At 70.5% G+C, this 51,181-nt stretch carries 49 protein-coding genes, 2 tRNA genes and 1 pseudogene (1 of these 52 cut by a window edge); 18 read left to right on the forward strand and 34 right to left on the reverse strand.

From position 1 onward, the window contains the following. From ACP95_RS03200 to ACP95_RS03225, 6 genes are all read right to left on the reverse strand, one after another. Positions 1-91: the 5' end (the start) of a GNAT family N-acetyltransferase gene (locus ACP95_RS03200; RefSeq protein ID WP_049979823.1), read on the reverse strand. 656 nt of this gene lie to the left of the window's left edge; only the first 91 of its 747 coding nucleotides appear in the window; it begins with the start codon at positions 89-91; the stop codon falls past the left edge of the window. 43 nt (positions 92-134) lie between these two features. Continuing rightward, positions 135-551 (reverse strand): hypothetical protein, encoded by a 417-nt coding sequence (locus tag ACP95_RS03205; protein ID WP_237560390.1) that lies wholly within the window; start codon positions 549-551, stop codon positions 135-137. A 3-nt stretch (positions 552-554) separates the two neighbouring features. Then, positions 555-2,255 (reverse strand): FAD-dependent monooxygenase, encoded by a 1,701-nt coding sequence (locus tag ACP95_RS03210; protein WP_049979825.1) that lies wholly within the window; start codon positions 2,253-2,255, stop codon positions 555-557. Then, a complete protein-coding gene (locus tag ACP95_RS03215; protein ID WP_237560391.1) occupies positions 2,252-3,850 on the reverse strand; it encodes an electron transfer flavoprotein subunit alpha/FixB family protein in 1,599 nt (532 codons plus the stop codon). Before ACP95_RS03215 ends, ACP95_RS03210 begins: the two co-directional genes overlap by 4 nt. A 254-nt stretch (positions 3,851-4,104) precedes the next feature. Then, on the reverse strand, positions 4,105-4,974 hold the full coding sequence (locus ACP95_RS03220; RefSeq protein WP_049979826.1) for an electron transfer flavoprotein subunit beta/FixA family protein: 870 nt from the start codon (positions 4,972-4,974) through the stop codon (positions 4,105-4,107). Between the two features lie 145 nt (positions 4,975-5,119). Further along, positions 5,120-5,449, reverse strand: coding sequence for a 4Fe-4S dicluster domain-containing protein (locus ACP95_RS03225; protein WP_049979827.1), 330 nt, complete (start codon positions 5,447-5,449; stop codon positions 5,120-5,122). Positions 5,450-5,542: 93 nt separating this feature from the next. Between ACP95_RS03225 and ACP95_RS03230 the strand changes: the two genes are divergently transcribed. Continuing rightward, positions 5,543-6,028 (forward strand): DUF456 domain-containing protein, encoded by a 486-nt coding sequence (locus ACP95_RS03230; protein WP_049979828.1) that lies wholly within the window; start codon positions 5,543-5,545, stop codon positions 6,026-6,028. On the opposite strand, the gene ACP95_RS03235 is transcribed toward ACP95_RS03230, so the two are convergent. Further along, complete coding sequence (locus ACP95_RS03235; protein WP_049979829.1) at positions 5,998-7,419, reverse strand: amidase; 1,422 nt, start codon at positions 7,417-7,419, stop codon at positions 5,998-6,000. The two genes, ACP95_RS03230 and ACP95_RS03235, sit on opposite strands and share 31 nt — an antisense overlap. A 110-nt stretch (positions 7,420-7,529) precedes the next feature. Here ACP95_RS03235 and metG point away from each other — a divergent pair, with 110 nt between their 5' ends. Beyond that, positions 7,530-9,602: a methionine--tRNA ligase gene (metG, locus tag ACP95_RS03240; RefSeq protein ID WP_049979830.1), complete on the forward strand. Its 2,073-nt coding sequence runs from the start codon at positions 7,530-7,532 to the stop codon at positions 9,600-9,602. A 113-nt stretch (positions 9,603-9,715) separates the two neighbouring features. Here the strand turns inward: metG and ACP95_RS03245 are convergent, their stop codons facing one another. Beyond that, positions 9,716-9,943, reverse strand: a complete 228-nt coding sequence (locus tag ACP95_RS03245; RefSeq protein ID WP_049979831.1) for a hypothetical protein — start codon at positions 9,941-9,943, stop codon at positions 9,716-9,718. Continuing rightward, positions 9,940-10,788, reverse strand: coding sequence for a M48 family metallopeptidase (locus ACP95_RS03250; RefSeq protein ID WP_049979867.1), 849 nt, complete (start codon positions 10,786-10,788; stop codon positions 9,940-9,942). The genes ACP95_RS03245 and ACP95_RS03250 overlap by 4 nt, the downstream gene beginning before the upstream one ends. 143 nt (positions 10,789-10,931) lie before the next feature. Here ACP95_RS03250 and ACP95_RS03255 point away from each other — a divergent pair, with 143 nt between their 5' ends. The 3 genes from ACP95_RS03255 (at position 10,932) to ACP95_RS03260 (ending at position 13,684) form a co-directional block, all read left to right on the forward strand. Then, positions 10,932-11,174: a ferredoxin gene (locus ACP95_RS03255; RefSeq protein ID WP_049979832.1), complete on the forward strand. Its 243-nt coding sequence runs from the start codon at positions 10,932-10,934 to the stop codon at positions 11,172-11,174. Between the two features lie 78 nt (positions 11,175-11,252). Continuing rightward, the gene (locus tag ACP95_RS16595; RefSeq protein ID WP_394324966.1) at positions 11,253-11,954 is read left to right on the forward strand and encodes a DEAD/DEAH box helicase; all 702 of its coding nucleotides are present in this window, start codon (positions 11,253-11,255) and stop codon (positions 11,952-11,954) included. After that, a complete protein-coding gene (locus tag ACP95_RS03260) occupies positions 11,897-13,684 on the forward strand; it encodes a DEAD/DEAH box helicase (RefSeq protein WP_394324967.1) in 1,788 nt (595 codons plus the stop codon). Before ACP95_RS16595 ends, ACP95_RS03260 begins: the two co-directional genes overlap by 58 nt. A gap of 56 nt (positions 13,685-13,740) precedes the next feature. On the opposite strand, the gene ACP95_RS03265 is transcribed toward ACP95_RS03260, so the two are convergent. The 4 genes from ACP95_RS03265 to ACP95_RS03280 all read right to left on the reverse strand — a co-directional run bounded on the left by ACP95_RS03265 (position 13,741) and on the right by ACP95_RS03280 (position 15,880). After that, positions 13,741-14,304, reverse strand: a complete 564-nt coding sequence (locus tag ACP95_RS03265) for an Sjogren's syndrome/scleroderma autoantigen 1 family protein (protein WP_049979833.1) — start codon at positions 14,302-14,304, stop codon at positions 13,741-13,743. 99 nt (positions 14,305-14,403) lie between these two features. Next, positions 14,404-14,781, reverse strand: a complete 378-nt coding sequence (locus ACP95_RS03270) for an iron-sulfur cluster biogenesis protein NfuA (protein ID WP_049979834.1) — start codon at positions 14,779-14,781, stop codon at positions 14,404-14,406. Positions 14,782-14,850: 69 nt separating this feature from the next. Beyond that, positions 14,851-15,186 (reverse strand): DUF5783 family protein, encoded by a 336-nt coding sequence (locus ACP95_RS03275; RefSeq protein WP_049979835.1) that lies wholly within the window; start codon positions 15,184-15,186, stop codon positions 14,851-14,853. 46 nt (positions 15,187-15,232) lie between these two features. Then, positions 15,233-15,880, reverse strand: coding sequence for a DUF7504 family protein (locus ACP95_RS03280; protein ID WP_049979836.1), 648 nt, complete (start codon positions 15,878-15,880; stop codon positions 15,233-15,235). Between the two features lie 134 nt (positions 15,881-16,014). On the opposite strand from ACP95_RS03280, the gene ACP95_RS03285 reads away from it, so the two are divergent. The 3 genes from ACP95_RS03285 to ACP95_RS03295 all read left to right on the forward strand — a co-directional run bounded on the left by ACP95_RS03285 (position 16,015) and on the right by ACP95_RS03295 (position 20,294). Then, positions 16,015-16,836: a fumarylacetoacetate hydrolase family protein gene (locus tag ACP95_RS03285; RefSeq protein ID WP_049979868.1), complete on the forward strand. Its 822-nt coding sequence runs from the start codon at positions 16,015-16,017 to the stop codon at positions 16,834-16,836. Positions 16,837-17,531: 695 nt separating this feature from the next. Next, the gene (locus tag ACP95_RS03290) at positions 17,532-19,403 is read left to right on the forward strand and encodes an ATP-dependent DNA helicase (RefSeq protein WP_049979837.1); all 1,872 of its coding nucleotides are present in this window, start codon (positions 17,532-17,534) and stop codon (positions 19,401-19,403) included. A gap of 60 nt (positions 19,404-19,463) precedes the next feature. Next, positions 19,464-20,294 (forward strand): hypothetical protein, encoded by an 831-nt coding sequence (locus ACP95_RS03295; protein WP_049979838.1) that lies wholly within the window; start codon positions 19,464-19,466, stop codon positions 20,292-20,294. 138 nt (positions 20,295-20,432) lie between these two features. On the opposite strand, the gene ACP95_RS03300 is transcribed toward ACP95_RS03295, so the two are convergent. The 3 genes from ACP95_RS03300 to ACP95_RS03310 all read right to left on the reverse strand — a co-directional run bounded on the left by ACP95_RS03300 (position 20,433) and on the right by ACP95_RS03310 (position 23,707). Further along, positions 20,433-21,545, reverse strand: a complete 1,113-nt coding sequence (locus tag ACP95_RS03300) for a 60S ribosomal export protein NMD3 (protein WP_049979839.1) — start codon at positions 21,543-21,545, stop codon at positions 20,433-20,435. A 457-nt stretch (positions 21,546-22,002) separates the two neighbouring features. After that, complete coding sequence (locus ACP95_RS03305; protein ID WP_049979840.1) at positions 22,003-22,713, reverse strand: fumarylacetoacetate hydrolase family protein; 711 nt, start codon at positions 22,711-22,713, stop codon at positions 22,003-22,005. Between the two features lie 88 nt (positions 22,714-22,801). Then, positions 22,802-23,707: an NAD-dependent epimerase/dehydratase family protein gene (locus tag ACP95_RS03310; protein WP_049979841.1), complete on the reverse strand. Its 906-nt coding sequence runs from the start codon at positions 23,705-23,707 to the stop codon at positions 22,802-22,804. Between the two features lie 88 nt (positions 23,708-23,795). On the opposite strand from ACP95_RS03310, the gene htpX reads away from it, so the two are divergent. Next, the gene (gene htpX / locus ACP95_RS03315; protein ID WP_049979842.1) at positions 23,796-24,671 is read left to right on the forward strand and encodes a zinc metalloprotease HtpX; all 876 of its coding nucleotides are present in this window, start codon (positions 23,796-23,798) and stop codon (positions 24,669-24,671) included. 40 nt (positions 24,672-24,711) lie between these two features. After that, the gene (locus tag ACP95_RS03320; protein WP_049979843.1) at positions 24,712-25,662 is read left to right on the forward strand and encodes a sugar kinase; all 951 of its coding nucleotides are present in this window, start codon (positions 24,712-24,714) and stop codon (positions 25,660-25,662) included. Between the two features lie 25 nt (positions 25,663-25,687). Here ACP95_RS03320 and ACP95_RS03325 read toward each other — a convergent pair whose 3' ends face one another. The 3 genes from ACP95_RS03325 to nucS all read right to left on the reverse strand — a co-directional run bounded on the left by ACP95_RS03325 (position 25,688) and on the right by nucS (position 28,222). Next, positions 25,688-26,728 (reverse strand): PfkB family carbohydrate kinase, encoded by a 1,041-nt coding sequence (locus ACP95_RS03325; protein ID WP_049979844.1) that lies wholly within the window; start codon positions 26,726-26,728, stop codon positions 25,688-25,690. Positions 26,729-26,814: 86 nt separating this feature from the next. Beyond that, positions 26,815-27,345 carry a 50S ribosomal protein L16 gene (locus tag ACP95_RS03330; protein WP_049979845.1) on the reverse strand — a complete coding sequence of 177 codons (531 nt, stop codon included), beginning with the start codon at positions 27,343-27,345 and terminating at the stop codon, positions 26,815-26,817. A gap of 61 nt (positions 27,346-27,406) precedes the next feature. Further along, positions 27,407-28,222, reverse strand: a complete 816-nt coding sequence (gene nucS / locus ACP95_RS03335; protein ID WP_049979846.1) for an endonuclease NucS — start codon at positions 28,220-28,222, stop codon at positions 27,407-27,409. A 126-nt stretch (positions 28,223-28,348) separates the two neighbouring features. On the opposite strand from nucS, the gene ACP95_RS15990 reads away from it, so the two are divergent. Further along, the gene (locus ACP95_RS15990; RefSeq protein WP_049979847.1) at positions 28,349-28,912 is read left to right on the forward strand and encodes a hypothetical protein; all 564 of its coding nucleotides are present in this window, start codon (positions 28,349-28,351) and stop codon (positions 28,910-28,912) included. Between the two features lie 2 nt (positions 28,913-28,914). Here the strand turns inward: ACP95_RS15990 and ACP95_RS03345 are convergent, their stop codons facing one another. Beyond that, positions 28,915-29,700, reverse strand: a complete 786-nt coding sequence (locus tag ACP95_RS03345; RefSeq protein ID WP_049979848.1) for an enoyl-CoA hydratase/isomerase family protein — start codon at positions 29,698-29,700, stop codon at positions 28,915-28,917. Between the two features lie 284 nt (positions 29,701-29,984). On the opposite strand from ACP95_RS03345, the gene ACP95_RS03350 reads away from it, so the two are divergent. Together ACP95_RS03350 and ACP95_RS03355 are read left to right on the forward strand one after the other, a co-directional pair. After that, positions 29,985-31,070 carry a sulfite exporter TauE/SafE family protein gene (locus tag ACP95_RS03350; protein WP_049979849.1) on the forward strand — a complete coding sequence of 362 codons (1,086 nt, stop codon included), beginning with the start codon at positions 29,985-29,987 and terminating at the stop codon, positions 31,068-31,070. A gap of 68 nt (positions 31,071-31,138) precedes the next feature. Further along, positions 31,139-31,576, forward strand: coding sequence for a universal stress protein (locus ACP95_RS03355; RefSeq protein ID WP_049979850.1), 438 nt, complete (start codon positions 31,139-31,141; stop codon positions 31,574-31,576). A gap of 48 nt (positions 31,577-31,624) precedes the next feature. Here the strand turns inward: ACP95_RS03355 and ACP95_RS15550 are convergent, their stop codons facing one another. The 6 genes from ACP95_RS15550 to ACP95_RS03380 form a co-directional block, all read right to left on the reverse strand. Beyond that, a complete protein-coding gene (locus ACP95_RS15550) occupies positions 31,625-31,774 on the reverse strand; it encodes a hypothetical protein (RefSeq protein ID WP_154018425.1) in 150 nt (49 codons plus the stop codon). A gap of 73 nt (positions 31,775-31,847) precedes the next feature. After that, entirely contained in the window at positions 31,848-32,270 is a 423-nt protein-coding gene (locus ACP95_RS03360; RefSeq protein WP_049979851.1) for a DoxX family protein, read from the reverse strand. 41 nt (positions 32,271-32,311) lie between these two features. After that, positions 32,312-33,172: an alpha/beta fold hydrolase gene (locus ACP95_RS03365; protein ID WP_049979852.1), complete on the reverse strand. Its 861-nt coding sequence runs from the start codon at positions 33,170-33,172 to the stop codon at positions 32,312-32,314. 404 nt (positions 33,173-33,576) lie between these two features. Continuing rightward, positions 33,577-33,650 (reverse strand) — tRNA-Phe (locus ACP95_RS03370). A 61-nt stretch (positions 33,651-33,711) separates the two neighbouring features. Next, positions 33,712-34,260 carry a hypothetical protein gene (locus ACP95_RS03375; protein WP_049979853.1) on the reverse strand — a complete coding sequence of 183 codons (549 nt, stop codon included), beginning with the start codon at positions 34,258-34,260 and terminating at the stop codon, positions 33,712-33,714. A 271-nt stretch (positions 34,261-34,531) separates the two neighbouring features. Next, a tRNA-Val gene (locus ACP95_RS03380) sits at positions 34,532-34,604 on the reverse strand. 84 nt (positions 34,605-34,688) lie between these two features. Here ACP95_RS03380 and ACP95_RS03385 point away from each other — a divergent pair. The 3 genes from ACP95_RS03385 (at position 34,689) to ACP95_RS03395 (ending at position 37,547) form a co-directional block, all read left to right on the forward strand. Continuing rightward, positions 34,689-35,174: a DUF192 domain-containing protein gene (locus tag ACP95_RS03385; RefSeq protein ID WP_049979854.1), complete on the forward strand. Its 486-nt coding sequence runs from the start codon at positions 34,689-34,691 to the stop codon at positions 35,172-35,174. 18 nt (positions 35,175-35,192) lie between these two features. Next, positions 35,193-35,465, forward strand: a complete 273-nt coding sequence (locus ACP95_RS03390; protein WP_049979855.1) for a DUF7538 family protein — start codon at positions 35,193-35,195, stop codon at positions 35,463-35,465. Between the two features lie 150 nt (positions 35,466-35,615). After that, positions 35,616-37,547 (forward strand): ABC transporter ATP-binding protein, encoded by a 1,932-nt coding sequence (locus ACP95_RS03395; RefSeq protein WP_049979856.1) that lies wholly within the window; start codon positions 35,616-35,618, stop codon positions 37,545-37,547. A 52-nt stretch (positions 37,548-37,599) separates the two neighbouring features. Here ACP95_RS03395 and mtnP read toward each other — a convergent pair whose 3' ends face one another. Beyond that, positions 37,600-38,466: an S-methyl-5'-thioadenosine phosphorylase gene (gene mtnP / locus ACP95_RS03400; protein WP_049979857.1), complete on the reverse strand. Its 867-nt coding sequence runs from the start codon at positions 38,464-38,466 to the stop codon at positions 37,600-37,602. Positions 38,467-38,587: 121 nt separating this feature from the next. Here mtnP and ACP95_RS03405 point away from each other — a divergent pair, with 121 nt between their 5' ends. After that, a complete protein-coding gene (locus ACP95_RS03405) occupies positions 38,588-40,030 on the forward strand; it encodes an MATE family efflux transporter (RefSeq protein WP_049979858.1) in 1,443 nt (480 codons plus the stop codon). A 93-nt stretch (positions 40,031-40,123) separates the two neighbouring features. On the opposite strand, the gene ACP95_RS03410 is transcribed toward ACP95_RS03405, so the two are convergent. The 7 genes and pseudogenes from ACP95_RS03410 to alaS form a co-directional block, all read right to left on the reverse strand. Next, positions 40,124-41,338: an MFS transporter gene (locus ACP95_RS03410; protein ID WP_049979859.1), complete on the reverse strand. Its 1,215-nt coding sequence runs from the start codon at positions 41,336-41,338 to the stop codon at positions 40,124-40,126. 126 nt (positions 41,339-41,464) lie between these two features. Beyond that, positions 41,465-42,421, reverse strand: coding sequence for an AEC family transporter (locus ACP95_RS03415; protein WP_049979860.1), 957 nt, complete (start codon positions 42,419-42,421; stop codon positions 41,465-41,467). Between the two features lie 91 nt (positions 42,422-42,512). Then, the gene (corA, locus tag ACP95_RS03420; protein WP_049979861.1) at positions 42,513-43,499 is read right to left on the reverse strand and encodes a magnesium/cobalt transporter CorA; all 987 of its coding nucleotides are present in this window, start codon (positions 43,497-43,499) and stop codon (positions 42,513-42,515) included. Continuing rightward, positions 43,496-43,666, reverse strand: coding sequence for a hypothetical protein (locus tag ACP95_RS15995; protein ID WP_202593759.1), 171 nt, complete (start codon positions 43,664-43,666; stop codon positions 43,496-43,498). The genes corA and ACP95_RS15995 overlap by 4 nt, the downstream gene beginning before the upstream one ends. Before the next feature lie 48 nt (positions 43,667-43,714). Continuing rightward, positions 43,715-44,479, reverse strand: a complete 765-nt coding sequence (locus ACP95_RS03425; protein WP_049979862.1) for an alpha/beta fold hydrolase — start codon at positions 44,477-44,479, stop codon at positions 43,715-43,717. Positions 44,480-44,706: 227 nt separating this feature from the next. Further along, positions 44,707-45,789 carry a hypothetical protein gene (locus ACP95_RS03430; protein ID WP_049979863.1) on the reverse strand — a complete coding sequence of 361 codons (1,083 nt, stop codon included), beginning with the start codon at positions 45,787-45,789 and terminating at the stop codon, positions 44,707-44,709. 62 nt (positions 45,790-45,851) lie between these two features. Next, a pseudogene (gene alaS, locus ACP95_RS03435) lies at positions 45,852-48,616 on the reverse strand (alanine--tRNA ligase). A 172-nt stretch (positions 48,617-48,788) separates the two neighbouring features. On the opposite strand from alaS, the gene ACP95_RS03440 reads away from it, so the two are divergent. Further along, the coding region (locus ACP95_RS03440) for a GAF domain-containing protein (protein WP_049979864.1) at positions 48,789-51,181 on the forward strand (2,393 nt) is incomplete at its 3' end.

The following is a 51,181-nucleotide window of genomic DNA, read 5'->3' on the forward strand; positions in this document are numbered from 1 at the left end:
CCGCCTCGGTCACCCGGCCGTGGCGCTCCACGTAGTTGTACAGATCCTCCCGGTCCGGCTCGTCGAACGTGAGCTGCTCGGTGAGTTCCATGGTCCTTGTTACCGCGTGACACTACATAAGCGTTGTTCGGCCGCTACTCCCCCGAAACGCCCGTCAACAGCTCCGCGACGACGACGACGTCGTGGGTCTCGAGCAGCGCCTCGGCGGCGCTCCGGACGGTCGCGGAGGAGTCGTGCTCGACGCCGTGGCAGCGGGCGTAACACTCCAGCCAGTCCTGCGTCGCCCGCCGGAGCAGCCGGTGTTCGCGCGCCGAGAACCGCGGCGGGTCGTCGCCCGTCCGCGCCTCGACGTAGCAGGCGACGACGGGGCCGAGCCCGTCCCGGGCGACCTCGAGCGCCCGCTGTTCGTCGGGGTCGTCGGCGACCTCGCCGTCGTCCCACGCCGCCCGGGCCGCCCGCGCCTCCCGCGCCAGCCGCTCGATGCGCTCGGCGTACGGCGACGGCGGCGGACCGTCGGCGGCGTCGGCGTCCGCTCCCTCCAACCCCGCCACCGTTCAGCCCTCCTCGAACTCGACGCCCTTGCCGCCGCGTGGGTGTTCCCAGTCGGTCTCCGCGACGACCGCGCAGGTGCCACACTCGATACAGGGCTGGGTGTCGAGGCTGACCACCTCCTCCCGCTCGCCGTTCGACGCGACGGTCTCCCGGCGGTAGCAGCCGCCACCGAACCCCTCCGCGCTGACCGGACAGGCGGTGACCGCGGTGCCGCTCGCGGCGGCCGAGTCGTCCAGCAGCTCGATGTGGGGGTTGCCCACGTCGGTGTCGTACGTCAGGTCGCCGATGCGGTCGGCCAGCTCCGGCGGCTCCACGTCGTTGGTCTCGTCGACGGGGGCGCCGAGCTCCTCGGCGATGACCGTCGGGAGCGTGACGTAGGGGGTCCGGGTGTCGGGCACCATCATCGACAGCGCGGGCGAGGAGTAGAGCCGCTCGAGCCGGTCGCCCAGCAGGCGGACGCCGAACCGCCCGACCGCCGAGTCGACGACGGCGTCGGCCAGGTTCGCGACCGGCTCGGGCTCGCCCAGCGCGCTGGCGACCTCGTAGCGCCGCGGCCGGAGCTTCTCCATCACGCCCTCGTCGCGGAGTTTCCGCTCGTAGAACTCGCCCGCCCGGCTCGTGTCGCCGCGGGCCTTCGCCTGCGCGTACGCCTCGGCCGCGAGCCCGCCGGCGGTGACGGCGTGGTTCATCCCCTTGATGATGGGCCCCTGGGCCTGCATCTGCCCCGCGGCGTCGCCGACGACGACGAGCCGGCCCTGGTGGGGCGACCGCAGCGCCGCCTTCTTCGAGTCCGGGACGAGCTTCGCCGAGTACTCCCGCTCCGCGTACTCCGCGTCGTCGAGCCACTGGCCCAGGAACGGGTGGGTCAGCAGCGCGTCGAGCAGTTCGTGCGGCTCGGCCAGCTCGGTCGCGACGGAGTCGAGGTGGAACACCGACCCGATCGAGAGCGAGTCCTCGTTGGTGTAGACGAACCCGCCGCCGCGGACGCCGTCGAACAGGTCGCCCGAGAACAGGTGGGCCGCGCCCTCGCCGTCCCCGACGCCGAACCGCTCCTGGATGGCACCGTCGGGCAGGTCGACGACGGCTTTGACGCCCTGGAACCACTCCTCGGGCTCCTCCCAGTCCATCAGGCCGGCGTCGCGGGCGAGTTCGGAGTTGACGCCGTCGGCGGCGACTACCAGCTCCGCCCGGATTGGGTCGAGCTCCTCGCAGGTGACGCCGACGATCTCGCCCTCCTCCCGGAGCAGGCCGGTCACCTTGACCTCCGTGAGCAGGCCGCCGCCGGTCTCGCGGGTGCGCTCGTGGACCCGCTCGGCCAGCCAGGAGTCCATCTTCCGGCGCAACACCGCGTCGGACCACTCCGTGTCGTGCTCGTGGAGGTCGGTGATGTCGAAGCTCTTGACCTGCGAGCCGGCGACGTTGTGGAGCTGGTACTCGGTCACCGGGCGCTCCGTGGCCGCCTCGCGGAACCCCGGGAACAGCCCGTCGATGGTGTACGGCGCGGACTCCTCGGCGTAGATGAGGCCGCCGGAGACGTTCTTCGACCCGGCGTCGACGCCGCGCTCGAGCACCAGCGTCTCGACGCCCTCGTCGGCCAGCGCCGCCGCCGCGGCCGCGCCGCCCGGCCCGCAGCCGACGACGACCGCCTCGTACTGTTCGTACTCGTCGCTCGCCCCGGTCGCGTCGTCGATGGTCTCGCTCATCGTGAATCACCTCCGTCCGCAAGCGCCGCCATATCCACCTCACCGCTCTCCAGCGCGTCGACCAGCCGCGGCAGCACCTCGAACAGGTCGCCCTCGACGAAGTAGTCCGAGAACTCCCGGATGTCGGCCTCGGGGTCGGTGTTGATCGCGACGATCGTGTCGGAGTCGTCCATCCCGACCTTGTGCTGGATCGCGCCGGAGATCCCCGCCGCGACGTAGAGGTCGGGCTCGACCTCCTGGCCGGTCTCGCCGATCTGTCGCTCCTCGGCGGTGTACTGCTCGACGTGGCCGTCGAACTGGTAGGAGCCGGTGACGATCCCCCGGGAGACGCCGACGTCGGCGTCTTCGAAGCAGTCCGCGAGGTCGAGCGCCAGCTCCATCCCCCGCGTCGGGTCGTCGCCGATCCCCCGGCCCATCGCCACGACGACGTCGTGGCCGGTGAGGTCGACGCCGCCCTCCAGCTGATCGTACTCCGTCACCTCGACGCGGAACCAGTCGTCGTCGAGCGCCACGTCGCGCTCGACGATCTCCCCCTCGCGCTCGGGGTCCGGCTCGGGCACGTCGAAGCTCCCCGGGATCACCGAGGCGCCCTGCGGGTGGAACTCCCGGCCGGGGTTGTCAAGACAGAGGATGGTCGAGTACTCGAAGCCGGAGAAGTCGGGCCGCTTCATGTGCAGCACGCGCTCGAAGGTGCGGTTGCTGCCGCCGGTTTTGACGGGGTTGGAGATCACCGCGTCCTCGATGTACAGCCCCGAGCAGTCCGAGGCGAGCCCGGAGTCGAGTTCGGCCTGCACCTGGGCGGAGAGGTCCCGGCCGTTGTTCGTCGCCGGGAACAGCACGTACCGCGGCTCGTCGTAGTCGCGCCAGTCCGCCGGCTCTGGGTTGCCCGCGCCGGGGTCGCCGCCCCAGCGCGCCACGTCGCAGAACACCTCGGCGTAGGGCTTGTGGTTGAAGCGCTCGAGCCGGGCGTCCTCGTGGTACACCACCACGTCGGCGCCGTAGGCGACGCAGTCCGCGGCGAGATCGGCCACGTCGTCGCCGATCAGCACCGCGACGACCTGCTCGTCCGCGTCGTACTCGTCGTTGTACCCGTCCATCAGCGCCCGGGCCTTGCCGAGCATCTCCCGGGAGACGTCGACGAGGTCGCCCGCCTGGGTCTCGCAGTACACCCACATGTCGCCGTAGCTGCCGTCCTCGAGCGCGCGGACGTGGCGCTTGTCCGCCGTCGGGTGGTCGAGCTCGGGGTGTTTCTCCTCGGGCGGGAGATCGGGCTCGAGTTCCTGTTCCGCTTCGCCCTCCACGGAGTCGATGCGGTTCTGGACGAGCGTCTTCACGCTGTCGCGGTCCTCGCCGGCCTCCTCGCGCTCGATCAGGCCCCGCAGCACGTCGCCGTCGTCGATGTCCTGGACGGCGTTGCCCACGTCGGCGGCGGACATCTCGGCGAGGTCGAGCTCGTCGGCGTCGGGCTCTTCGCCCTCGTCGGCGAACTTCTCGACGCGGGACTCGATCACCGTCTTCACCGGCGTGCGGTCCTCGCCGGCCGCCTCCGCGTCGAGCAGCGCCCGCAGCGTGTCCACGTCCTCGATCTCGTTCACCAGCGGGCCGATCTCGGAGACGTCGTGCTCGCCCGGATCGAACGGGAGGTCGTCGGCCGCCGCCCCGGAGCCGCTCTCGTCGGCCTCCTCCCGGACCGCGTCGAGGCGCGCCTCGACGGCGTCGACGGCCGTCGTGCGGTTCCGCCCGTCGCGCTCGGCCGCGAGTATCGACTCCAGCTCGTCGGGGTCGTCGATCTCCCCGACCGCCTCGCGCAGCTCGGCGACGGTGTGCTCGTCGGGGTCGAGCGCCACGGTCACTCACCCCCCGCGAGCGGCGCCATCTCCTCCACTAGCTCCCGCATCGCCTCGCCGTCCTCCGGGTCGACCATCGTCGCGTCGCGCTCGGCCGGCGCCCGCGGGATGGGGTCGACCGAGGAGACGATCGTCGGCGAGCCGTCGAGCCCCACGTAGTCGGGGTCGAGGTTGAGCTCCTCGTGGTCCCAGACGGTGACGTGCTCCTCGTGGTTCTCGGCGCGCTCCCGGGTCTCCTCCCGGAGGTCCTTGTGGGTGAGCCGGTGGGCGGCCTTCCGGTACGTCGGCTCGAACTCGGGGTCGGCGACGACGAAGCAGGGCAGCGGCGCCTCGACGGTCTCGATCTCCTCGATGTCGCCCTCGACGAGCCGCTTCGCGCGGACCCGCCCCGCCTCCTCGTCGATGTCCAGCGAGACGACGTGGGTGAGGATCGGCCAGTCCAGCCCCCAGCAGGTTTGGGGCCCGGTGTGGCCGGTCTCCCCGTCTGCCGTCTTGAATCCCGCGAACACCATGTCGACACCGTCCTCCGCGACGTGTTCGTCGAGGCGTTCGATGGCGGTCGTCAGCGCGATCGACGTCGCCCACGTGTCCGCGGCGGCGAACGCCCGGTCGGAGACCAGGTAGGCGTCGTCGGCGTACACCGACTCCATCCCCTCCCGCAGCACCTCCTTGAACCCCGGCGGGCCCATGCTCATCAGGCTGACGTGGCCGCCGTTCCGGACTTTGGTCTGCAGCGCCGCCCGGAGGGCGTGTTTGTCGTTCGGGTTCATCACCGTCGGCGTCGCCCCCCGCTCGAGGTGGCCGTCCTCGTCGAACGCGACCTGCCCCTCGCGGAAGTCGGGGACGCCCTTCGTCAGAACTACTGTGTGCATTGTGAGCTACTCCCGTGATAGTTGGCGACAAACCTCTTAGTTGTTTGTCCGAAAGCCACCCCTCGAGGGGGCGAACCGACGGTTCACCGCGAGAGAAGCGCACGACCCGCGAGCAGAACGGTGCGAGCGGCCGGGCGGCGCGGGCTCAGATGCGGCCCGCGCGGCCGGGGTCGACGTCGATGGCGTCGACCGGGCAGACGTCGACACAGAGCATGCAGTCGATGCACTGGTCCTCGTGGGTCGGCTCGACTTTGAGCTCGCTCGTCGGGTGGTCCGGCGTGTCGACCCAGGTGAACACGTCGACCGGGCAGTCCTCCAGACACGCGCCGTCGGCGATGCAGATGTCGTAGTCCACCGCGACGTGGGTGCCGTGGATCCCCTCCTCCTCCGGCGGGTCGACCGGCCCCCACACCGCGACGCCGTTCTCCTCGTCGACCTTCTCGCGGTTCTGCTCGAAGTTCGGGTCGATGGGCATGTGTTGAAAAAGGCCGCGCGACGCACATAAGTGTTCGCCGGCCGCCGGGACGGGCGAGCTACCTTCTTCCCGCTCGGGCGCGTGCGTGCCGGTGTGTTCGACGCCGTGACGCTGCTCGCGCTGGCGCTGCTGGTCGCCGCCGTCGTCGCCAGCGTCGTCCCCGGGCTGCCGTCGGGGCTGCTCGCGCTGGCCGGAATCTACGCCGAGTTCCTCCACGGCGACGGAATGGCGCTCTGGCTCCTGGCGAGTTTCACCGTCGTCGGCCTGCTCGCGCTCGTCGTCGACCTGTTCGGCGGCGCCATCGCCGGCCGGGCGCGCGGAACGAGCAACCGGACGACGCTGCTCGCCGCCGTCGCCGGGCTGGCGCTGCTGTTCGTGTTCGGGCCCCTCGGCGTGCTGCTGGGGATGTTCGGCACCGTGTTCCTCCTGGAACTGCGCCGCGACGACCGCGCGTTCGAGCAGTCCCTGGAGAACGCGCTCTGGGCGACCGCCGGGATGCTCGCCTCCGGCGTCGCCGTGTTCCTGCTCGTCGCGTCGATGCTCGCGGGCTACGTCGTGTTCGTGCTCTGGCTGGGCTGAGCCAGCGCCCGCTCGACCGACGCCGCGACACGGAGCAGTAACCCGTCGGCCCCCGGCGGGCCGACCAACTGCAGGCCGACCGGGCACCCGTCTATCTCGCCGCAGGGGACCGACACCGCGGGCGCGCCGGTGGCGTTGAACGGCGCGGTGTTCTGTACGGTGTCGCGCACCGACGGCCCGCCCTCGCCCGGGACGGCGCCGAAGGCGGGCGCGGTGATCGGCGTCGTCGGCGTCGCGAGCACGTCGACCTCGGCGAACAGCGCCTGCTGGCGTCGGACCGCCAGCCGGCGGGCGTCCCACGTCCGGCCGTACGCGTCGGGCGCCCGCGAGCGCAGGCGGCGACCCGTCTCGACCAGCTGCCGCACGCGATCCGGGAGCGCGTCGCGTCGCTCGTTCGCCCGGCGGAGCGCCGCCCGGAGGTCGGCTCTGGCGCCCGTTCCGAGCAGACTCCCCTGCTCCAGCAGCGCCGCGAACTCCATCACCGTCCCGGCGTCGTTGGCGTCGACGACCGCGCCGGCCTCCGGGAACGCGACCGAGTCGGCCTCGGCGTCGAGTTCGATCGCGGCCTTCGTCACCGCGGCCTCGACCGCGGCCTCGACGCCCGGCGTCGCCGCCTCCATGAACGCCGCGGGTACGCCGAGACAGAGGTCCTCAGGCTCCCGGTCGAGGTCGTCGGCGAACTCGAGCCGGGAGGGCGCGGCCAGCGAGGCCGGCCGCGTCGCCGCCTGGCCGGCGATCGCTTCCAGCACCCGCGCGGCCGTCTCGACGGTCGGGGCCAGCACGCCGACGTGGTCGTTCGACGGCGAGAGCGGGACGACGCCCTCCGCGGGCACCAGCCCGTAGGTGGGCTTGTAGCCGACGATCCCGCAGAACGCGGCCGGGATGCGGACGCTGCCGGCGGTGTCGGTGCCCAGCGCGGCGTCGACGCTCCCGGCCGCGACGGCGGCGGCGCTGCCCGAGGAGGAGCCGCCGGGGACGTGCCCCTCGACGCCGGGGTTCTCGGTCCGGCCGCGCGCGCTCAGTTCGCCCGTCGTCCCGAACGCGAACGGGTCCATGTCGGTGGTGCCGACGATCGTGCCGCCCGCGGCCCGGAGGCGCTCGACGGCGACGGCGTCGATCTCGGGCGTCCACGCGAAGCAGTCGGTGCCGCAGGTCGTCGTGACGCCGCCGACGGCGAGGTTCTCCTTCACGGCGAGGTCGAGTTCGGCGAGCGGGCCGTCGAGCGGGGCGTCGGCGATGAACGTCTCGGCGAAGGCGTCGTGGGGGTCCGCACGCTCGTGGGCGGTCGGCGGGGCGAACGCGCCGGCGACGCTGTCGCCCGGCAGCGACCGCACCCGGGCGAGATACTCGTCGACCCGGTCGTCGGGTTCCGGCGGGTCGGCGCGGTTCATGGCCGGCCGTTTCGACCGTACACATAAGGGCCGTTCGGCCGCCGCAAAGCTCGCCGGGCGACCACCGAAACCGGCGGGCTTTAGGCCCGCATCGATCAATCCACGACCAGATGAGCCACGAGGAGTTCCCCACCGACCGCCCCGCGGTGGTGACCTGTGGGCTGCCGTACGCGAACGGCGACCTCCACATCGGTCACCTCCGGGGGTACACCGCCGCGGACGCGGTGAACCGCTCGCTGAAGAAGCTCGGCCAGCAGTCGGCGTACGTCTGCGGGTCGGACATGCACGGCACCCCGATCGCCGTCGGCGCCGCCCAGCGGGGCATCTCGCCCGAGGAGTTCGCGATGCCGTTCCACGAGAAGTACGAGGAGACGTTCCCGGAGTTCAACGTCGAGTTCGACAACTACGGCCGGACGAACGACGCGACGAACACCGAGATCACCCGGGAGTTCGTCGAGAAGCTCGAGGACGCGGGCTACGTGTACGAGGACGAGATCCTCGTCGCGTGGGACCCCGAGGAGGGCCAGCCCCTCCCCGACCGCTACGTCGAGGGCACCTGCCCGTACTGCGGCGAGCAGGCCCGCGGCGACGAGTGCGACGAGGGCTGCGGTCGTCACCTCGAACCCGGCGAGATCGAGGACCCCGTCTCGACGCTGACTGGCAACCCCGCGGAGTACCGCGAGCGCGAACACAAGTACTTCGCCGTCTCCGAGCTGGCGGACTACCTCTCGGAGTTCCTCGACCGCGTCGAAGGGACCTCGAACGCCCGGAACCAGCCCCGGGAGTGGATCGAGGAGGGGCTACAGGACTGGTGTATCACGCGGGACATGGACTGGGGGATCGACTACCCCGGCGAGGAGGAACTCGTGCTGTACGTCTGGGTCGACGCGCCGATCGAGTACGTCTCCTCGACGAAGCAGTACTCCGAGCGCGTCGGCGCCGACGAGTACGACTGGGAGGCGGTGTGGGGCCGCGACGGCGGCGACGGCGGCGAGATCGTCCACGTGATCGGCCGGGACATCATCCAGCACCACACGATCTTCTGGCCGGCGATGCTCCACGCCACGGGCCACGCCGAACCGCGCGCGGTCTGTGCGACGGGCTTTGTCACCATCGACGGCAAGGGGCTCTCGACCAGCCGGAACCGCGCGATCTGGGCCGAGGAGTACCTCGACGAGGGGTTCCACCCGGACCTGCTGCGCTACTACCTCACCACGATGGGCGGGTTCCAGCAGGACCTCGACTTCACCTGGGAGCGCTTCCAGGAGCGGGTCAACGGCGAACTCGTCGGCACGGTCGGCAACTTCGTCTACCGGTCGATGCTGTTCGCCGCGCGGAACTTCGACGGCACGCCCGACGCCGAGGTGAGCGACGAGGTGCGCGAGCGTATCGACGACGCCGTCGAGCAGTTCGAGCGCGCCGTCACGGAGTACGACGTGCGCAACGCCGGCGACGCCGCGGTCGAACTCGCACAGTTCGGCAACGAGTACATCCAGCAGCACGAGCCGTGGCAGCTCGAGGACGGCAGCGCCGAGCAGGCGGCGGTGATCCGCGACTGCCTGCAGGTCGCGACCGCCGTCGCGGTGCTGCTCGAGCCGATCTGCCCGGAGAAGGCCGAGACGGTCTGGGCCCAGCTCGGCATCGACGCCGACGTACACGCCGCCGAGACCGAGGCGGTCCACACCGAGCCGGGCGCGTTCGACGAGCCCGACGAACTGTTCGAGAAGATCGAGGACGACCGCGTCGACGAGCTCGACGCGGCGCTGGAAGAGAAGATCGCGGAAGCGACCACGGACGACGACGAAACCGACGACGAGACTGAGGACACCGACATGGACGAGAGCGACCTCGAACCCCTGATCGACGAGCGTATCGACTTCGACACCTTCGAGAGCCTGGACATCCGCGTCGGCCGCATCGAGTCGGCCGAGGGCGTCGAGGGTGCTGACAAGCTGGTGCGGCTGGAGGTCGACATCGGCGTCGAGACCCGACAGATCGTCGCCGGCCTCAAGCAGCTCCACGACGTCGACGACCTGGTCGGCGAGAAGGTGATCGTCCTCGCCAACCTGGAGAAGGCGGAGCTGTTCGGCGTCGAGTCCAACGGGATGGTGCTCGCGGCCGGCGACCAGGCCGACCTGCTGACGACGAAGGAGGGCGCCGAGCCGGGGACGAAGGTACTGTGACGGCGGTTAGCAACCGTCCAGTGACGAAGGTGCTGTGACGGCGACGGTCGGCCGTCCAGGGAGGAAATCGCTGTAGAAACGCGCTGTAGCCGCTCTTTTTCAGCCGACCCGGTTCACACGAACGTCCGGTAGCCGATCCACGCCGCGATCGCCAGACACGCGACGCCGAGCGCGCGGGCGATCCAGCGCCAGCGCTCCGGAACCGGCTTGTCCGTCCCGTAGTCGCCGCGCCGTTGGGTCGGCCCGCCGACGACGGAGAGCCGGATCGCCGGCCCCGGGGCGACGACGAGGACGAGCCCCAGCACCGCGCCGAGGGCGACGGCGAGCAGCTCCCGGATCACGAGCGAAGCCGCTCGATGCGCTCCTCCATCGGCGGGTGCGTCGAGACGATCTTCTGGAGGAACCCGGTGTCGGGGCTGGAGATACAGAGCGCGCTCACCTGCTGGTCGACGCCCGACTCCTGGCGGCGGTCACGCCGGCCGCGCCCGGCCGACTGCGAGGCGCCGGCGGCGCGCTGGTTGCCCTGGCTGATCTTCTCCAGCGCGCGGGCGAGGGGGTCGCCCGAGCCGATGGCCCGCTTCGCGTCGGCGTCGGCGACGTACTCGCGGTACCGCGAGATCGCGAGCACGAAGATCATCACGAAGAACTGGACGACGTTGCCGACGACGATCGCGAGGAAGAAGTCCGCGATGTCGTTGTCGCCGGTGAGCAGCACCGCGAACTGCGCCACGATCCCGACGATCGAGGCGATCCCCTGGCCGAGCTGCATCGTCACCACGTCGCGGTTGGCGATGTGGGCGAGCTCGTGGGCGAGCACCCCCTCGAGTTCGTCGCGGTCGAGCAGCTGGATCACCTCCTCGGAGACCACGACGATCCCGGCGCCCTTCCGGCCGACGGCGAAGGCGTTGGGAACGCCCATCCGGGCGATCTTCAGCTCCGGCTTGTCGATCCCCATCCCCTCGGCGTGCTCCTCCACCATGCGGTGGATCTCGGGGTACTGCCCCTCGGGGAGCTCCTCGGCGCCGACGCTGCGCAGCGCCGCCCACTTCCCGACCTTGTACTGGACGCCGACGAGCAGGATGCTGCCGACGATGGCGATCGGCAGGATTCCCGTGCCGAACGTGACCATCGCCGCCGCGACGGCGACGAGGTAGAAGGCGGCGAGGATCCCGCCGACGAGCGCCATCCGCAGTTTGAGTCCTGGGTGTCGCACAGAGAGGAGTACGGTGTTCGAAACGGATAAATGGCTCACTGGGCGTCGACGACGTGACAGGCGGCGCCGACCCGCGGAACGTACCACTTACCACCGCACCCGTGTAACCGACCCACATGCGCATCGAGTACGATCGCGACACCTGTATCGGGATGTTCCAGTGCGTCGCCGAGTGGGACGCCTTCGAGCGCGACGTGGACGCCGGGAAAGCCGTCCTCGTCGACGCCGAGGAGGCCGACGAGGACCGGTTCGTCCGCGAGGTGCCCGAGGACGCCGAACTCGACGCGAAGTTCGCCGCGCGGGCCTGCCCCGTCGACGCGATCGCCGTCTACGACGACGACGGCGAACAGATCGTCTGAGCCGCCGCGGAGCGCCCCCGTTTCAGTTCCACCCCGCTCGCCGAACCCTTATCGGCGAGCGCGCCCCAGTAGGGGTAAATGGCGGCCACTGACGACGTGGGGCGGATCGACCACCCGCTGCTGACGCCGGAGCTCCTGGAGCGCCGACTGTACCAGCTCCAGCTCGCGGGCACCGCACAGGAGGCCGACACCCTCGTCTGCCTCCCGACCGGGCTCGGGAAGACCACCGTCTCCCTGCTCGTCACCGCCGAGCGGCTCGACGAGGTCGGCGGGAAAGCCCTCATGCTCGCGCCGACGAAGCCGCTGGTCCAGCAGCACGCCGAGTTCTACCGCGAAGCGCTCCAGATCCCCGACGAGGAGATCGTCGTGTTCACCGGCGAGGTCAGCCCGGACGACCGCGCGGAGCTCTGGGAGTCGGCGACGATCGTGATCGCCACCCCGCAGGTCGTCGAGAACGACCTCGTCGGCAACCGCATCTCGCTGTCGGACGTGACCCACCTCACGTTCGACGAGTGTCACCGCGCGACCGGCGACTACGCCTACGTGTACATCGCGGAGCGCTACCACGCCGACGCCGCCGACCCGCTCGTGACCGGGATGTCGGCGTCGCCGGGCGGCGACGAGGAGGAGATCCTCACCGTCTGTGAGAACCTCGGCATCACGGAGGTGGAGGTGATGACCGAGGACGACGCCGACGTCGACGATTCACCCACGACACCGACGTGCAGTGGGAGCGCGTCGACCTGCCCGAGGAGATCCTGGAGATCCGCGAACTGCTGAACGAGGTGATCACCGAGCGGCTGGAGGACCTGAAGGAGCTCGGCGTCACCAACGCCACCAGCCCGGACCTCTCCCAGAAGAAGCTCAACGGGATGCGCGCCGAACTGCAGAAGCTGATCAACAACGACCAGAGCGAGGGGTACCAGGGGATGAGCACCCACGCGGAGATCATGAAGCTCCGCCGCGCGGTCGAACTCGTCGAGACCCAGTCCGTCGAGTCCGTCCGCCGGTACTTCGAGCGCCAGCGCGAGGACGCCCGCTCCTCGGGCGCGTCGAAGGCCAGCCAGCGCATGGTCAGCGACCCGCGGGTCCGCCGCGCGATGCGGAAAGCCGACACGTACGACGACCTGCACCCGAAGTTCTCGAAGGCCCGCATCCTGCTCGCCCAGACCCTCGGCATCGGCGACGGCGAGCGCGTCATCGTGTTCACCGAGTCCCGCGACACCGCCGAGGCGCTGACGGAGTTCCTCGGAAAGAGCTTCGACACGCGGAAGTTCGTCGGCCAGGGCGACAAGGAGGGCTCCGACGGCATGACCCAGAACGAGCAGCAGGAGCGCCTCGACCAGTTCCGCAACGGCGAGTTCGAGGTGCTGGTCTCCACCTCCGTCGCCGAGGAGGGGCTCGACGTGCCCGAGGTCGATCTCGTCCTCTTCTACGAGCCAGTCCCGACCGCGATCCGCTCGATCCAGCGGAAGGGGCGGACGGGCCGACAGGCCGAGGGGAAGGTGGTCGTCCTGATGGCGAACGACACCCGGGACGAGGCCTTTTTCTGGATCGCCCGCCGGCGCGAGCAGGAGATGGAGGACGAGCTCCGGGAGCTCAAAGGCGTCGCCGACGAGGTGGAGGAGGAGCTCGACGACGCCCAGCAGTCGCTCGCCGAGTTCGACGGCGCCTCGACCGGCGACGACGGCGAGGCCCGCGAGGAGCGACTGAACCCGGGACTCGACGACTTCGCCGAGTCCGGCGACGGCGAGAGCGACGACGCCGACGCCGATACCGGGGAGGCCGCAGACGACGACGATGCCGAGGAGGGCGTCGTCGCCACCGCCGACTCCGACCCCGAGGAGGACGTTATCGAGATCGTCGTCGACCAGCGCGAGCTCGACTCGCCGATCGCGAAGGAGCTCTCCCGCCGGGAGGGCGTCCGGACGCGGCTCGAAACCCTCGAAGTCGGCGACTACGTGCTCTCGGACCGCGTCGCCGTCGAGCGCAAGTCCGTCGCGGACTTCCTCGACACGCTGACCGGCGGCGACCGCTCGATGTTCGAGCAGGTGGGCGACCTCTCGCGGGCGTACGCCCGACCCGTCGTGATCCTGGAGGGCGAGGACCTCTACGGCGAGCGCAACGTCCACCCCAACGCGATCCGGGGTGCGCTCTCCTCGCTCGCGATCGACTTCGACGCCAGCGTGCTCCGCACCGAGGACGAGGACGACACCGCCGACCTGCTGGAGGTCGTCGCCGGCCGCGAACAGGAGGAGAGCGACCGCACGGTGTCGGTCCACGGCGAGAAATCCGGGAAGACGCTGGCCGAACAGCAGGAGTACGTCGTCGGCAGCGTCGCCGACATCGGGCCCGTGACGGCGCGGGCGCTGCTCGAGGAGTTCAGCACCGTCGAGGCGGTGATGACCGCCCGGAAGGAAGACCTGCTGGAAGTCGACGGGATCGGAGAAGTCACCGCGGATCGGCTGCGTGAGGTCGTGGGGAGCGAGTACACCGGCGACGGCTCGTGAACCGCTGGGGCCTCCGTGTCCCAGCGTCGGCCCCTACGCCGTGTTCAACCGAACACCTACTCCCCCAACGCGTCCAGCGCCTCGGCCGCCTCCTTCGACGCCTCGAGCCACTGCTTCGCGGTCCGGGGGTCGGTCGCCTCGTTCGCCTTCCGCGCCGTCGTCGTCACTGCGCGCCGGAGCTCTGCCCGCGGATCGTCGGCCGGCGGCGCCGCAGTCGGCTCCTGACGCCCCGCGTCGACGCCCGCCGGCGTCGGCGTGCCGTCGCCGCGTTGTCCGGGCGGGGACTCGGTCGCGGGTGGCTGGGCAGCCTGCTGCTCGGCCGGCTGCTGCTGGGGCTGCCCCGACGACGGCTCCTGGGGCTGCTGCTGGACCGCTTCGTCGCCCCCCGTCGCCGCCCCCTCGGGCGCTTCGGCGCCGTCGCCGCCACAGGTCGGGCAGAACGTCTCGCCGCCGTCGCGGAACAGGGGGTCGCCGCAGCGCTCGCAATGGTCGTTGGTCATCGTCGCGCCCTGCAGCAGCAGCTCGCTCATGCGCTGGGTCTCCTGGCGCTTCCGTTCGTCCTTCTCGAGCTTCTCGCGGAGCTTCTCCCGCTCGGCCTCCTTGTCGAACTCCTCGCTCATGGGCGTCGGTTGGGGCTCCGAGGCAAAAAGGCGTGGTAGTCCGGGACTCCCGGCGCGGCCGCTACGCGGTCGAAAACACGGGAACTGAACGGGAGCGAGTTAGAACGGCGCCTGCGGGCCTTCGTCGTCCTCGCCGTCGTCGTCGCCCTCGCCCGGGAAGGAGGGGCTCATGCTGCTGCCGCCGGTGCCGCCGAGGTCGCCGTCGGCGCCGCCGCCCATGCCGGTGTCGGCCTGCACCGTTTCGATCTCCGGGATCTCCTTCACCATCCGGGACTTGATCGCCTGGATCGTCATCGGGGAGATACCGCAGCCCGAACAGGCGCCGCCGAGCTGGATGTGCACCTCGCCCGCCTCGCGGTCGAGGTGGGTGATCGAGGACGAACCGCCGTGCATCTGGATCTGCGGGAAGTTGCGTCGCAGGAAGTTGCTGACGCGCTCGCGAAGGTCGTCGTCGCCGGACTGGCTCTCCGTGCTCATACTCTCGCTTGGCGAGCGGGCGGCTTATGCCTTTGGTTCGGGTCACCCCGAACACGTTCGAAAGCCGGCTCAGCCGTCGGTTTCGGGCGGTTCGACGCCCAACAGCCCGTGGAGCTCGGCGGCGATCTCGTCGGTGTACTCCGCGAGCGTCGCCGTCAGCGTCTCGTCGTCGACGCTCACCGCAGTCACGCGATCCGCGGGGTTCTCGGGGAGTTCGACCTCGAAGGCGCCGTCGACGAAGTGGGGCTCGGACTCGTTGAGCACCTGCTGGTCGATCGCGTGGATCAGGTCCGAGTCGTGGTCCTCGCTCATCGTCTCGAACGCGTTCTTGTAGGCGCGCTGGAGCTCGGTGAAGTGGTCGGTGTACTTCTCCTCCTCGAACGTGTCGGGGTCGAACTCGGCCATCGGCGGCGGTTGGCGTGGCGCGGGCAAAAGTGGGACGACTCGGCGATCAGAACGCGACCCAGTCGGTGGGCTGTCGCCCCGACTCCTGGTAGCGGAACGCCCGCCCCTCGTCGTCCCGGCGGGTGGTGATCACGGCGTCGAACGGCTGGGTGAGCGTGGTGACCGCCTGCTCGCTCGCGGCGTCGTCGTCGACGACGGCGACGGCGGGCCAGTCCAGCCCCCGCGCCTCCGCGAGCAGCACCCGGAGGAACTGGTAGACGCGTTCGGTGTCCCAGTACATCAGCAGCTCCGACACCGAGTGGACGCCGACGGCCACGTGGTCGATCCCGCGGTCCCCGACCGCGTCGACCAGGTCGGTGAACTTCACGCCCACCTCGGTGAGGTTCTTCGGCGAGGAGGCGTAGCGCACGAGCCCGTCCTCGTCGTCGTCCCGCCCCTGCGCGCGGCTCGCGCAGTCGACGATGCCGAAGCGGTCGGGGTCGCCGTAGGCGGCGAAGTCGGCGCGCGCGCCGGTGGCCTGGCGGCTGGTGGAGACGAGCAGCGCGGCGTCCGCGAGCGAGCCGAGGAGGCGGAGGAGCAGGTCGTACTTGCCGGACATCGCCGGTCCCCGGATCAGCACGCTCCTGCCTGTCGCGAGCTCGTCGACGGGGATGGCGGAGTCCAGAACGTCGGCTTCGGGCTCCTCCATGCTCATACGTCCTTCTCTCGGGGAGCCCACAAAACGCTGTTCCCCGCCGGCGTCCGGGACGTTGATGTGCGGCGGCGACGGTGAGGGGGTATGGCCACCGATCCACGAACCGACGACGCGCCGACCCCGGGGTGGCGCTGATGCGCTACCTCGCCCGAACCGCCGACGGCGACGCGCTGCTGGGCGACGACGACGGGTTCGTCCCGCTCGCGGCGGCCGCGCCCGAGCACGCGAGCGTCCGTGACGCGCTTCCCGCCGCCGCGGCGGGGACACTCCCCGACCCGGACGCGGCGACCGCCGAGCGGATCCCGCGCGGGAAGCGCTCGCTCGGTGCCCCGATCGCCGAGCCCGGCAAACTGTTCGGTATCGGCCTCAACTACGTCGAACACGCCGGCGACCTCTCGGAGGACGCCCCCGACGAGCCGGCGAGTTTCTTCAAGCCGACGACGGCCGCGACCGGCCCCGGCGGCCCGATCCGCCTCCCGCCCGCCGAGATCAGCGACCGCGTGACCGCCGAGGCCGAACTCGCGGTCGTGATCGGTCGGACCTGCCGGAACGTCGACGCCGCGGACGCCGACAGCGTGATCGCCGGGTTCGTGCCGGTGATCGACATGACCGCGGAGGACGTCCTCCAGCGTAACCCGCGGTTCCTCACGCGGGCGAAAAGCTTCGACACGTTCCTCGTGCTGGGTCCGCACCTCGCGATGCCCGAGGCCGGGACGGACCTCTCGGACACCACCGTCCGGACCGTGATCGACGGCGAGACGGTCGCGGAGAACGTCGTCGGCAACATGACGTTCCCGCCCCGGGAGCTGGTGGCGTACCACTCCGACGTGATGACGCTCGAACCCGGCGACGTGATCTCGACGGGCACGCCCGGCGCGGGCGTGATCGAGCCCGGCTCCCACGTCCGCGCTGAGGTCGAGGGGTTCGGCAGCGTCGAGGCGGACGTGGTTCGATAATTTGTGGGTAATGTTGGGCGATATTCGGGAGTCTTGACGATCCACGGCAACAGCACCGTGACAGCAACCGCCGACACCACCGCGGGGTGACCTATACCTCTGAGGACGGCACAGCACCGCATGGCCTCGGGCCTCCCCAACCTCGTCGGGCTTCGCCCTCCTCCCTCGCGCTTGCTCGTCCCGGAGGAACTCGCGTTTCGCGCCACCGCTACTGCGGTTGCGGTGGACGCCTAGCGGGCACCAGCGTCGGCACCCGCGGGGGAGGGGGGGGGGGGGGTAACCGGGCTGCGCCGGACCTCGTGTCCGGCGCTCTGCGGTCCCAGTGGTCTAGTTTCGAGTTGCTGTTGCGGTCGCCGTCCCAGTGGTCTAGCGTCGAGATGCTGTTGCGGCTGCGGTTCTCGCAGCGAGTTTCGAAATCCGAACCCGTGTCTCCACATCACCGAGGGGACGTTTCACCACTCGCCGGCTGACCGTCGTCGCCTCGGAACCGTTCGCCTCGGAGACGTTCTACCCCTCGGCGACTGACCGTCGTCGCCTCGGAGACGTTCGCCTCGGAACCGTTCGCCTCGGAGACGTTTTACCCCTCGGCGGCTGACCGTCGCTGTCCCTCGGCGGCTGACCGTCGCCGCCTCGGAACCGTTCGCCTCGGAGACGTTCGCTACATTCATCCGGCCGACCGCGTACCACCATACAGAGTGGAACCCGCCCGAATCCCCGACTCGTTCCCCGCGCCCTCCTTCCGTGGCAACCAGGAGCGGGCGCTCGCGGACATCCGCGAGGCGTTCGCGGCCGGGAACGACGTGGTGCTCGTGCGCGCGCCGACGGGCAGCGGCAAGTCCCTCCTCGCGCGCTCGATCATGGGCGCCGCCCGAACCGTCGAGGAGGCCGACCCCGCCCAGCCCACCGGTGCCTACTACACCACCCCGCAGGTCAGCCAACTCGACGACGTGGAGGCCGACGACCTGCTCGACGACTTCCGGGTGATCCGGGGGAAGAACAACTACGACTGCATCCTCCCCGGCGAGCACGACACGCCGGTGGATCAGGCCCCCTGCGTGCGCAAGAAGGGGTTCGACTGCACCGTCCGCCACCGCTGTCCGTACTTCTCGGACCGCGCGATCGCGTCGAACCAACCGATCGCGGCGATGACGCTCGCGTACTTCATGCAGACCGCCGGCAGCGACGTGTTCCGGATGCGCGACGTGGTCGTCGTCGACGAGGCTCACGGGCTCGCGGAGTGGGCGGAGATGTACGCCGCCGTCGAGCTCTCCCCCCGGCGCGTACCGGTCTGGGACGACGTGGAGGTGCCCGACGTGGCCGAGGCCACCGGCGACCCCGTCGAGGGCGCCGTCCGCTTCGCCGAACAGCTGCTCGAGCGCTGCGAGGCCGAGAAGGACGGGCTGCTCGCCAAGCCCGAACTCACGCCCGACGAGGCCGCCCGGCGGGACCGCCTGCAGGAGCTCATCAGCGAACTCGCCTACTTCGCCGAGGACTACCGCGACCCGAACTCGCCGACGACGTGGGTCGTCGACCAGCCCGAGGGCGCCGGCGGCGCCGTCTCGATCAAGCCGCTCGACCCCGCGAAGTACCTCAAACACACCGTCTGGGACCGCGGCTCGAAGTTCGCGCTGCTGTCGGCGACGATCCTCAACAAGGAGGCGTTCTGCCGCGGCGTCGGCCTCGACCCCGAGAACGTCGCCCTCGTCGAGGTCGGCCACACGTTCCCCGTCGAGAACCGCCCGCTGTACGACACGACGCAGGGGAAGATGACCTACGAGCACCGCGACGACACGCTCCCGAGGATCGCGGATCTCGTCGTGCGACTGATGGCGAAACACGCCGACGAGAAGGGGCTCGTCCACTGCCACTCCTACGGGATCCAGGAGCGACTCGCGGATCGGCTCGCCGAGCTCGGCGTCGCCGGCCGCGTCAGGGTCCACGACCGGGAGAACCGCGACGCTCAGCTCGAGGCGTGGAAAGCCAGCGACGAGCCCGAGCTGTTCCTCTCGGTGAAGATGGAGGAGGCGCTCAACCTCGAGGGCGACCTCTGTCGCTGGCAGGTGCTCTGTAAGGCGCCGTACCTCAACACGAAGGACTCCCGCGTCGAGCAGCGACTGGAGGAGGGCCAGTGGGCGTGGTACTACCGCGCCGCTCTCAGAACCGTGATCCAGGCCTGCGGCCGGGTCGTCCGCTCGCCGGAGGATTACGGCGCCACCTACCTCGCGGACGACTCGCTGCTGGAGCTGTTCGACCGCGCGAGCACCGACATCCCGGGCTGGTTCCAGGATCAGGTCGACCGCCTTTCCGAGCCGACGCTCCCGGAGCCCGACCCCGCGGCGGCGCTCGCGGGCGTCGACGCCAGCCCGAACGCGCGCTCGTCGGGGCGCTCCGGGCGGAGCGCGGGGCGGCAGTCAGGCGGCTCGACGACCGCGTCGGCCAGTTCGTCCGCGGGATCGTCGTCGACGAGCTCGTCCAGTTCTGGCGGCGACGCGCCGGCGAACAAGACCGAGGCCGAAGCCGAGAAGCGTGAGAACCATCCGCTTTCGGACGTATGGGGTGACGGATGAGCAGTCACACCAGTCGGGACGTATGGGGTGACGGATGAGCAGTCACACCAGTCGGGACGTATGGGGCGACTCGTGAGCCGACTCACCGACGCCCTCCGGGCCCGGTTCGGCGACGACATCCTCCGCCGGATGGCGATCGCCGCGGTTCTCACCGCGCTGGTGATGGGCACCGTCGGCGTCGCCGACCCGTTCTACTCGCCACCGGAGCCGGAACCGGTCGACACCGACGGCCCGCCGGAGCAGGTCGCCCTGGACGCGCTGAACGCGACGGGGACGAACGACTACCGGATGGACTGGATCACGCCCTGCGACCAGGCGAACGTCACGCGCCGCGACGGCGGCTGCGTGTTCCTGCGCTACACCGTCGAGCGCAGCGACCGCGAGTTCGACACCGACAACGGCGAGGGGTACTTCGGCAGCGGGCCGGACGTGTACGCCGACGCGGTCAGCGCGACGTACTACGACTTCCCCGAGGACCCCGACCGGAGCCGGTCGCGGGCGCTGAACCTCTGGGCCGATGCCGACCGCCTCGACCGCAGTGACCTGGCGGCGACGCTCGCGAGCCCGGCCGTCGAGACGACCGTCTCGGAGTCGAACGAGACGATCCGGCTCCGGACCGACAACGACACCGTCGCCAGCCGGCTGCTCGGCAGCTCCGAGAACGCCGCGCCGCCCCCCGAGAGCTTCGACGCCAACGTCACGGTGGCCGTCGACGCGGAGTCGGGCTGGCTCCGGTCGATCACGATCCGCTCGGACAACGGGGACGAGACCGACTGGCAGCGCTACCGCTACGACCGGTGGAACGACGTGACCGTCGAACGGCCCGAGGGAACGAGCCGGCCGATCCTCGGCTGGGTGTTCGACGCGATAAACCGCGAGTACCGGCCGTAGAACCGCCTCAGAGCGCCAGCGCGTAGGCGATCGAGGAGCCGAGCATCAGGACGGTTAGGACGATCGCGAGCACCTGTTTCCACTCCATACCCCATCCAGCGGCGCCAGCGGCTTAAGTTCCGTCGCCGGGCCGGCCGATCACGCGCCCGCGTCGGGCACCATATGCAGCCCCGAGCGGGACTTGAGCACCGCCACTTCGTCGGCGTCGGCGTCGAAAAACTCGGGTCGGGGGATGCTCACCGTCTCGAACGTCTCGGGGTCGAGCACCTGCACCGCGTGCTCGTCCTCGACGGCGACGACAGTGGTGTCGACGGCGTCGTCGCGGTCGCCCAGCCGGAGCGCGTCGGGCGCGTCTTCCTCGTCGAAGCGGGCCTCGTAGCGCTCGCCCGAGGCGAGTCGGGTGCCCTTGAGGTTGCCGCGGACGGAGGTGACGAGCACCGGCCCGTCGCCGTCCTCGGGGTCGATGATCTCGTCGGGCCGGTAGCGCGGCAGGCGGACCGAGAACGTGACGCGGTACACCTCGTTGCCGTCTGAGTCCTCGGTGACGAGCGTGGCGTACTCCTCGAAGTCGCCGCCGAACTCCTCGACCAGCCGCTTCGAGAGCGCGCGGCCGAGCTTGTTCGTCGAGAGCTTGATGTCGGCGCCGTCGTCGACCTCCTTCGCCTCGGTGACGAACGCGTCGCGGTCGCCGTCGGCCTCGCGCTGTTCGACCATCTCGTGGGCGATCTCCATGGCGCGCTCGCGCTCCGCTTTCGTCGGCTCGCGCTCGTCGGCGCGGACCTGCACCTCGCCGGCGTAGGCGCCGCCGGAGATGCGGCCACAGCGCTTGCAGGTGCCCCGGGAGACTTTCACGGGCACCACGACCTGCTCCTCGACGGGCGTGCCGCGGACGATCCCGGAGAACGTGCAGTGCATGCGGATCGTGTTCTGGTCGACCTGTTCGGGGTCGACGCCCCACTGGACCTGTTCGGCCTTGAGGTGGACGCCGAGGGCCTCCGCGACCTCGTCGACGGCCACGTCGGTGTAGTCCTTCGCACCCACGTCGACCCAGCGGTTGCCGCGGTGGACCGCGCCACAGCGCGAGCAGACGAGGACTTCGATGCGGTCGGGCGCGTCGACGAGGTCGAACTGCTCGAAGTAGCAGGCGTCACAGAGTGCGGCGTCGCGGTCCCGCGGCTCCCCGGGGAGCGGCTCGGGGCGCTCGGGCACGTCGTCGCCGCAGCGAGGGCAGAACTCGCCGGACTTGCTCATTACCGGAAACTGGACGGCTCGGACTGATAAGGCCCGCGCTATACGGTGTGGGAGGGGGATGGTGGACTTTCGACGCTGCTCGGCTGGGTGGTTCGAACGTCGCCGCTACCGCGAACCGCGACAGCATCTCGATGCATGACCACTTGTGACCGCACCGCCCCACACCGCAACCACGCCCACCCCAGCCGACTCGCTCCCGTACGGTCGCTCGTCCCTCGCGCGCTCGTTCGCCCACGCAGGGGCTCACGTCGCGCGCCACCGCGGCCGCGCTGCGGTCGCGGTGGACGCCTCGCGGGCGTCGTCGTCGACGCCCGCGGGGGGAGGGGTGGGGACTGGAGGCAGCGCCGGGCCTCGTGCCCGGCGCGTGGCGGTCGCAAGTGTGCTACGAACGAGATGCCGTTGCCGATACGGTCGCTGTCGCTACTGCTGACACTGAGAAGCTTGCCTCCCTATCGGACTATTCGACCGTGTTCCGCAGCGTCCCGATCCCCTCGTACCAGATCTCCACCTCGTCGCCCGGTTCGATCGTCCCGGGGTTGCCCGGGCTCCCGAACGCGATCGCGTCGCCGGGCCGGAACGTGAACCGCTCCGAGAGGAACGAGATCAGCTCGTAGGGGCCCCACAGCATCAGCTCCGTGTTCGCCTCCTGCCGGCGCTCGCCGTCGATCTCGGTGTACATGTCGAGGTTTCGCGGGTCGACGTCGGTCTCGAGCCACGGCCCCAGCGGCCCGGAGCCGTCGAACGCCTTCCGCGAGGTGAGCCCCGGCTGGTCCAGCGCATCCACGTCGTTCATGATGGTGAACCCCCGGACCACGTCCTCGGCCTCCGTAGGCGTCAGGTCGTGACAGCGCTCGTCGATGACGGCCACGAGTTCGCCCGCGTACGTCACCTCCTCGGAGAACGCCGGGTACGGGATCGGCGCCTCGTGGGGGATCACCGACGCCGGCGGCTTGATGAAGAACGTCGGCTGCTCGGGGCGCTCGTACCCCTTCTGGTCCAGCGTCTCCGCGTAGTTCCGCCCGATGCAGTAGACGGCGGAGGGGTCACACGGCGGCGCGAGCCGGCCGTCCTCGCCGACTACGTACTCGTCGCCGTCGCGCTGGACCACGCCGTCCTCGTACTCGCCGGCGACGACGCCGTCGCCGGTCTCGATCCGTGCGAGTCGCATGGCTGAGCCTACACGGGCGGGGCCAAAGGGGTTCGCTTCGCGGTCGATGGCGGCCGGTTCCGTCCCGGCTCGTTCGGTACCGGCTCGGTCAGTCCTGCACGAGCTCCGGCCGCGGAACCGCCTCGTCGGCGGCGTCGCGCCAGGAGTGCGCGGGCGTCCAGTCCAGCAGCTCCGCGGCCTTCGCGACGCTGTAGGCGCCGCCGTCGCCGTCGACGCCCGGGCCGGCCTCGGGAACGTCGCCGTAGTAGCGCTCCAGCAGCTCCTCCAGCGGCTCGCCGAGCGCGTTGTCCGCGGCGACGCAGTTGAACGCCTCGTGGCCGCCGTCGGGTGCGAACTCGGTTGTGAGCGCCGCGTGGACCATCTCGGCCACGTCCCGGGCGTCGACGTACGACCAGTAGTTCCCCGCGCCGGCGCCGAGGTCCTCGGTGTAGTCGGACTCGCGACAGGGGTACACGCCGGGCTCCTGGATCCACGAGGGGCGGATCGACGCCACCTGCACGCCGTGCCGGCGGGCGACGCCCGCCGCGACTTCCTCGGCGGCGACTTTCGAGAGCCCGTAGCCGTCCTCCGGCCGGCGCGGGTGGGACTCGGTCACCGGGAGCTCGTCGGGCAGCAGCTCCTCGTCGGCGAAGAAGAAGCCGTACGCGCCGTCGCTGGAGGCCTGCACGATCCGGGCGCCCACCTCGCCGGCCGCGGTGAGCACGTTGTACGCCGCGACGGCGTTGTTCTCGAACACCGCGCCCTCGGGGTGGCGGCCGAGCGCCGGGATCGCGCCCCAGTGGACGACGGCGTCGGGGCCGACGCTCGCGACCAGTTCGCGGACGGCGCCGCGGTCGGTGAGGTCGGCGGCCCGGAAGTCGACGTTCTCGACGCCCGCGGCGCCGAAGCCGGGGTGGTCGCGGTCGACGACGACGACCTCGTACTCCTCGCGCAGGCGATCGACGACCCAGCGCCCGGAGGCGCCGCGGCCGCCCGTGACGATGACGGTGTCCATACCGACCCACCAGTCGCCGGCGTGAAAGCCCCCACGGTGGCGGCGACCGTGGGGAGAGGTTTAACCGACTGAACGCCTATTCACCGTCATGGAGTGGAAACCGGACTGGGGGCTGCGGGCGCGCATGGCGATCACCATGCTGCTGCTCGGCCTCCTCTACGTCGTCTTCATCGCCGCGCTCTCGCTGACGGATCTCGGGATGGGCGGGATCGTCGTCGTGATGGGGCTGTTCATGCTCGGCCAGTTCTTCTTCAGCGACAAGCTCGCGCTGCGGAGCATGGGCGCCCGCGAGGTCGACCGCCAGGAGTACCCCGAGCTCCACGCGACGGTCGAACGGCTCTGCCAGCAGGCCGATCTCCCCAAGCCCACCGTCGCCGTCTCCGACATGGACGTGCCCAACGCCTTCGCCGCCGGGCGGTCCCAGAAGAGCGCGACCGTCTGTGTGACCCGCGGGCTGCTGCGCAGCCTCGACGACGAGGAGCTCGAGGGCGTGCTGGCACACGAGCTCGCCCACGTCAAGAACCGGGACGTGATGGTGATGACGATCGCCTCCTTCCTCTCGACGCTGGCGTTCATGGTCGTGCGCTTCGGCTTCCTGTTCGGCGGCGGCCGCCAGCGACAGGGCGGCGGCCAGGTGCTGGTCGCCATCGGCGTCTCCTTCGCGGTCTGGATCCTCTCGTTCGTCCTGATCCGGACGCTCTCGCGCTACCGGGAGTACGCCGCCGATCGCGGCGCCGCCGCGATCACGGGCAACCCGTCGGCGCTGGCGTCGGCGCTGATGACGATCGACGGCAGCATGGACCGCGTGCCCCAGGAGGACCTCCGGGAGACCGCGGAGATGAACGCCTTCTTCGTGATCCCGATCCGCTCGGGGTTCATCGGCAAGCTGTTCAGCACCCACCCGAGCACCGAGAACCGCGTCGACCGCCTGCGCGAGCTCGAACGCGAGATCGAGACGCAGTAGCCGCCGAGGATTTTTCACGCGACCGGCCGAGCGACGGGACATGTTCGACCTCGTAGGGTTCGGCGAGGCGACGCTCCGACTGCGCGCCGGGCGCGGCCGTCAGCTCGCTGACAGCGACTCCTTCGCCGCCGCCGTCGGCGGGCCGGAGCGAAACGCCGTCGTCACCGCGGCGGGGCTGGGCGCCGACGCCGTCTGGCTCTCGCGGCTCCCGGACTCGCCGCTGGGGGAGCGTGTCGTCGCCGACCTGCGGCGCCACGGCGTCCGGACGGGGATCTCGTGGGCCGACGCCGACGCACGGCTCGCGACCGCGTTCGTCGAGACCGGTCCCGAACCGCGGGGGAGCACGGTCGTCCGCGACGCCGACGGCGCCGCGTTCGAGGGGGTCCACGCCGAGAGCGTGCCGCTGAACCCGGTGCAGAACGCCGAGCGCTTCCACGTCGCCGGCGCCACCGTCGCCCGCTCGGAGCAGGCAGCGGCGGCGACGCGGTCGCTGCTGGCCGCGGCCGGCGAGAGCGACACGACCACCGCGTTCGACCTGCGCTACCGCGAACGCGACTGGTCGACGGCGACCGCCCGGGACGCCTGCGAGTCGCTGCTCCCCGCCGTCGACGTGCTGTTCGTCTCCTCGTCGGCCGCGCGGACGGTGCTCGGCGAGGACGGCGACCCGATCGAGACCGCCCACGCGCTCCGGACGGACCACGGGCTGGAGACGGTGGTGCTGCTCCGGAGCGACGGCGGCGCGCTGGCGGTCCACGACGACGAGGTCCACGAGACCGACGCGGTCCGGGGCGAGTCCGTCGACGCCACGGGCGCCCGCGACGCGTTCGTCGGCGCGTTCCACGCCAAGCGACTCGCCGGGGAGAACGACGGGGCCGGCGTCGGCGACGCGCTCGCGTGGGGCGCCGCGGCCGCCGCGCTGGCGCGGACGCTCGATGGGGACTCGGTGAACGTCCCGCGGCGCGCGGTCGAGCGGATCGTCGCCGAGCAGTAGCGGCGTCGACCGTCGCCCGTCTTGTCTACCGCAGCTCTCGCTCGTCGAGCCACGCGCGCAGCCCCGCCGCCGACGCGGTCTCCTCCGTCGCGACGTAGTGGCTGGCACAGGCGTTCCCGCAGGCCAACGCGACCGGCCACTCCCAGCCGGCGCCCAGGCCGACCGCCAGCCCGCCGTCGAAGCGGTCGCCGCCGCCGACCTGCCGGCAGGCGTCGACGGTGGGGTTCTCGACGCGGACGACGCCGTCGCCGGTCGCCGCCAGCGCCTCCGCCTTCCCGTGTTTCACGACCGCGGCGGCGTCGAACGCCTCGCGGACGGCGCGGACGCGGTCGGGGTCGTCGACCGGCGGCGCGGGCGGGTCGGGGAGCGCGACCGCGAGCGTGCGGAGCTCGGTGGGGTTGACCGAGAGCACGACGTCGACGCTGTCGCCGATCGCGCGGACCGCCTCGCGGAGCTCGCGGTGGTCGTCGAGATCGCCCCCCAGCACGTCGCCGGGGTCGAACACGAACGGCCGGCGCGGGATCGACGCGTCGCCGAGCTCGTGGAACGCCTCTGCCATCCCGGGTGTCGACACCCAGTTCGCACAGACGAGGGCGTGGGCGTCGAAAACCGTCGACAGCGGCGCGGCCTCCCGGAGGTCGGCCAGCGACCACGCCGTGAGGTCCGGCGACGCCTCGACCAGCAGCAGGTCGCTGTCCGCGAAGTCGAGCACGTTCACCACCGCCGCCTGCCCCATGGAGACGGTGTCGAACGGCAGGTCGGCGAGGACGTTCCGCCCGGGTTCGGGGTCGTCGAGGTGGCCGTAGCAGGCGGCGTCGGCGCCGAGGGCGTGGGCCTGCTGGGCGGCGTTGACCGCCTGCCCGCCCGGTTCGACGAACCGCGGCTCGAGGTCGAACCCCTTCCGCCCGTCGGCGGCGGCCTCGCGGGCGAACGTCGTCCGGCGATCGACGGGGTCGAGCGCGCCCGTCGAGAGCCGACAGTAGCGGTCGACGCTCCCGTCGGGCAGGGTCGTCACCGTGGGCGCGGGGTCGTCGGCCAGCCGGCGGGCGAGACGCTGGTAGGACACGCGGCGGCGTTCGACCGGGGGGAAGAAGGGTGCTACGCTCGGCGGCGTCGCTGGCGGGGCGAGAGAACGAGAGAAGCCGCGAGGGGTTACCGGACGAGCAGGTCCTCGCCGCGCTCGACGACGATGCGGCAGGGCGGCGACATCTTGTTGTACGCGCGGCGGAACGCCTCCTTCACTTCGTCGGCCTGGTCGACCTCGCAGTAGGCCGTGAAGATGTTCTCGCCCTCGTTGATCCGGGCGGCGGTGCCGACCGGCTTCCCGAACGCCTGCCGCATCCCGTCGGAGACACGGTCGGCGCCGGCGCCGGTCGCCTGCTTGTTCTCGCGCAGCACCTGGTGGGGGAACTTCCGCAGCACCATCTTGTAGTTCCCCTCGCCGAGGGTCTTGATCAGGTGGCGGTTGGCGGACAGGCGCGCGGACTCGAGCGAGCCGTGGCGGACCTGCAGCGTCTCCTCGGGGCGCAGCGAGATCTTCACGGGGTAGTCCTGCGGGTCGGCCTGCAGGTCGCCCATGTTGTGCTGTGCGATCTTCGAGCCGGGGATGCCGGTGATGTACTCGCGCCGGGTGTACGACGGCTTGTCGATCTCCCGGTACATTGAGGCGGGCTTGTCAGACATGGCTACTTGCCTGTTCTGAGGCCCAGCCGGCGATTAAAGCCTTCGATGCGTGCCCGCCCCGTCACTGCTCCCCGTCCGCGGCGTCGCTCGAGGACTCGGCGGCCGGCGTCGACGCGTCGCCCTCGCCGTCAGTTGCCGCCTCGGCGCCCGTCGTCGACGACGCCGGCGGGTTCAGCGCGACGTGAGAGAGCCCCTTCTCGGCCAGCAGCTCGCGGGCGCGGTCGGTGACGGAGGGGGCGACGAGGACCCCGCGAACCTCGCTCCCGTCGGGGAGCTCGCGGGCGAGAGCCCCGACGTAGCGACCCAGCTGGCCGGCGGCGTCCGGGCCGACGCGCCGGCGCTTGAGTTCGACGACCACGGGCCGGCCCGCGGAGTCGTGACCGAACACGTCGACGGGGCCGGCGACGGTCTCGCGCTCGGTCGCCGCGGGCTCGAACCCCGGTTCGACGAGGCTCGGGTCGTCGAGCACGCGCTGGCGGAGATCCTCCTCGCTGCCGAACACGTCGACGCTCCGGCCGCCGGTGACGGGGAGCGCCGACACCTGCTCGACGCGCTCGAACCGCACGTCGAGCTCCTCGTCGGGGTTCTCGCGCACGCTGCGGACGCGCAGGCGGCCGTCGCGGACGGCGGCGCGGTGCTCCGACCCCGGCGGCTGCCAGTTGACGGGCGTGCGCTGCTCGTCGGTGTGGACCAGCGCGGTGCCGTCGGGTTTGAGGAGCAGCAGGCGGTCGCCCGCCCCGAGCGAGGCTGACGCGCGGCCGTCGTACTCGACGGTGCAGCGGCCGAACACGGTGACCAGTTCCCCGCGCTCGAACGCCGCCGACAGCGCCGCGAGCGCGTCGCGGTGGGTCGGCCGGTGGAGGGTGGTCACGCTCACGCTCGCCGTTGGGTGCGGACGGACAAATGGCCGACGGTCCCCCGGACTGCGCGCGTCGACGGGGGAGCTGACAGCCGACGGACGGAAGCCGTAGCACATACAGTCCCCCCGGGAAAACGGGGTGGTATGGTCGACCCCATACTCACATACGTCGCCGGTATCGCGTTCCTCGTCCTCCTCATCGCCCCGGTGCTGTACCTGCTGTACGCCGAGGCGGAGACGGAGGCGGACGACGAGCACCCGAGCGAGAGCGTCGTCGGCGGCGTCGGCCCCGTCGCGGAGGCGGGCGGCGACACCGAAGCCGACAGCGCGGCGGAGGCGGCGGCCGCGGAGTCGGACGGCGACGAGGAGGCGGCCGAGGAAGCAGCGGAAACGGAAGGCGCAGTGGAAGCAGAGGAAGCGGAGGGAGCAGAGGAAGCGGAGGATGCAGAGGAAGCGGAGGGAGCAGAGGAAGCGGAGGATGCAGAGGAAGCAGAGGAAGCGGAGGATGCAGAGGAAACGGAAGAACCCGAGGATGCGGAGGAAACAGCGGAAGCGGAAGAAGCGGGGGAAGCAACGGAAGAACCCGAGGAAGCGGAGGAAGCGGACGAAGAGACGGCCGCGGAGAGCGAGGACGACGCGGAAGCCGACGAGGAAAGCGACTCGAACGAGGACGCGGCTGACGACGACGAGTCGGACGACGACGCCTGAGCCTACTTCTCGACGAACTCGGCGACGCGGTCGCGGCGCTCGTCGCTCGCGAACTGCTCCCACCAGAGCGCCGCCTCGCGCTCGCGGGCGGTCGCGGGGTCCGGCGCCGCGACGGCGGCGTTGATCGCCCGCTTCGCACGCGTCCGGGCTTCGTCGCCGACCGCCCCCATCGACGCCACGAGTTCGGCGACGCGCTCCTCCAGCGTGTCGGCGGCGACAACGTCGGTCAGCAGCCCCATCTCCCGGGCGCGGGCGGCGTCGACGCGCTCGGCGGTGAACACCAGCTCCTTCGCGGTCGACTCGCCGATGGCGTCGACCAGCCGCCGGGTCGCGCCGCCGGTGGGGAGCAGCCCCACCGCGGCCGTCGGGAGCCCGAACGTCGAGCGCTCGCTGGCGACCCGGAGGTCGCAGTACAGCGCGAGCACGAGGCCGCCGCCGATACAGAACCCGTCGATCTGCGCGATCACGGGGGCGTGACAGTCGTGGGGCGCGCGGAAGATCTCGTGGAAGCGCTCCTGTCGCTCGCGCTGCTCTGGGTCGTGATCCGCGAACGGGCCCGCGTACTCCGCGAGGTCGGCGCCGGCGGAGAACGCCTCGTCGCCCGCGCCCTGGATCACCACGGCGTCGACGGCGTCGCGGTCGTTCTCGATCTCGGCGAACGCGCGGCCGAGGTCGTGCATCACGGCGGTGTTCAGCGCGTTGTGCGTCGCCGGCCGGTCGATGGTGAGGGTCGCGACGCCGGCGTCGACGGTGGCGTCGAGGTGGCGGTAGGGGCCGTACTCGGACATGGTCACCGCTGTCGTCGCCGGTCGGAAAGAGCCTACCGGGGCGGCGACGACCCCGAGTAGAACGGTTTTTCAGTCGTCACGGATACCGTCGTCCATGTCCCAGAACCGCCGCAAGCGCACCGACGTTCGAGCGTACAGCGCCCACGGGGGCCACGGCTGATGGCCGCCCGCGACAGCCCCCGGCGCAGCTCCGTTCCGTCCCTTCTCGCCAATTCCCACTCGTCCTCCAGCGCGAGCCACGCGGTGCCGTCGCCCGACCTGCTGGCGCAGTCCCGGTGACCACGATGGCCGAGAGCACACCGAAACAGGTCCAGAAGTCGTTCCTGCGCTACCAGCACCTGTTCGTGTTCGCCGCCCCGGTGGTGTTCGTGCTCGGCGTCTTCTTCGCCGCGCCGACGCCGGACGGGATCGGCACCGGCTACTGGCTGGAGTACTGGTGGCTGTTCCCCTTCTTCCTGCTCGGGGCGACGATCGTCAACACCGTCGGCATCAGCGGCTCGGCGCTGTTCGTCCCGTTCCTGATCTTCCTCTACCCGCTGCTCGCGGGGGGGACGCTGACCCCGGAGACGATCGTGAAGGTCGGCCTCATCAGCGAGTCGTTCGGCCTCTCCAGCTCCGCGGTCGCGTTCATCCAGTACGGGCTCGTCGACCGCCGGCTGGCGACGACGCTCGTCGTCGGCGGCCTCCCCTTCGTCGTCGGCGGGGCGCTGCTCTCCTTCGTCATCCCGGCGCCGCTGTTCCACGCGGCGCTGGGGCTGGCGCTCATCGCCGCCTCGGTGCTCATGCTCAAAGCCGACCTGAGCCACGAGGAGCCCGACGAGGCGGCCTCCGGCGACGCCGAGGTCGCGACCGACGGGTCGGGCGACCTCCCCGACGACGCCGGCAAGCCCGGCGCGGCCGGCGTCGAGGCCACCGACGGCAGCATCACGCGCGTCGATCGCGCGGGCGACACCTACTACTACACGTGGTCGGGCTACCTCGAACGCTTCGCGAACTACAGCGTCGGCGGCGTGTTCCAGGGGCTCGCCGGCTTCGGCATCGGCGAACTGGGGATCATCTCCCAGCTGCGGACCGACGTGCCCGTCCGCGTCGCGATCGGCACCAACCACATCGTCGTCGCCGTCACGGCGGTGATCGCGTCGCTCGTCCACGTGTTCGGCGGCCAGTTCGTCCCCGGCGGCCACACGCTCAGCCTCGCGTCGACGCCGTGGAACATGGTCGTGTTCACCGTCCCCGCGACGGTCACGGGCGGCCAGATCGCGCCGTACGTCTCCAACGCCATCGACACGGAGCTGATCCAGAAGGGCGTCGGCGTCCTCTTCGCGGTCATCTCGGTCGCGCTGTTCCTGATGGCGGGCAACGTCGTCTGACTCGGGGACTCCTGACGGACCGGCGTCGAGCACAAGGCTTCTCCGCGTTCCGTCCCCCAGCACCGATCGTGTACGACCAGATCCTGCTCCCGACTGACGGCAGCGACGGGGCCGCGGCGGTTGCCGACCACGCCGGCGTCATCGCCGACCGGTTCGACGCGACGGTCCACGTGCTCGCGGTCGCGGACACGAGGAACCGCTTCGAGAGCCCGTCGAGCGGGCTCGCCCCCGAGGTGTGGGAGGAGAGCGAGCGGGAACGCGCCGAGGCGGCCGTCGACGACACCATCGGGATGCTCCCCGACTCGGTCGACGCCGAGCGCGTCGTCGAGTCGGGCGTCCCTCACGAGACCATCCTCGACTACGCCGAGCGCGAGGGGACGGACGTGATCGCCATGGGCACCCACGGCCGGACGGGGCTGGACCACTACCTCATCGGGAGCGTGGCCGAACGGGTCGTCAGGCGGTCGTCGGTGCCCGTGCTGACGGTGCGGATCGACGAGGAGTGACGGGGAGCGACGCCTCTGAAAACCGGAAACCCGGGTAGTCGAGTCGGCCTACCGCGTTCGCGCGTCGACGCGCATCTCCACGTAGCGCCGGCCCCATCGCTCGACGTGGCGCCGGAGCTTCGCGGCGACGCGGCCCAGGAGCGACCGGTCTTCGGGCTGCGGGTCGACGTTGGTGGGGGCGCTGTTCTGCAGACTCATTCTATCACGAACTTTCACACGCCGTCGACATAATGCTGGTGATTACCACGGTCCCCCGGACCGGCCGCCGCGCTCACCCGTCGGCGTCGTTCGATCCGGTGTACAGCCACGCCCAGCCGATCAGCACCGCCTGGAACGGCAGCCGGACCCACGCCGCGATCCGGGCGGCGTCCGCGAACCGCTCCGGCACGAGTTCGGGCGCCACGTCGTCGGTGACGGTGTAGACGTTCGCCGGGAACACGGCGATCAGGAGCGCGATTATCCCCCACGCCGAGAGTCGCCGGGTCCGTTCGAACAGCACGCCGACGCCCAGCAGGACCTCGGCGGCGCCGGAGACGTAGACGAGCGCCTTCGGCCGCGGGAGCTGTGGCGGCACGACCCGTTCGAACGCCCGCGGCGCGAGGAAGTGGCTCACGCCGGCGACGACGTAGAGCAGCCCCATGACGTACCTGAGCGGCGTTCGGCTCCGCGCGGACGGCGTGTCGGGATCGGGCATCGTCCTCGCCTCGTCGCGTCGGGGGAAGAAGCTTCCCCGGCTCACGCCCCGTCGCCCGCCTGGGCCGCCAGCGCGTCGGGCCCCGCCCGGAGCAGCGTCTGGAGGTGATCGGCGCCCGCGAGGCGGTGGAACTCGGCCGTCGGGAGCCGTTCACTGAACCGCCGTGCGCTCGCGATCGGCACGTTGGCGTCCGCCTCGCCGTGGCGAAACCGGACCGGGGCGTCGATCTCGTCGACGGCGACGTTCCACGCCTCGGCCGTGTTCCGGAACTCGGTGACGGCGCCGGACCGGGAGGCCGCGAACGCCTCGCGGAAATCCGCCGTCACGAGCTGGCGGGCGTTCGTCGGGATCGACTCGGGCTCGTCGGTGTACTGGGCGAGCACGAACGACGGGTCGAGTCGGCCGGCGAGCCACGCCTGCCCGCGGAACAGGCCGGCTAGCAGCGTCGGCGTCGTCGCCGCCAGCCACGAGAGCACGCGCTGTGGCGTCGGCGTCTCCGCCCGGGCGCTCGGCGGCGTGACGCCGGCGATCACGTCGACGGCGTCGACGCGCTCGGGGCTCGTCGCCGCAACTGCGAGCGCGTGGGCGGCGCCGCCGGAGAACCCGACGACGCCAGCCGACTCGACCCCGGCGTCGTCCAGCACCGCCGTGAGGTAGCTGCCGGCGTCGCCGACGGCGCGATCCGGCCACGGGTCGGAGCGGCCGTACCCCGGGCGGTCCGGAGCGAGGAGGCGCACGCCCAGGTCGCGGGCGTCGGCGTGGAACAGTTCGCCCAGGCGGCGGGATCCGGGGGTTCCGTGGAGGAAGAGGACGGGGACGCCGTCGGGGTCGCCGTACGCCGCGTAGGCGAGCTGTCGGTCGTGGGCTGTGCCGAGCGTCGTGGTGTGAGTGGGGGCTGTCACGGTTCCGTATCGGGTGGGTAGTCGGCGGGCTCACACAGGTTCGCCCGTGCTACGTCGACGAAGCCCTTATCGACGGCGCAGATCGATTCGCCTACTACACCGACGCTAGCGAGTAGGCATCTGCGGGTGGTGGAGGGCATCGACAGTTCGAGTTCGCTCGCCGACAGAAAAACCCACACGAAGTTTGGTCGTGGGCCCGACGCTCGCGGGGGAGGGGGACAGTTCGATCTTCAGTCGAATCTCTCGAATGCGATTCGTGTCGAAAAGCCATGCCGCCTCCCCGATTTGAACTCCGGAAGACGTGCTCGCTTCGCTGCGCGCGACTTCCGTGCTCAAATCGGGTCGGGGGCGTTTTCACTGCTCACGGTTCGGTCGCTTCGCTCCCTCACGAGTTCGCAGGAAAATGCCGCCTCCCCGATTTGAACGGGGGACAGCTCGATCTTCAGTCGAGTGCTCTCCCAGTCTGAGCTAAGGCGGCGCAGTCGGAACGACGCCCGATCCGGCATTAAGGATTTCGAAAAACCGCGACCCGGCGACGATCAGCTCACGTTCCGCTCGTCCTTGAACACGTACGTCCCCGAGTCGGTTCTGACGTACGTTTTGACCAGGATCTCGCCGTCGTTCTGCTGGACCTTGTACGCCTCGCTGTAGCTCAGCTTCACGCGCTTGGTGTCGGTGTACGACTCGCCGGCCTCGAGCGTCCCGACGTCTGAGGTCCCCTCCCAGATCAGGTCGCCGTCGGTGTAGATCTCCGAGTGCACCTCGACGCCGGTGGCGGCGGTGTCCTGCTGGTTGACGATCGTGGCGTTCACGTCGCGACAGGTCTGGCCGCACTTGGTGATGTTCTCGATGACGAACGAGAACGGCGGCTGGGACTCCGTGGCGGTCGATCCGCCGCCGCTGCCGTCGTCGTCCCCACCGCCGCCGGAGTCGGTCGACTCGACGACGACGGTGTCATCGTACGGCGTCGACGTGTCGGCGTCGCCGCCGCCGGGCGCCGGCCCGAACCCGGTGACGAGCGCGCCGACGACCCCGGCCAGTGCGACCACGACGACGAGCACGGCGATCACGACGTGACTTCGCTGCATGACTTGTGCGTCGAGACTCCCCCACGCCAAAAGGTCTGTTGGGCGGTTCGGTTGGCTATCCGACGGGTTCGGCGGCGTCGACGCCCGGAATCGGGGGGTACGGGCGGATGGGTGCTCTGGAGGTTCGGTCGGATGGGTGCTGGGGGCTCGGGCGGATTTGGAACCACGGTCGCTCCCGTTCGCTCGCTTCGCTCGCTCACCTCCCGCTCCCTGGTTCAGAATCCGCCCTCGCTGTCACTACGTCGTGCTCACTTCGTTCGCACAGAAGTAGTGGGCTCGGGCGGATTTGAACCACCGGCCTCTTCCTTGTAAGGGAAGCGTCATAACCACTAGACCACGAGCCCGTACCCCGAACTCCCGCCGCCGCGCGAATAACGATTACGCTCTGCGTCGCAACCCTTAGCACCCCGTACCGCCACCATCCGGGCGTGCGGAACCGTGACTGGCTCGTGGTGCTGCTCGCGCTCGCCGCCGTCGTCGCCGGGGCGGCCCTGTTCCTCGGCGACGGCGCGGAACGGACCACCGTCACGTTCGTCGACGGCGAGAACGGCACCGAGCTCGCGACCGTCTCGGTGAACGTCTCCGACAGCTACGACGAGCGCTACACCGGGCTGAGCGACCACGACTCCCTCGGCGCCGACGAGGGGATGCTGTTCGTCCACCCCCGGGAGGCGACCCACGGCTACGTGATGCGGGACATGGCGTTCCCCATCGACATGGTGTTCGTCGCCGAGAACGGCACCGTCACCACGATCCACCACGCCGAACTCCCACCTGAGGGCGAGGACAGCCCCACCTACGAGGGGTACGGGAAGTACGTCGTCGAACTCCCGTACGAGTACACCACCGACCACGGGATCGAGGTCGGCGACCGCGTCGAGATCCCCGAGGAACACCGAAAGGCCGAGGTTTGAGCGGCCCGACCTCGACCTGTGACTGACGACGCCGTCGACGCCCTCGCCGAGCGCGAGGGCTGGACTGCCGAGGGGTTCGCCGCCCGCGTCCACTACCGCGGCGACGGCGACCGCTACAGCATCGAGTACTACGCGCCCAGCGACTGCGTGCTCTACTGGCGGGTGAAAGGCGACGGCGAGACCGCCGTCCCCGTGGGCCGCGACACCGTCCCCGACCCCCTCCGCGCGCGGATCCGCGAGGACCTCGCCGCCGCCGGCGTCGACCCCGGCGTCGAGGACCGGCCGCTGTGAGGCGCGCTCACACCCCACAACCCACCAGAAACTACTTTCTTCCCCGGGTCGCTCAGTCGATACCGGCGAAATCCCCCGGCTCACCCCGACGACAGCGTGTTTCGATTCGTAAAGGTTTTTCAACGCACCTCACGTCGCAACTCGTAAGAAATGTCACACCCCTCCGACCAAGACGACCCCTTCGAGGATATCCGTCAGAAGACGGATAATCCGATGCGGCGGCTGTTCGCCGAGTACGGGGCCAAGTACAAGTCCTACTTCGGCCTCGGCCTGTTCGGTAGCGTCGCCGCCCGCATCCTGGACCTCCTCCCCCCGCTCCTGCTCGGTATCGCCATCGACGCCATCTTCCGGGACAACCGCCCCTACGACCTGCCGATCGTGCCGCAGTCGTGGCTCCCCGCCACGACCGAGGGGCAGTTCTGGTTCACGATCGGCGCCATCGCCTTCGCCTTCTTCGGCGGGTCGGTGTTCCACTGGATCCGGAACTACGGCTGGAACTCCTTCGCACAGAACATCCAGCACAACGTCCGGACCGACACGTACGACAAGATGCAGCGGCTGAACATGGACTTCTTCGCCGAGAAGCAGACCGGCGAGATGATGTCCATCCTCTCGAACGACGTGAACCGGCTCGAACGGTTCCTCAACGACGGGATGAACTCCGCGTTCCGCCTCTCCGTGATGGTGGTCGGCATCGCCGGCATCCTGTTCTGGCTCAACCCCCGGCTCGCGGCCATCACGCTGCTGCCGATCCCGATCATCGCCGTGGTGACGTATAAGTTCATCGACATCATCCAGCCGAAGTACGCCGACGTGCGGAAGACGGTCGGCCACCTCAACAGCCGACTGGAGAACAACCTCGGCGGCATCAAGGTGATCAAGACGTTCAACACGGAGAGCTTCGAGTCCGAGCGCGTCGACGACGTGTCGATGGACTACTACGACGCCAACTGGGACGCCATTACCACCCGGATCAAGTTCTTCCCCGCGCTGCGGGTCATCGCCGGCGTCGGCTTCGTCATCACGTTCGCCGTCGGCGGGCTCTGGGTGCTCGGCGAGGCGCCGCTGTGGATCACCGGCGGCCAGGAGACGCTCGACGAGGGGGTGTTCGTCTCGTTCATCCTCTACACCCAGCGGTTCATCTGGCCGATGGCGCAGTTCGGCTCGATCATCAACATGTACCAGCGGGCTCGGGCCTCCAGCGCCCGGATGTTCGGCCTGATGGACACCCCCTCCCGGATCGTCGAGGACCCGGACGCCGACGAGCTCGAGGTCACCGACGGCCGCGTCGAGTACGACGACGTGAGCTTCGGCTACGACGAGGAGACCATCGTCGACGACATCAACTTCGAGGTCGACGGCGGCAACACGCTCGCGCTCGTCGGCCCGACCGGGGCCGGCAAGTCGACGGTGCTGAAGCTCCTCCTCCGGATGTACGACGTGGACGAGGGGTCGATCGAGATCGACGGCCAGGACATCCGCGACGTGACGATCCCCTCGCTCCGGAAGAAGCTCGGCTACGTCTCCCAGGACACGTTCATGTTCTACGGGACGGTGTCGGACAACATCGAGTACGGCACGTTCGGCGCCGACCACGAGCAGGTCGTCGAGGCCGCCAAGGCCGCCGAGGCTCACGAGTTCATCATGAACCTCCCCGAGGGGTACGAGACCGAGATCGGGGAGCGCGGCGTGAAGCTCTCGGGCGGCCAGCGCCAGCGCCTCTCCATCGCCCGCGCGATGCTGAAGGACCCGGAGATCCTGATCCTCGACGAGGCGACCTCCGACGTGGACACGGAGACGGAGATGCTGATCCAGCGCTCCATCGACAAGCTCACCGAGGACCGCACGACGTTCGCGATCGCCCACCGGCTCTCGACGATCAAGGACGCCGACCAGATCCTCGTGCTCGAGGACGGGCAGATCGCCGAGCGCGGCACGCACGACGAACTGCTCGCGGAGGACGGCCTCTACGCCCACCTCTGGGGCGTGCAGGCCGGCGAGATCGACGAGCTCCCCGAGGAGTTCATCGAGCGCGCTCAGGAGCGCCACGCGCAGGCCGACGTCGACGTGGACGACGACTAGCGCCCAAAAGCAGCTTCCGGCAGTCCCGCGGCGTCTTTCGTCTCGCGCTTACTCAGTCGTCGAGGTAGTCGCCGACGAAGAGGTCGACGCGCTCGCGCGTTTCTTCGGGAATCGCTTCGGTCGGCGTGTTGATCGTCCCCTCGAGCGAGCTGTGGCAACTGCACTCGTGATCTTCGGGGAACGTCCGGATCGCCTCCTCGATCGCGGCCTTGATCGCGTCCTCGTTCGCCGACGCGTTCTCCAGCACCTCCTGTAGCGTCACCTCGTGGTCTTCCTTCCACACGTCGTAGTCGGTGACGCCGGCCAGCGTCGCGTAGCACATCTCGGCCTCACGGGCGAGCTTGGCTTCGGGGATCGCCGTCATGCCGACCACGTCCCAGCCCTGCTCGCGGTAGAACTCCGACTCGGCCTTCGTGGAGTACTGGGGCCCCTCGATACAGACGTACGTGCCGCCCTCCTCGACGTGGCCGTCGGTGTCGACGCGCTCGGCGGCGTCGCTGAGGTGGTCGACCATCTCGGGGCAGTACGGCTGGGCGAACGGCTGGTGGACGACGATCCCGTCGCCGAAGAAGGAGAGGTCGCGGTGTTTCGTCCGGTCGTAGATCTGGTCCGGCACGACGAGCGTGCGCGGCGGTAGGTCCTCACGGAGGCTCCCGACGGCGTTGGTCGCGAGCACGTGGTCGACGCCGACCTGCTTCAGCGCGTAGATGTTCGCGCGGTACGGGAGGTTCGTCGGCGAGTGCTGGTGGTCCGGGCCGTGCCGGGGGAGGAACGCGACCTCGCGGCCGGTGTCGCCGAACTCGCCGATCGTGACCGGCGACGACGGCTCGCCGTAGGGCGTCTGGACGGTGACTTCGCGCGTGTTCGACAGCGGGAGCGCCTCGTAGATGCCCGATCCGCCGATGAAGCCGATGGTCATACCCGCCGGTTGGGCGGCCCGCGGAATAAACGGCGGCGGTTCGCGCCCCCCGGCGGGTGGCTGTGCACCGTGCTACCGCCTGTTGCTCGTCTTCAAGACCCCCCGTGACTTTCGATACGTAATGACCTCCACGCCCTCCGAACGCGCCTCGCTTACGCGGGGCCCCCTGCTGCGCCCGCTCGTCCGGCTGGCGTGGCCGCTGGTGGCGATCCAGCTCCTCCAGGTCGCCTACAACCTCGTCGACACCGTCTGGCTGGGCCGGCTCTCCGCGGACGCCGTCGGCGCGCTCAGCCTGGCGTTCCCGCTCGTGTTCCTCGTCATCGCCGTCGGCGGCGGGTTCACCGCCGCGGGCGCGATCCTCGTCGCCCAGCACACCGGCGCCGGCGGCGAGCGCGCGGCCGGCCGGATCGCGGGGCAGACGCTCGGCTTCGTCAGCCTCGTCGCCGTCGCCGTCGGCGCGTTCGGCTTCCTCGCGACGGGGCCGCTGCTCGGCCTGCTGCCGGCCGACGCCGCGACCGCCGAGCGCGTCGTCCCGCTGGCGGCCGAGTACATGCGGGTGTTCTTCCTCGGCGCGCCGGCGCTGTTCGGCTTCTTCGTGTTCACGGCGCTGATGCGCGGCGTCGGCGACACCCGGACGCCGCTGGTGGTGATGGTGCTCTCCGTCGTCGTCAACGTCGCGCTCGACCCGTTCCTGATCTTCGGCTGGTGGGTGTTCCCCGCCTGGGGCGTCCAGGGCGCCGCCGTCGCGACGGTCATCTCCCGGGCCGTCGCGACGCTCGCCGGACTGTACGTCCTCTTCGGCACGGATCTCGGCCCGACGATCGAGCCGCGGGACCTGATCCCCGAGCCCGGGCCGGTCCGGGAGATCGTCGAGCTGGGCGTCCCCACCGCGCTGGAGCAGTCCGGCACCGCGCTGGCGATGGTGATCGCCACCGCGATGGTCGCGACGTTCCCGCCGGCGGTCGTCGCCGCCTACGGGCTGGGGAACCGCCTGCTCTCGCTGGTGACGCTGCCGGCGATGGGGCTCTCACAGGCGATCGACACCGCGGTCGGCCAGAACCTCGGCGCCGCAGAACCCGAGCGGGCGACCCGCGCCGTCAAGCTCGGCATGACGCTCGTCGTCGCCGTGCTCGCGGTCGTCGCCGTCGTCGTCGCGACGGTGCCCGAGCCGATCGTCTCGGTGTTCCTGCCGGCCCGGAGCGAGGCGGCCGTCGCGACGATCGGCCACGCGTCGACGTACCTCCGGATCGCGAGCGTCGCGTTCGTGTTCTTCGGCGCGTTCCAGGTCGCGATGGGGACGTTCCGCGGCGCGGGCAACACCACGACGGCGCTGGCTCTCTCGCTGGTGGCGCTGTGGGTGGTCCGCCTGCCGGCGACGTACCTGCTCGCCTTCCCGCTCGAGTGGGGGCCGACCGGGGTCTGGACCGCGGTCGCACTCGGGGATATCGTCGGCGCGCTCGTCGCCGTCGCGTGGCTCTCACGGGGGACGTGGAAGTCCGCAGTAATCGAGACGGAGCCGACGCCCGCGCCGACGCAGAACGTCCCGCCGCCGTCGGACGACTAGTGCTTCGCGGTACGCTGTCAACCGCGAGGGACGACTGACCGGCAGGCGGTCAGCCGGGCAGGGAAGACGACTGACCGACAGGCGGTCGACCGCTCAGGTCGCTTCCGTTCGCTCGCCGGCTTCGATCGGAACCGACGGCCGCCACGCGACGAGTGTGAGCGCCAACCCGACCAGCAACAGCGCGCCCAGCCCACCGAGCCCGGTCGAGAGTGCGTACGCCGTCGCCAGCCCCCCGCCGACGAGGTTCAGCGGCGCCGTGAACAGCGAGCGGACTGTCGACGCCGCCGACAGCACCGTCGCCCGGCCCTCGTCGGTCCGGTCGTTGAGGTACTGCCCGAAGATGGGGGTCGTTGCGCTCCTGACCGCTCGGCCGAGCACGAACACCGGCAGCGCCAGCGCGGGTGCGATGGCGACGATTACCAGCGAGAGCCCCAGCAGCGGCGGACCGACGAAGAACCACCCGCGAGCGCCGAAGCGATCCTCGATCCAGCCCGCCCGCGCGGCGACGCCCGCGGAGGCGAGCGTGAGCCCGGCGTACAGCGGCCCCAGCTCCGTCGCGGAGAGCCACGGCGTCGCCACCGCCACGGGCTGGAGGTAGAACTCCATCGTGTTCGTGATCCCCGCGAGCAGCCCGACTGCGAGCACCAGCGGGCCGACCGCGCGGTTCGCGAGCGTCGACCGGACCGCGGCGAACGTCTCCCCGGGCGAGAAGCGCGCCGTCCCGCTCTCCTCGCCGACTGTGCGATCCGGCTCGTCCATCCCGAGCAGGGTCGCGAGCCCGGTCGTGAGCGCGACGCCCTCGAGCAGCCACGGGTAGATCGGGTCGAGGGCGTACAGCCCGCCGCCGACGAGCGAGGCGCCCGCGAGCGTCGCGAGCCCGATCGCGCTCGCGCGCCCGGAGACGTGCGCGAACCGGTCGTCGGCGGCGTCGCCGGCCAGCGTCTCGTAGAGCCACGCGTCGGTCGCGCCGGAGCGGAACGCCTCCGCGACCGCGCGGACGACCATGATCGCCGCGAACGCGGCGAACGAACGGGCGAACACGAACCCGACGATCCCCAGCGCCGACAGCCCGGTGCCGGCGAGCAGGCTGGCCCGGCGGCCGAACCGGTCGCCGAGGTAGCCCGTCGGCGTCTCCGCGGCCACGACGAACACGGTGAACAGCGCCTCGACGGCGCCGATCTGGGCGAGCGAGAGGCCGCGGGACTGGAAGAACAGAACGTAGATCGGGAGGCTGAACCCCGCCGACTGGCTCGCGCGGAACGCGTAGAACCGTACGATCTCGGCGCGGGGCATCGCCGGTCGGTCCATACCCACTGTGTACCACACCACAATTATAAATTTTCAGTCACTTAGTGACGTGGTCACGTCCCATAGGTTCGGGATAGCGTGACACGGCGGTGAGAAACCGGAACGCGAGGCGGACCGGCCGTGCGACTACACGAGCAGCCCGGACTGCAGCACCGAGATCAGGAGCGTCAGCAGCGGCACCGACAGCACCGTCGTCACCGCCACGACCGTCGAGACGAACTCCGGCGCGCTCACGCCGCCGACCTCCACGTCGTCGGCGAACTCGATCAGCAGCATCAGCGGCGTCACGGCCGCGGGCATCGCCGACTCCAGCACGAACGTCCGGGCGACCGTCGGCTCGTCGAACCCGAGCAGGAGCGCGACGCCGACGGCGACGGCGGGCGCGACCAGCATCTTCCCGACGGTCGCGACGGTGATCTGGGGGGCGGCTGCGCCGAAGTCGGTGTTCGCCAGTTGGATCCCCAGGATCAGCAGCATCACGGGGATCGAGGCGTCGCCGACCAGCTGGAGCGTCTCCATCGCGGTCGAGTCGGCGGCCGGCACGAGGTCCAGCGCCCGCGCGAGCAGGCCGACGGCGACGGCGTAGATCAGCGGGATGCGGAACACGCGCTTGACGGCGCCGAGCCCCGCGCTGCCGCCGCCGCGGGAGGCGACGTAGACGCCGATCGTGTACATCAGCACCGCCTGCACCGCGACGTACAGCACCGCCACGCCCCGGCCGACGGTGCCGAACGCGAAGTCGCTGACGGGGATCCCGTAGTTGCCGGCGTTGGGGAACGTCGCCACCAGCACCAGCGCCGAGAGGGTGGCGTCGTCGACGCCGAGCAGCCGCCCCGAGAGCTCCACGATCGCGGCCATCCCCAGCGTGAACGCGGTGACGGCGGCGGCGAGTTTCAGCAGCGTCCCGCCGCCGAGCTCCGTCGCCATCAGGCTGTGCAGCACCAGCGCCGGCGCGAGCACGTACACGACGGCGGTGTTGAGCGGCCCGGGCTCCACGTCCTTCACCCGGCCGAGGACGACGCCGACGGCCGCGATCAGGACGATCGGCAGGATAGCGGAGGCGAAGATCGAGAGCAGCGACACTACCGGGGGCTCACGCCGGCACCGGCAAGAGGGGTTCGGTTCCGGCGATCGGGCCCGGCCCGTGTCGGCGCCCTCCCCGCCGCTCCGGCGCTCAGAGCCAGCCCTGCCGCCGGAAGTGGGCGAGCATCAGGGCGGCGACGAGCGCCATCCCCAGCATCGTCGCCGGGTAGCCGTACGTCCAGCCCAGTTCCGGCATCGACAGCGGCGTGCCCGCGAAGTTCATCCCGTAGACGCCGACGACGAACGTCAGCGGGATGAAGATCGTCGCGACCACCGTCAGCGTCTTCATCACCTCGTTGGTCGACTGGGAGACGGCGTTGAGGTAGATATCCCGCGATCCGCTCGTCAGGTCGCGGTACGTCTCGATCAGGTCGACGACCTGGACGAGGTGGTCGTACACGTCCCGGTAGTACTTCTCGTTCTGCTCGGCGACGTGCGGGCTGTCGCCCCGTGCGAGCGTGCCGACGGCTTCCCGGGTCGGCCAGGCGACCTTCCGGAAGGCGAGCAGGTCCCGGCGCACGGCGTTGAGCTCCTCGAGGATCTCCGGCTCCGGGTGGTTCAGCACGCGCTCCTCGACGGCCTCGATGTCGGTCTCGATCTCGTCGAGCACGTCGAAGTAGTCGTCGACGACGGCGTCGAGCACGCGGTAGGCGAGGAAGTCCGCGCCGCGGTCGGCGATCCGGGCGCTGTTGCGGGCGATCGCCGGCGCCGTCGGCGCCACGAGATCGAGCCCCGGCGGCGCGACGGTCACGAGCCAGCCGTCGCCGACGAACAGCCCGACCGACTGCGTGTGGATCTCCTTCCCGAACGCCACGTCGTCGCGCTGGCTCAGGCGGGTGGTTTTGACGAGGACGAACGTGTGCTCGTCGAACGCCTCGGTTTTCGGGCGGGTGTGCTCGTCGAGCACGTCCTCGACGGCCAGCGGGTGGAGGCCGAAGCGCTCGCGGACTGGCTCCAGATCCGCCGCGGAGTCGACGCCGGCGTGGACCCACGTCTCCCCCGGCGCGTCGACGGCCGCGCCCACGTCGTCGTACGCCTCGACGCCGTCGCGCGTGTACACGACGGCCTGCAGCGTCATCGATCACCCCCGGCCGCCTGCAGCCCCCCGATCGCCAGGAGCACGGTCCCGACCATGACGGCGGTGAGCGAGAACGCCCGGCCGGGGTAGGCGACGAGGGTGCCGGCGGCGTAGCCGAGCAGGCCGGCGACGAGCAGGCCGCCGCCCGCGACTGTGCGTCGGTGCATGCGCTCGCGTTCGCGGGTCGGGTAGTTAAATCCGCCCGCGGGGTCGGGCTAGGACTCCAGGAACGTCAGCAGCCGGTCGTTCACCACCTTCGACGCCTCGACGCCCGCGAGATGGCCCGCCCCCTCGACCTCGAACAGCTCCGCCTTCGGGAGGTCGGCGGCGAGTTCGCGCCCCCGCGCGATCGGGCAGAGCCGGTCGTCGGTGCCGTGGACCACCAGCGTCGGCACGGTGATCTCGTAGGGCGCGTCGACCGCGAACGACTCCAGCGCCGCGGCCTGTTTCACCCACGACTCGGTGTCGGCGTCCTCCGCGGCGCGCCACTCGACGATCTGCCTGATCGCGTCGGGCTGGGCGTCGACGAACTCGCGGGAGAACGCCGCCTCGAGCGACTCCCGGAGCGCCGTCTCGTCCGTCGGCGCCGCGGCGAGCGGCCCGGGGTCGTAGCCGTCGCCCGAGAGCGCCGTCCCGATCAGCGTGAGGGACTTGACGCGGCCGGTCGTCCGGGCCAGTTCGAGCGCCACCATCCCGCCGAGGCCGGCGCCGACGACGTGGGCCGCGCGCACGTCGTGGTCCCGCAGCACCGCGACCGCGTCGGCGGCCAGCGTCTCGACGGTGCAGTCCGCGGGCGGGTCCTCGGAGCGCCCGCAGCCGCGGGTGTCGGCGACGATCGTCTCGTAGGGGCCCGCGAGGGCGGCGTGCTGCCAGCCCCACTGCCAGGCGCCCAGTCCCACGTCGCCACAGCACAGCACCGCCTCGCCGTCGCCGTCGGTCTCGTAGTACAGCGAGACGCCGTCGTTGCTCGCGTAGGGCACGGCGGGGGGTTCGGACGGGTCGGTGTTTACCGTTCCGGACACCCCTGGTGGGAGAACGCGCGTTATCTCGGCGGGGGCGGCACTGGCTGGACTCGCTGTGGCGCCCTCGGCCGCTCGACCGCCCGTACCGAGCGACCGGTATCGTCGATCGAGGCGGCATCGGTCGCTTCTCCCGTGTGTCGGGACGGTGTCGATGCGACAGTCGGTAACGGGGCGACGGCCAGCCGCTACCCCGGAAGCGAGACGGCCATGTTCAACACCTGCGGGAGCAGCACACTGACGAAGATCTGGGACCACATTGCGAACGTCGTGGGATAGGTGCTCGTGTTCCGAACGTGGGCGATCGTCTCCTGGACCTCCTCGTACCGGTCCCAGTCGTCGACGTTGTCCGGGTGGACTCGGTAGGGGTCGTCCACCGCGGTCCTGATCTCCCGCTCGAGTTCCGCCATGCGTTCCTCCCGCTTCGACTCCATCAGCGTGTGGACCCGGTACATCGAGTAGCCGATACTCAGAACACCGACGAACCAGATCGCCGAGATCGCCACCTGATAGATCGGGCCGGGCGCCGGATACGGGGAGTCGATCACCCCCGCGAGCAGGACGGGTGCGTGGGTCTGCAGGAACCAGAGCAGCAGGACCCCGGTGTAGATGTAGTAGGATCGTTTGAGAAGCTGGCCGATCGGTTCGAACCCACCCAGGTTCCGGGGGTCGTAGAAGAACAGATCGACGTCAGCTCGGGCGAGCCGCCGCGGGACGATCAGGTGGACGGCGACGTAGGAGATCGCCAACTCGACGAGCGTGGGGATCACGATCAGCGGGAAGCTGACCAGTTGTCCGTACAGCACGAGTCCGACGCCGCTGATCGACACCAGCTCGCCGATCCCGAGAACCCCGAAGACGAAGGCGTAGTTGGCAACGAGCGCTCCACCGTAGGCCATCAGCCGGGCTCGAAGCGAGAGGAGCCCCTCGAACCGCTTCCGGTGGGACTCGTCGACGTGGCCGTCGTCGATGTGGAGCGATACCACGGCGTCGGCGTATTCGTCGTGGAGATAGCGCACCCCGACGACCGCGAGCAGCGTCATCAGTGGGATCGCTAACGAGTTCGGTTGCGAGATGAAGGAGCTCTTCCCGGTGACGAAGTAGTTGTAGGTGTCGAAGAATCCGTACTCGACGAACAGGCCGACCGCGACGAACAGGTACGGCGGGTAGATGTCGGGCCCAGGAAGCCACTCACTCAGTCGCTCGAACCCGAGCCGCCGGGCGATGATCTCTATCAGCAGGTCGTTCCGATACCGTCGGACGTCGGACATGCGCGCATCTGTACTTCCACCGATAGAAATAGCTACGCCAGCCGGCGAACCGTGATCCCTGCCTACGCCGCCTGCTTCCGTCGCAGCACGTCGGGCGCGTCCTCGAGCGCCTCGTCGAGCGCGTCGACGTCCGGGCCGCCGCCCTGCGCGAAGTCCGGCGGGCCGCCGCCGCCGCCACCGACTTTCCGGGCGAGTTCGCCGATCACCTCGCCGGCGTCGATGTCGACGCCGTCGGGGACGCCGACGACGATCTGGGCGGAGTCGTCGGCGCCGGAGCCGACGACCGCGATCTTCCCCTCGCCGACGAGGGCGTTGGCGGTCGCCTGCAGCTCGTCGCGTCGGCGTCGATGCGCTGGATCACGGCGATCGTGCCGTCGATCTCGACCTCCTCGCCCGCGCCGGCGCCGCCCGCGCGGGCCTCCGCGAGCTGCTCCTTGAGCTCCTCGATCGTCTTGCCGCGCTCCTTCCACTCGCCGAAGAAGCGCTCGGCGGCGCCGGGCACTTCGTCGGGGTTCACGTCGAACGTGTCGGCGGCGTCGTACAGCGCGTCCTCGGTGCGCTGGGTCGCCTCGATGGCGGCCTCGCCCGCGGCGAACACGAACCGCTCGACGCCGTCCTGCACGGGCTCGGTGTTCAGGATCTTGATCGTCCCCACGTCGCCGGTGCGGTTGACGTGGGTGCCGCCGCAGGCCTGCACGTCGTCGCCGACGTGGATCAGCCGGATGTTCTCGCCCGGCGGGATGCCGCCCTGGTAGAGGTCGAACCCGTGCTGCTCCTCGGCCTCGTGGCGCTCTGGCCACTCCTGGCGGACGCTGGTGTTGTCGGTCACCATCCCGTTGGCGACGCGCTCGATCTCCTTCACCTCCTCGCGGCTCACGCGGTCGTAGTGGTTCACGTCCAGCCGGGAGCTGTCGACGCCCTTCTGGGCGCCGGCCTGCCGGACGTGCTCGCCGAGCACCTGCCGCGCCGCGGCGCCGACGATGTGGGTCGCGGTGTGGTGCTGCATCAGCCGGCGGCGGCGCTCGGCGTCGATCTGGCCGGTGACGAACTCGCCTTTCTCGGGGCGCTCGTCGGTCCGGTGGAGGATCACGCCGTCGCGGAGCTGGACGTCGGTCACCGCGACGCTGCCGTCCTCGCTGACCAGCGTGCCGTGGTCGGCGGGCTGGCCGCCGCCCTCGGGGTAGAACATGGTCTGGTCGAGCACCACGTCGTACCCCTCCTCGCGCTCCAGAACGTCGAGGACGACCGCCTCGAACTCCATGCGGTCCTGGTCCTCGTAGTAGAGCTGGTCGGTCTCGGGCAGGTCGTCGACGCGGTCGGTCTCCTCCTGTGTCTCCTCCAGGGCCTCCTCGGCGTCGTGGCGCTCGGCGACCAGCGAGTAGAAGTCGTCCGGCTCGTCGACTTCGGCGCCGCGCTCCTCGGCGATCTCCGTCACCATCGACGGCTGGATCCCGTGGGAGTCGTACAGCTCGATCAGCGTCTCGGTCGGGATCGGCGTGCCGGCCGCGGCGTGCTCGTCGGCGAGCTGGCGCACCTTCCGGCCGCCGCGTTCCAGCGTCTCGCGGTACTTGCGCTCCTCCGTGCGGACGATGTCGCGGATCGTGTCGCGGTTCTCGTACCCCAGTCGCTCGGCCTCGCGGTCGACGAGCTCGTCGAGCGGCACGTCGACGCCCACGTCGTCGACCAGCCGTTTGGTACGCCGGAGCACCATCCGGGCGAGGTAGCCCGTGCCGACGTTCGAGGGGACGATCTCGTCGCCGAACATGTATGCGAGACAGCGCGCGTGGTCGGCGATGGCGTAGATGGCTTCGAGGGGCTCCATCAGCGCCTCGAGCCGTTCCACGTCCACGTCGAGGCGCTCGGCGATGTTGTCGCGGGCGGCCTCCATGTCCTCGGCCTCGTCGATGTCCATGTGGCCCGCGAGCTTGGAGGCGCGGTGGACGAGGTCCTGCTCCGCCTCGGTCATGTCGATGCCGGCGTTCTCCTTCAGGAACTCGATGCTCTCGGGGTAGATCGCCTCGTACACCGTCGGCGTCCCCTGACTCATCCACGTCCAGCGCTCGATCCCGTACCCCGTGTCGACGACCCGGCGGTCCATCTCGGAGTACGTGTTGCCGTCCTTCATCTCGTACTCGCCGTCGGGGTCCTGCTCGAGCATCATGAACACGAGCGTCGCCAGCTCGAGCCCCTTGTAGATCACCTCGAAGGCGGGGCCGGCGTTGCCGCCGCCGACCCACGGGTCCTCGATGAACGTGATCTCCTCCCGGGGGACGCCCATCGACGAGAAGAACTCCTCGCAGTACTCGACACACTGGTCCTTCCAGTAGACCTCGCCCTCGTAGGCGTAGTCGGTGCCCTCGTCGGCGTTGAACGCGTGGTGGCCGCCCATCTCGAACGCCATCGTGTGCCGGCCGGTCTTCCCGACGTTGTCGATGTCCTGCATCCGGATGCAGGGCTGAGAAACCACGAGGGGGTTCGCCGGCGGCGGCGACTGCCCGCTGGTGACGTGGGGCTGGAAGTCGTAGATCGACGCCTGGGTCAGCAGCACGTCGTCGCGCCAGCGGTTGGCGGCGACGGGCGCGGGGTCGACGCGCTCGTGGTCGTGCTCCTCGAAGAACGACAGGAACTGCTCGCGCATCTCGTTCAGCGAGTACGCCTCGTCGAAGCCGGGGTCGTCGATGAACCCGTAGTCCTCACACGGCGGCTCCCCGCAGGTCTCGCGCTCGACGCGGCTCCAGAAGTGGGCGCCACACGAGGAACAGGTCTGGCGTTCGAACCCGTTCTCCGCGAAGTAGTCGAGACGGTACTCGCTCTCGAGCTCGCTCATTACCGGATGTGGTCTACCGCCGGGCAAAAGGATTCCGGGGTCGTTCGCGTCCCAACGCCCGGACACTGGCGGGCCGGACCGGCGCGGGCAACCAGTTGTGGTTCATCCGTGACGGGACTTACCGAAACACATATGTGACCGACTCGCAAGAGGAACAGTAACTGTTCAACTCGTGCCACGTCGAACCGAGATCCTCGTAGTCGGTGACTCACCCTGTGAGGGCGCCGGTGCGCTGCTCGAACGGGACGGGTTCACCGGCCGCGCCTGCCAGCTGTCGGAAGCCCGCTCGGCGTTCGAGGAGCTCCACCCGGACTGTCTGGTCGTCTGTGACGGCTCGATCCCGACGGCGCTGGCGGCGGCGGCCTCGGAGGCCGGCTGTCCGATCGTCGACTGCGACGAGCCCCCGGTCGCCACGCGGGGCGACGTGAGCGAGGCCGACGAGGGCGGGCTCGACGACCGCGTCGCCGCGGCCGTCGACGGCACGCCCAACCGCGAGCGGATCGCCCGGCTCCACGAGGGCTCGGCGGAGCTGGTCGGGATCGAGCACCGCGGGCGGCTCCACCGCCGGATGGTCGAGATCGCCGAGGACGTGCTCGGCTTCGACGCCGCCGCGCTGTACCTCCGTGACGCCGACGGGTTCGAGCCGAGCGCCGCGACCGGCGACGAGCGCCCCGGCCGGCTCGGCCCGGCCCACGGGATGGTCGCGGCGGTGTTCGAGCGCGGCGAGCCCGCGATCGTCGACGACATCGAGAACCACCCGAGGGCCGAACAGCAGATCGAGCGCCACCGCTCGGGGCTGGTCGTGCCGTTCGGCGACGACGGCGTGTTCGCCGGGCTCTCGACGGCGTACTCGGCGTTCGACGAGGTGGATCTGGAGCTGGCGGAGCTGCTCGTCACCCACGGCTCGCAGGTCGACGCCCGGCTCCGGGCGGAGTCCGACCTGCGCGACCGCCAGGAGCGCATCACGCGGCTCCACGAAGCCGCGCCGTCGCTGATCGACGCCGACGACGAGGCGGCACTGTTCGACCGCGTCGTCGACATCACGGAGGGGGTGCTCGCGCTCGACCAGTCGGTGCTGATGATGGAGCGCGACGGCGAGCTCACCCCCGTCGGCGGCCGCACCGACCGGGTCGACGAGGTGTCGACCGACGCCGGGATCGTCGGCCGGACGTACAACGAGAATCAGTCGTTCCTCGTCACCGACGCCGACACGAACCCCGACGCCGAGCCCGCGAACGAGCTCGTCAAGTCGGCGATCAGCGTCCCGGTCGGGGAGTCTGGGGTGTTCCAGATCATCTCCGACGAGACGGGGGCGTTCGACGAGACCGACGTGGAGCTCGCGGAGCTGCTGATCGGCTACGTGGAGGCGACGCTGGACCGCATCCGCTCTGAGGACGCGCTCCGGGAGTCCCGGCAGGTGATCGAGCGGCTCCACACGACGGCGATGGAGCTCGGCACCGCCGAGACCGAGGCCGAACTGCTCGACCGCGCGGTCGACGCCGCCGAGGACGTGCTCGAGATGGACATGTGCAAGCTCGACCTCCGGGAGGGCGACGTGCTCGTCCCCGTCGCGGAGTCGGGCAACGTCCCCGAGGACGCGGGCCGGGAGATGCACGTCTCGGAGGGGCTCGCGGGGAAGACCGCCCGGACGGGCGAGTCGTTCCTGGTGCGTGACCTCCACAGCGACGACGCCGCCGAGCCGACCGATCCCGAGTTCGAGTCGGCGATCTCGGTGCCGATCGGCGAGCTCGGGGTGTTCCAGGCGGTGTCGACCGACGCAGACGCGTTCGACGAGGAGGATCTCGAACTCGCGGAGCTGTTGATGGCCCACGTCGCGGTGGCGCTGCAGCGCATCCGCGCGGAGGCGGAGCTCCGGCGGGAGCGCGACAGCCTCGAGGCGCTGTTCGAGAACATCCCCGGCGCCGCCGTCTCCTACGAGATGATCGACGGCGAGCCGATCGTCCGCCGGGTCAACGGCGCCTTCGAGCGCACGTTCGGCTACGACGCCGACGCGGTGGCGGGCGAGTCCCTCGACGAGTACATCGTGCCGTCGGAGAGCACCGACGAGGCGGCCTCGTTCAACGAGCAGCTCGCGAACGGCGAGCGCGTCCAGACCGAGGTCGAGCGCCGGACCGCCGACGGCAGCCGACACTTCCTCCTGCAGGTCACCCCGCTCGAGGTCGGCGAGGCGAACGCGCCGGGGTACGCCATCTACTCCGACGTGACCGAGCAGCGCGAGCGCGAGGCGGAGCTCCGCCGGCAGAACGAGCGGCTCGACCAGTTCGCCAGCGTCGTCTCCCACGACCTGCGCAACCCGCTCAACGTCGCCTCGGGCTACCTCAACCTGGCCCAGGAGACGGGCGACCTCGAGAAGCTCGAGCAGGTCGAGGACGCGCTCGACCGGATGGACCACCTCGTCACCGACCTGCTGTCGCTGGCCCGCGAGGGCCAGGACGTGGGCGAGACGGAGCCGATCGAGCTCTCGACGATCGCGCGGGAGTCGTGGGCCCACGTCGCGACGGGCGAGGCGTCGCTCGAGGTCGACGACGACGCGACGATCGACGC

The sequence above is a fragment of the Halolamina rubra genome, from assembly GCF_000739555.1.
GTDB lineage: Archaea > Halobacteriota > Halobacteria > Halobacteriales > Haloferacaceae > Halolamina > Halolamina rubra.

Excerpts from the sequence above, each read along its gene's own strand:
- htpX (WP_049979842.1), top strand. The coding sequence starts at position 23,796 with ATGGAGTGGAAACCGGACTGGGGGCTGCGGGCGCGCATGGCGATCACC.
- ACP95_RS03225 (WP_049979827.1), bottom strand. The coding sequence starts at position 5,449 with ATGCCCATCGACCCGAACTTCGAGCAGAACCGCGAGAAGGTCGACGAG.
- ACP95_RS15995 (WP_202593759.1), bottom strand. The coding sequence starts at position 43,666 with ATGCACCGACGCACAGTCGCGGGCGGCGGCCTGCTCGTCGCCGGCCTG.
- ACP95_RS03410 (WP_049979859.1), bottom strand. The coding sequence starts at position 41,338 with ATGGACCGACCGGCGATGCCCCGCGCCGAGATCGTACGGTTCTACGCG.
- ACP95_RS03330 (WP_049979845.1), bottom strand. The coding sequence starts at position 27,345 with ATGTCTGACAAGCCCGCCTCAATGTACCGGGAGATCGACAAGCCGTCG.
- ACP95_RS03430 (WP_049979863.1), bottom strand. The coding sequence starts at position 45,789 with ATGTCCGACGTCCGACGGTATCGGAACGACCTGCTGATAGAGATCATC.
- ACP95_RS03345 (WP_049979848.1), bottom strand. The coding sequence starts at position 29,700 with ATGTCCGAGTACGGCCCCTACCGCCACCTCGACGCCACCGTCGACGCC.
- ACP95_RS03395 (WP_049979856.1), top strand. The coding sequence starts at position 35,616 with ATGTCACACCCCTCCGACCAAGACGACCCCTTCGAGGATATCCGTCAG.
- ACP95_RS15550 (WP_154018425.1), bottom strand. The coding sequence starts at position 31,774 with ATGAGTCTGCAGAACAGCGCCCCCACCAACGTCGACCCGCAGCCCGAA.
- ACP95_RS03250 (WP_049979867.1), bottom strand. The coding sequence starts at position 10,788 with ATGGCGCTCGTCGGCGGGATCCTCGCCGCCTTCTACCTCGTCGCCGTC.
- ACP95_RS03295 (WP_049979838.1), top strand. The coding sequence starts at position 19,464 with ATGGGGCGACTCGTGAGCCGACTCACCGACGCCCTCCGGGCCCGGTTC.
- ACP95_RS03210 (WP_049979825.1), bottom strand. The coding sequence starts at position 2,255 with ATGAGCGAGACCATCGACGACGCGACCGGGGCGAGCGACGAGTACGAA.
- metG (WP_049979830.1), top strand. The coding sequence starts at position 7,530 with ATGAGCCACGAGGAGTTCCCCACCGACCGCCCCGCGGTGGTGACCTGT.
- ACP95_RS03280 (WP_049979836.1), bottom strand. The coding sequence starts at position 15,880 with ATGAGCATGGAGGAGCCCGAAGCCGACGTTCTGGACTCCGCCATCCCC.
- ACP95_RS03265 (WP_049979833.1), bottom strand. The coding sequence starts at position 14,304 with ATGAGCGAGGAGTTCGACAAGGAGGCCGAGCGGGAGAAGCTCCGCGAG.
- ACP95_RS03405 (WP_049979858.1), top strand. The coding sequence starts at position 38,588 with ATGACCTCCACGCCCTCCGAACGCGCCTCGCTTACGCGGGGCCCCCTG.
- ACP95_RS03310 (WP_049979841.1), bottom strand. The coding sequence starts at position 23,707 with ATGGACACCGTCATCGTCACGGGCGGCCGCGGCGCCTCCGGGCGCTGG.
- ACP95_RS03255 (WP_049979832.1), top strand. The coding sequence starts at position 10,932 with ATGCGCATCGAGTACGATCGCGACACCTGTATCGGGATGTTCCAGTGC.
- mtnP (WP_049979857.1), bottom strand. The coding sequence starts at position 38,466 with ATGACCATCGGCTTCATCGGCGGATCGGGCATCTACGAGGCGCTCCCG.
- ACP95_RS15990 (WP_049979847.1), top strand. The coding sequence starts at position 28,349 with ATGGTCGACCCCATACTCACATACGTCGCCGGTATCGCGTTCCTCGTC.
- ACP95_RS03305 (WP_049979840.1), bottom strand. The coding sequence starts at position 22,713 with ATGCGACTCGCACGGATCGAGACCGGCGACGGCGTCGTCGCCGGCGAG.
- corA (WP_049979861.1), bottom strand. The coding sequence starts at position 43,499 with ATGACGCTGCAGGCCGTCGTGTACACGCGCGACGGCGTCGAGGCGTAC.
- ACP95_RS03320 (WP_049979843.1), top strand. The coding sequence starts at position 24,712 with ATGTTCGACCTCGTAGGGTTCGGCGAGGCGACGCTCCGACTGCGCGCC.
- ACP95_RS03350 (WP_049979849.1), top strand. The coding sequence starts at position 29,985 with ATGGCCGAGAGCACACCGAAACAGGTCCAGAAGTCGTTCCTGCGCTAC.
- ACP95_RS03270 (WP_049979834.1), bottom strand. The coding sequence starts at position 14,781 with ATGAGCACGGAGAGCCAGTCCGGCGACGACGACCTTCGCGAGCGCGTC.
- ACP95_RS03285 (WP_049979868.1), top strand. The coding sequence starts at position 16,015 with ATGCGCTACCTCGCCCGAACCGCCGACGGCGACGCGCTGCTGGGCGAC.
- ACP95_RS03235 (WP_049979829.1), bottom strand. The coding sequence starts at position 7,419 with ATGAACCGCGCCGACCCGCCGGAACCCGACGACCGGGTCGACGAGTAT.
- ACP95_RS03220 (WP_049979826.1), bottom strand. The coding sequence starts at position 4,974 with ATGCACACAGTAGTTCTGACGAAGGGCGTCCCCGACTTCCGCGAGGGG.
- ACP95_RS03300 (WP_049979839.1), bottom strand. The coding sequence starts at position 21,545 with ATGAGCAAGTCCGGCGAGTTCTGCCCTCGCTGCGGCGACGACGTGCCC.
- ACP95_RS16595 (WP_394324966.1), top strand. The coding sequence starts at position 11,253 with ATGGCGGCCACTGACGACGTGGGGCGGATCGACCACCCGCTGCTGACG.
- ACP95_RS03375 (WP_049979853.1), bottom strand. The coding sequence starts at position 34,260 with ATGCAGCGAAGTCACGTCGTGATCGCCGTGCTCGTCGTCGTGGTCGCA.
- ACP95_RS03360 (WP_049979851.1), bottom strand. The coding sequence starts at position 32,270 with ATGCCCGATCCCGACACGCCGTCCGCGCGGAGCCGAACGCCGCTCAGG.
- ACP95_RS03275 (WP_049979835.1), bottom strand. The coding sequence starts at position 15,186 with ATGGCCGAGTTCGACCCCGACACGTTCGAGGAGGAGAAGTACACCGAC.